Origin of the sequence: Schumannella soli (genome assembly GCF_006517435.1) — a bacterium.
Classification (GTDB): domain Bacteria; phylum Actinomycetota; class Actinomycetes; order Actinomycetales; family Microbacteriaceae; genus Schumannella; species Schumannella soli.
The window spans coordinates 654,640-700,726 of record NZ_VHQG01000002.1 but is presented as its reverse complement, the minus strand read 5'-3'; the positions used below and the strand labels follow the sequence as shown (position 1 = coordinate 700,726).

The 46,087-nt window shown below is 71.9% G+C and carries 40 protein-coding genes and 1 pseudogene (1 of these 41 cut by a window edge); 26 read left to right on the top strand and 15 right to left on the bottom strand.

The window, feature by feature from the left end; genetic code table 11:
* Positions 1–53: 53 nt before the first annotated feature.
* A complete protein-coding gene (locus tag FJ657_RS08970) occupies positions 54–1,487 on the bottom strand; it encodes a helix-turn-helix domain-containing protein (RefSeq protein WP_141163317.1) in 1,434 nt (477 codons plus the stop codon).
* Between the two features lie 216 nt (positions 1,488–1,703).
* Between FJ657_RS08970 and FJ657_RS08965 the strand changes: the two genes are divergently transcribed.
* From FJ657_RS08965 to FJ657_RS08930, 8 genes are all read left to right on the top strand, one after another.
* On the top strand, positions 1,704–3,572 hold the full coding sequence (locus tag FJ657_RS08965; protein WP_141163959.1) for a phosphoenolpyruvate carboxykinase (GTP): 1,869 nt from the start codon (positions 1,704–1,706) through the stop codon (positions 3,570–3,572).
* A gap of 110 nt (positions 3,573–3,682) precedes the next feature.
* Positions 3,683–4,273 carry a sigma-70 family RNA polymerase sigma factor gene (locus FJ657_RS08960; RefSeq protein WP_255447234.1) on the top strand — a complete coding sequence of 197 codons (591 nt, stop codon included), beginning with the start codon at positions 3,683–3,685 and terminating at the stop codon, positions 4,271–4,273.
* Positions 4,260–5,012: a hypothetical protein gene (locus FJ657_RS08955; protein WP_141163315.1), complete on the top strand. Its 753-nt coding sequence runs from the start codon at positions 4,260–4,262 to the stop codon at positions 5,010–5,012. The genes FJ657_RS08960 and FJ657_RS08955 overlap by 14 nt, the downstream gene beginning before the upstream one ends.
* Before the next feature lie 41 nt (positions 5,013–5,053).
* Positions 5,054–5,887 carry an arginase family protein gene (locus FJ657_RS08950; RefSeq protein ID WP_141163314.1) on the top strand — a complete coding sequence of 278 codons (834 nt, stop codon included), beginning with the start codon at positions 5,054–5,056 and terminating at the stop codon, positions 5,885–5,887.
* Positions 5,888–5,989: 102 nt separating this feature from the next.
* Positions 5,990–7,414, top strand: a complete 1,425-nt coding sequence (locus tag FJ657_RS08945) for a dihydrolipoyl dehydrogenase family protein (protein WP_141163313.1) — start codon at positions 5,990–5,992, stop codon at positions 7,412–7,414.
* Positions 7,381–7,836, top strand: coding sequence for a hypothetical protein (locus tag FJ657_RS08940; RefSeq protein ID WP_255447233.1), 456 nt, complete (start codon positions 7,381–7,383; stop codon positions 7,834–7,836). The genes FJ657_RS08945 and FJ657_RS08940 overlap by 34 nt, the downstream gene beginning before the upstream one ends.
* On the top strand, positions 7,833–8,639 hold the full coding sequence (locus FJ657_RS08935) for an SDR family NAD(P)-dependent oxidoreductase (protein ID WP_141163312.1): 807 nt from the start codon (positions 7,833–7,835) through the stop codon (positions 8,637–8,639). Before FJ657_RS08940 ends, FJ657_RS08935 begins: the two co-directional genes overlap by 4 nt.
* Positions 8,640–8,698: 59 nt before the next feature.
* Entirely contained in the window at positions 8,699–9,457 is a 759-nt protein-coding gene (locus FJ657_RS08930; protein WP_141163957.1) for an alpha/beta fold hydrolase, read from the top strand.
* A 68-nt stretch (positions 9,458–9,525) separates the two neighbouring features.
* On the opposite strand, the gene FJ657_RS08925 is transcribed toward FJ657_RS08930, so the two are convergent.
* Both FJ657_RS08925 and FJ657_RS08920 read right to left on the bottom strand, forming a co-directional pair.
* Complete coding sequence (locus FJ657_RS08925; protein ID WP_141163311.1) at positions 9,526–9,882, bottom strand: SIP domain-containing protein; 357 nt, start codon at positions 9,880–9,882, stop codon at positions 9,526–9,528.
* A 93-nt stretch (positions 9,883–9,975) separates the two neighbouring features.
* On the bottom strand, positions 9,976–11,394 hold the full coding sequence (locus FJ657_RS08920) for an amidase (protein ID WP_141163310.1): 1,419 nt from the start codon (positions 11,392–11,394) through the stop codon (positions 9,976–9,978).
* Between the two features lie 156 nt (positions 11,395–11,550).
* On the opposite strand from FJ657_RS08920, the gene FJ657_RS08915 reads away from it, so the two are divergent.
* From FJ657_RS08915 to FJ657_RS08905, 3 genes are read left to right on the top strand one after another with little or no spacing between them, the layout of a single operon-like run.
* Positions 11,551–11,907, top strand: a complete 357-nt coding sequence (locus FJ657_RS08915; RefSeq protein ID WP_141163309.1) for a GntR family transcriptional regulator — start codon at positions 11,551–11,553, stop codon at positions 11,905–11,907.
* On the top strand, positions 11,904–12,794 hold the full coding sequence (locus FJ657_RS08910; protein WP_141163308.1) for an ABC transporter ATP-binding protein: 891 nt from the start codon (positions 11,904–11,906) through the stop codon (positions 12,792–12,794). The genes FJ657_RS08915 and FJ657_RS08910 overlap by 4 nt, the downstream gene beginning before the upstream one ends.
* A complete protein-coding gene (locus tag FJ657_RS08905; protein WP_141163307.1) occupies positions 12,791–13,573 on the top strand; it encodes an ABC transporter permease in 783 nt (260 codons plus the stop codon). Before FJ657_RS08910 ends, FJ657_RS08905 begins: the two co-directional genes overlap by 4 nt.
* Before the next feature lie 57 nt (positions 13,574–13,630).
* Here the strand turns inward: FJ657_RS08905 and FJ657_RS08900 are convergent, their stop codons facing one another.
* From FJ657_RS08900 to FJ657_RS08890, 3 genes are all read right to left on the bottom strand, one after another.
* A complete protein-coding gene (locus tag FJ657_RS08900) occupies positions 13,631–14,209 on the bottom strand; it encodes a GNAT family N-acetyltransferase (RefSeq protein ID WP_141163956.1) in 579 nt (192 codons plus the stop codon).
* Positions 14,210–14,318: 109 nt separating this feature from the next.
* Positions 14,319–15,017 (bottom strand): uracil-DNA glycosylase, encoded by a 699-nt coding sequence (locus tag FJ657_RS08895; RefSeq protein WP_141163306.1) that lies wholly within the window; start codon positions 15,015–15,017, stop codon positions 14,319–14,321.
* The gene (locus tag FJ657_RS08890) at positions 15,014–15,745 is read right to left on the bottom strand and encodes a Type 1 glutamine amidotransferase-like domain-containing protein (protein WP_255447232.1); all 732 of its coding nucleotides are present in this window, start codon (positions 15,743–15,745) and stop codon (positions 15,014–15,016) included. Before FJ657_RS08890 ends, FJ657_RS08895 begins: the two co-directional genes overlap by 4 nt.
* A 98-nt stretch (positions 15,746–15,843) precedes the next feature.
* On the opposite strand from FJ657_RS08890, the gene FJ657_RS08885 reads away from it, so the two are divergent.
* The gene (locus tag FJ657_RS08885; protein ID WP_141163305.1) at positions 15,844–17,367 is read left to right on the top strand and encodes an MFS transporter; all 1,524 of its coding nucleotides are present in this window, start codon (positions 15,844–15,846) and stop codon (positions 17,365–17,367) included.
* Between the two features lie 92 nt (positions 17,368–17,459).
* Entirely contained in the window at positions 17,460–19,040 is a 1,581-nt protein-coding gene (locus FJ657_RS08880; protein WP_141163304.1) for an AMP-binding protein, read from the top strand.
* Between the two features lie 19 nt (positions 19,041–19,059).
* Here FJ657_RS08880 and FJ657_RS08875 read toward each other — a convergent pair whose 3' ends face one another.
* Complete coding sequence (locus FJ657_RS08875) at positions 19,060–19,830, bottom strand: SDR family NAD(P)-dependent oxidoreductase (protein WP_181408925.1); 771 nt, start codon at positions 19,828–19,830, stop codon at positions 19,060–19,062.
* A gap of 50 nt (positions 19,831–19,880) precedes the next feature.
* Here FJ657_RS08875 and FJ657_RS08870 point away from each other — a divergent pair, with 50 nt between their 5' ends.
* The 6 genes and pseudogenes from FJ657_RS08870 (at position 19,881) to FJ657_RS08845 (ending at position 27,231) form a co-directional block, all read left to right on the top strand.
* A complete protein-coding gene (locus FJ657_RS08870; RefSeq protein WP_141163303.1) occupies positions 19,881–20,999 on the top strand; it encodes an acyltransferase family protein in 1,119 nt (372 codons plus the stop codon).
* Positions 21,000–21,146: 147 nt separating this feature from the next.
* Positions 21,147–22,484: pseudogene (locus tag FJ657_RS08865) on the top strand (bifunctional o-acetylhomoserine/o-acetylserine sulfhydrylase); the annotation flags it as partial.
* A gap of 79 nt (positions 22,485–22,563) precedes the next feature.
* Positions 22,564–23,769: a homoserine O-acetyltransferase MetX gene (metX, locus tag FJ657_RS08860; protein WP_141163301.1), complete on the top strand. Its 1,206-nt coding sequence runs from the start codon at positions 22,564–22,566 to the stop codon at positions 23,767–23,769.
* Positions 23,770–24,071: 302 nt separating this feature from the next.
* Positions 24,072–25,232 carry a sensor histidine kinase gene (locus FJ657_RS08855; protein ID WP_255447309.1) on the top strand — a complete coding sequence of 387 codons (1,161 nt, stop codon included), beginning with the start codon at positions 24,072–24,074 and terminating at the stop codon, positions 25,230–25,232.
* Positions 25,229–26,521 carry a hypothetical protein gene (locus FJ657_RS08850; protein WP_255447231.1) on the top strand — a complete coding sequence of 431 codons (1,293 nt, stop codon included), beginning with the start codon at positions 25,229–25,231 and terminating at the stop codon, positions 26,519–26,521. The genes FJ657_RS08855 and FJ657_RS08850 overlap by 4 nt, the downstream gene beginning before the upstream one ends.
* A gap of 38 nt (positions 26,522–26,559) precedes the next feature.
* Entirely contained in the window at positions 26,560–27,231 is a 672-nt protein-coding gene (locus FJ657_RS08845; RefSeq protein ID WP_141163299.1) for a response regulator transcription factor, read from the top strand.
* A 102-nt stretch (positions 27,232–27,333) separates the two neighbouring features.
* On the opposite strand, the gene FJ657_RS08840 is transcribed toward FJ657_RS08845, so the two are convergent.
* The 3 genes from FJ657_RS08840 to FJ657_RS08830 all read right to left on the bottom strand — a co-directional run bounded on the left by FJ657_RS08840 (position 27,334) and on the right by FJ657_RS08830 (position 30,874).
* Complete coding sequence (locus FJ657_RS08840) at positions 27,334–28,572, bottom strand: MFS transporter (protein ID WP_141163298.1); 1,239 nt, start codon at positions 28,570–28,572, stop codon at positions 27,334–27,336.
* Positions 28,573–28,658: 86 nt separating this feature from the next.
* Complete coding sequence (locus FJ657_RS08835; protein ID WP_219995891.1) at positions 28,659–30,008, bottom strand: hypothetical protein; 1,350 nt, start codon at positions 30,006–30,008, stop codon at positions 28,659–28,661.
* A 47-nt stretch (positions 30,009–30,055) separates the two neighbouring features.
* Complete coding sequence (locus tag FJ657_RS08830; RefSeq protein WP_141163297.1) at positions 30,056–30,874, bottom strand: ADP-dependent NAD(P)H-hydrate dehydratase; 819 nt, start codon at positions 30,872–30,874, stop codon at positions 30,056–30,058.
* A 50-nt stretch (positions 30,875–30,924) separates the two neighbouring features.
* On the opposite strand from FJ657_RS08830, the gene FJ657_RS08825 reads away from it, so the two are divergent.
* Both FJ657_RS08825 and FJ657_RS08820 read left to right on the top strand, forming a co-directional pair.
* A complete protein-coding gene (locus FJ657_RS08825; RefSeq protein WP_141163296.1) occupies positions 30,925–31,536 on the top strand; it encodes an HAD-IA family hydrolase in 612 nt (203 codons plus the stop codon).
* Between the two features lie 75 nt (positions 31,537–31,611).
* Positions 31,612–32,697 carry an NADH:flavin oxidoreductase/NADH oxidase gene (locus FJ657_RS08820; protein ID WP_141163295.1) on the top strand — a complete coding sequence of 362 codons (1,086 nt, stop codon included), beginning with the start codon at positions 31,612–31,614 and terminating at the stop codon, positions 32,695–32,697.
* 113 nt (positions 32,698–32,810) lie between these two features.
* Here FJ657_RS08820 and FJ657_RS08815 read toward each other — a convergent pair whose 3' ends face one another.
* The 3 genes from FJ657_RS08815 to guaB1 form a co-directional block, all read right to left on the bottom strand.
* Positions 32,811–33,848, bottom strand: coding sequence for a hemolysin family protein (locus FJ657_RS08815; RefSeq protein ID WP_141163294.1), 1,038 nt, complete (start codon positions 33,846–33,848; stop codon positions 32,811–32,813).
* Entirely contained in the window at positions 33,845–35,239 is a 1,395-nt protein-coding gene (locus FJ657_RS08810; RefSeq protein ID WP_141163293.1) for a hemolysin family protein, read from the bottom strand. The genes FJ657_RS08815 and FJ657_RS08810 overlap by 4 nt, the downstream gene beginning before the upstream one ends.
* A 130-nt stretch (positions 35,240–35,369) precedes the next feature.
* Complete coding sequence (gene guaB1, locus FJ657_RS08805) at positions 35,370–36,809, bottom strand: GMP reductase (RefSeq protein ID WP_141163292.1); 1,440 nt, start codon at positions 36,807–36,809, stop codon at positions 35,370–35,372.
* A 177-nt stretch (positions 36,810–36,986) separates the two neighbouring features.
* Here guaB1 and FJ657_RS08800 point away from each other — a divergent pair, with 177 nt between their 5' ends.
* The 3 genes from FJ657_RS08800 to FJ657_RS08790 are packed head-to-tail and all read left to right on the top strand — an operon-like array spanning position 36,987 to position 43,188.
* Positions 36,987–40,790, top strand: a complete 3,804-nt coding sequence (locus tag FJ657_RS08800) for a multifunctional oxoglutarate decarboxylase/oxoglutarate dehydrogenase thiamine pyrophosphate-binding subunit/dihydrolipoyllysine-residue succinyltransferase subunit (RefSeq protein WP_141163291.1) — start codon at positions 36,987–36,989, stop codon at positions 40,788–40,790.
* A 38-nt stretch (positions 40,791–40,828) separates the two neighbouring features.
* Positions 40,829–42,139: an ATP-binding protein gene (locus tag FJ657_RS08795; protein WP_141163290.1), complete on the top strand. Its 1,311-nt coding sequence runs from the start codon at positions 40,829–40,831 to the stop codon at positions 42,137–42,139.
* Positions 42,136–43,188: a tetratricopeptide repeat protein gene (locus FJ657_RS08790; RefSeq protein WP_141163289.1), complete on the top strand. Its 1,053-nt coding sequence runs from the start codon at positions 42,136–42,138 to the stop codon at positions 43,186–43,188. The genes FJ657_RS08795 and FJ657_RS08790 overlap by 4 nt, the downstream gene beginning before the upstream one ends.
* 35 nt (positions 43,189–43,223) lie before the next feature.
* On the opposite strand, the gene FJ657_RS08785 is transcribed toward FJ657_RS08790, so the two are convergent.
* Both FJ657_RS08785 and FJ657_RS08780 read right to left on the bottom strand, forming a co-directional pair.
* A complete protein-coding gene (locus tag FJ657_RS08785; protein WP_141163288.1) occupies positions 43,224–43,457 on the bottom strand; it encodes an alpha-ketoglutarate decarboxylase in 234 nt (77 codons plus the stop codon).
* Positions 43,454–44,239: a sigma-70 family RNA polymerase sigma factor gene (locus FJ657_RS08780; RefSeq protein ID WP_181408924.1), complete on the bottom strand. Its 786-nt coding sequence runs from the start codon at positions 44,237–44,239 to the stop codon at positions 43,454–43,456. The genes FJ657_RS08785 and FJ657_RS08780 overlap by 4 nt, the downstream gene beginning before the upstream one ends.
* Before the next feature lie 113 nt (positions 44,240–44,352).
* Between FJ657_RS08780 and aroA the strand changes: the two genes are divergently transcribed.
* Together aroA and rsgA are read left to right on the top strand one after the other, a co-directional pair.
* Positions 44,353–45,762 (top strand): 3-phosphoshikimate 1-carboxyvinyltransferase, encoded by a 1,410-nt coding sequence (gene aroA / locus FJ657_RS08775; protein ID WP_141163287.1) that lies wholly within the window; start codon positions 44,353–44,355, stop codon positions 45,760–45,762.
* Between the two features lie 52 nt (positions 45,763–45,814).
* A protein-coding gene (gene rsgA / locus FJ657_RS08770; RefSeq protein ID WP_141163286.1) for a ribosome small subunit-dependent GTPase A crosses the window boundary here: on the top strand, positions 45,815–46,087 show its 5' portion. Its footprint extends 771 nt past the window's final position; only the first 273 of its 1,044 coding nucleotides appear in the window; the start codon lies at positions 45,815–45,817; the stop codon falls past the right edge of the window.

Here is a 46,087-nt window from a genome sequence, read left to right as displayed (position 1 = left end):
ACTTCACACGGCCGGACAGAGCACCGCACCCCGCTCATCACGACATCCCGGCGCTACGCAGTCGCGGCGTGCGACTCGAGGAACTCGAGCAGCTCACGGTCGTCCACCCCCGGGAATCGGCCCGACGGCAGCGGTGCGAAGATGTGCGCGTGCACCTTCGCGCTCGACCAGGCGCGTCCGCTCCAGTGCTCGGCGAGGGCGGCCGGCGGCTTCTTGCAGCAGTTCGCATCGGGACAGCGTGAGGTCTCGCGCAGCGTCGTCTCGCGCCCGCGGAACCACTTCGCGTGGGCGAAGGGCACGCCGACCGTGATCGAGAACTCGTCGTGGGTGCCCGTTCCGGTCTGGCTCGACTCGAAGAAGGTGCCCTCCGGGGTGTCGGTGTACTGGTAGAACTCGGTCGTCCGGTTCGTGCGGGCGAAGGCCGTGCGGGCGGCCCAGTAGCGGCACACCGGCTGCCCCTCGGTCGAGCCCGTGACGTCGAGCGGCAGCCGCAGCCCGTCGTTCTCGTACGCCTTGTAGACGGCGCCGTCGTCGCCGACCCGCAGGAAGTGCACGGGGATGTCGAGGTGCACGGTCGCCAGGTTGAGGAACCGCAGCGCCGCTGACTCGTGGGTGACCCCGAAGGCGTCGCGGAAGTCCTCGACGGCGATGTTGCGGTCGTTCTTCGCCTGCTGCAGGAAGGCGACCGACTGGCTGAGCGGCATGAGGCAGGCGGCCGCGTAGTAGTTGATCTCGAGCCGCTGCTTGAGGAAGTCGGCGTAGCTGGTCGGCGCGCGGTGTCCGAGCACGCGGTGCGCCATGGCCTGCAGCGCCATCGCGCGCAGGCCGTGACCGCCCGGGATGGATGCCGGGGGCAGGTAGATCCGTCCGTTCGCCAGGTCGGTCACCGAGCGGGCCGAGTGCGGCAGGTCGTTGACGTGCACGAGCTGCAGCCCGAGGTTGTCGGCCATGAGACTGACGGTGCGGTGCGTGAGCGCGCCGGTGTTGTGGCCGGCGGCGGCGAGCTGCGCCTCGGCGAGGGCGTCGAGCTCGGGGAAGAAGTGGTCGCGTTCGCGCATCATCTGCCGCAGCTCGGTGTTGGCGCGGCGCGCCTCCTCCGGCGTGGCGATCGCCTCGGTGGCTCGCCGGGCGAGCTCACGATGCAGTCCGACGATCGCCTCGAGCGTCTCGTCGCTCATCGTCTTGGCGGCGCGCACGACGGGCAGGCCGAGCTCGGCGTAGGCGGGTGAGCTCTGTGCACGGTCGAGTTCGATCTCGAGTTCGGCCCGACGACTCGGCGGACGCTCGTCGAGCAGGTCGGCAAGCGGGACGCCGAGTCGCTGCGCGATCGCGGTCAGCAGCGAGAGCCGCGGCTCGCGCTTGCCGTTCTCCATCAGCGAGAGCTGACTGCCGGCGATGCCGACATCGGCGCCGAGCGCGTCGAGCGTGAGGCCGGCGGCGGAGCGGAAGTGGCGCATCCGCTGGCCGAGGGTCGCGAGATCCTGCATGCCCGAAGAATAGCGAAGGAATCCAGATTCTTTAGCCGATATTCGCGCATCGACTGCCGCATCCGGCGCGCAGGATCGACTCAAGCGGGAAATCTTCCCCGCCGACGACCACAGCGCCGAGAGGATGTGACCCGCGTGACTCTGCTCGAATCGACCGAGACCATCGCCACCACTCCGGAGGCCGAGGCCGACGCCGACGCGGTGCACGACGACACCGTGCACGACGCCAGCTGGGCGCTCGCGCCGGACGGCACGAACCCCGAGATCGTCGCCTGGGTCGAGCAGCTCGCCCATCTCTTCACGCCCGACACGGTCGTCTGGTGCGACGGCTCGCAGCGCGAGCGCGACGAGCTGAACCGCAAGATGGTCGCCCAGGGCACGCTCGTGCAGCTCAACCCCGAGCTGCGCCCCTACAGCTTCCTCGCGCGCAGTCACCCCGCCGACGTCGCCCGCGTCGAGTCGCGCACCTTCATCTGCAGCGAGCACGAGGCGGATGCCGGCCCCAGCAACAACTGGATCGCGCCGGACGAGATGCGCGCCACCCTCGGCGGCCTCGCCGACGGCGCGATGCGCGGACGCACGATGTACGTCCTCCCCTTCTCGATGGGTCCGCTCGACAGCCCGCTCTCGCGGTTCGGCGTGCAGGTCACCGACTCCCCCTACGTCGCCGTCAGCACCGGCATCATGACCCGCCTCGGCGCCGAGGCCCTGCAGCGCATCACGCCGGGCACCGACTGGGTGCGCGCCGTGCACACGGTCGGCGCCCCGCTCGCGCCGGGCGAGGTGGATGTCGCATGGCCGAGCAACGAGACCAAGTACATCTCGCACTTCCCCGAGTCGCGCGAGATCTGGTCGTACGGCTCCGCCTACGGCGGCAACGCCCTGCTCGCGAAGAAGGCCTTCGCCCTGCGCATCGCGAGCGCGATGGCCCGCGACGAGGGCTGGCTGGCCGAGCACATGCTGCTGCTCAAGGTCACCAACCCGCGCGGTCGCGTCTTCCACGTCGCCGCCGCGTTCCCGAGCGCCTGCGGCAAGACGAACCTCGCGATGCTGCGCCCCTCGATCCCCGGCTGGGAGGTCGAGACGGTCGGCGACGACATCGCCTGGCTCGCCCCCGACGCCTGGGGTCGCCTCAAGGCGATCAACCCCGAGGCCGGCTTCTTCGGCGTCGCGCCGGGCACCGGCGCGTCGACCAACCAGACCGCGGTCGACACCCTCTGGGGAAACACGGTCTTCACGAACGTCGCGCTCACCGATGAGGGCGACGTCTGGTGGGAGGGGCTGACGGACACGCCGCCGTCGCACCTCACGGACTGGCAGGGAGAGTCGTGGACGCCGTCCGCCGACCGCCCCGCCGCGCATCCGAACTCCCGTTTCACGGTGGCGGCCGCCCAGTGCCCGACGATGTCGGACGACTGGGAGGACCCCGCCGGCGTCACCATCGACGCGATCATCTTCGGCGGCCGCCGTGCAACCAACGTGCCCTTGGTGGTAGAGGCGCGCGACTGGGATCACGGTGTCTACCTGGGCGCCACGATCTCTTCGGAGCGCACGGCGGCCGCCGAGGGCACCATCGGGGAACTGCGTCGCGATCCGTTCGCGATGGCCCCGTTCTGCGGCTATAACATGGCCGACCACTGGCAGCACTGGCTGAACGTGGGCGACCAGCTGCGCCGCAGCGGCCGGGTGCCGCGCATCTTCCAGGTCAACTGGTTCCGCAAGGACGACGACGGCTCGTTCCTCTGGCCGGGCTTCTCGGAGAACAGCCGTGTTCTCGCGTGGATCCTCGACCGGGTGAATGGCGCCGCTCCCGCGGTCGCCGGACCGCTCGGCTGGACGCCCACGGCCGATTCGCTGCCGCTCGACGGCCTCGAGCTGCCCGACGGCGCGATCGACAAGCTGTTCGCGGTCGACGCGACCGCGTGGACGGCGGAGCTCGACGACACGGAGCGCTTCTTCGCCGGCTTCGGCGACCGCGTGCCGGCGAAGCTGAAGCGTCAGCTGGCGATCGCCCGCGAGCACATCGCGGTCGTCGCCGAGCGCGAGCAGCACGACGCGTCCGGCGCCGCGCCGGCCGCCGCCTGAGGCACGGCGGCCCGACCGATTCCTGCGCGTCCCAACGTTTCCCGCACCTCCGTCGTCTGAGAGGGTGAGGAGCCTGATCCGGCTTCTGCCCGACGACGGAGGTGCGGCGCGTGGCGCGTGACTGGGAGGCGGTGGTCGCCGAGCTCGTGCGCGTGCGCGGCGAGGCGCTGATCCGCTACGCCACGCTCGTCAGCGGCCGACGCGACGAGGCGGCGGATCTCGTGCAGGACGCGCTGGTCAAGACCTTCGGACGGCTGCGTAACGGCTACACGGTCGACAACGCCGAGCCCTACGTGCGCCGCGCGATCATGACCCTGTGGCTCGACCGGGCCCGTCGCGCGACCCGCTGGCGGGCGATCGCGCCGCTCGAGTACCGCCCCGATGAGACTCCCGCCCCGAGCGGCGGGGTGGATGCGCGCCTCGATCTGCACCGCGAGCTCGAACGGCTGTCGCCACGCGAACGCGCCTGTCTGGTGCTGCGCTACTACGACGACCTCAAGGTCGACGACATTGCGGCGACGCTGCGTATCAGCCCAGGCACCGTGAAGCGGTACCTCAGCGACGGGCTGGCGAAGATGGCGATCGCGCTCGCCGACGACGGGACGGTCGAGGATCGGCTCGGCACGGCCGCGCCCGCGGCATCGCCGCGCGAGGGACGGCGCGCTGCGCGCCGGGAGGAGGACCGCCGTGGACGAGTCTGAACTGCGGTCGCGCCTGCAGGACGGCGACGACGATCCGACCTCGCGCATCGACGTGACGGCGGTGCTGCGTCGGGCGCGCCGCCGCCGGGCACCGCGCCTCGCCCTCGTCGGGGGTGCGGCAGGTCTGCTCGTGATCGGGCTGGCGGTGCCGGCGGTCGGCGCCGTCGTGTTCGCGGGCGGGAGCGCCGGCTCATCGAGCGCCGGGTCGGCCGACTCCGCCGCGTCGGGCGCCCCCGAGGATCAGGGACTGACGCCCGAGCGCGGAAGCGGATCCCCGCGTCCGCTCGACCACGGCGACGACGGCACGACGGCGTCGGGCGGCGTCGAGCTGCTGCGCTGCGGCGCCGCGACGCCGCCCGCTTCGGGCACCGGTCTCCGTCTCGAGCTCGGGCTCGATCGCGCGGCGGACGCCGACGGGAGCCGCACCGGCGTGGCGACCCTGACCAACACCGGATCGGTGGCGGTGCGCGGCACGACACCGGCCGTCGCCGCGGCGGGGCTGGCCCGCGACGGGCGGTTCGTCGCAGTGCACACGGGCCCCGACATCCAGTCGGTCATCGAGGTCGATCTGCAGCCCGGTCAGTCGGTCGAGGTGCCGGTCTCGATCGAGACCGTCGACTGCGCGGGCGCGGAGCTCGCGGAGGGTGACTACCGTGCGCTCGCCGCGGTGCGGATCGTGCTCGACGACGGCTCGGTCCGGGCGGTCGTCGCCGCGCCGGTCGACCTGCGCCTCGGGTAGGCCGGCGGCGGGCGCGATCCGGACGGGAATACAGTGACCGCATGGCCGTGAGCTTCATCGTCGTGCCCGAGTGGCAGGGATCCGGTTCCGCGCGGGCGATGCGCCTCGTCGACGGGGCGCTCGCGATCCGCGAGGACCTGCCGCCCGGATCGACCACGACCCTCGACGTGCCGCTCGAGGCCGGCGATCGCGAGGGCACCGGCATCCACCGCTTCAGCTCGCTGCGGCTGGTGCGCGAGCGCTTCGCCGAGGCGGTCGCGCCGCTGACCGATCCGGTCGTGCTGGTCGGCGGCGACTGCGCCGCGGAGTACGCCGCTGTCGCCCACGCGGTGCGACGGGCGGGCGACGCCGCCGCCCCGGCGATCGTCTGGTTCGACGCGCACCCCGACGCCAACGACGTCGGTGCGTCGCCGAGCGGCGACTTCAACGGCATGGTGCTGCGCGCGCTCGCCGACGACGGCGTGATCGACCCGGCGCGCGTCGTGCTCGCGGGCACCCGGAGCGTCGACCCCGCCGAGGACGAGTGGATCGCCGAGCAGCACGTTCCGCTGGTGCGCGCCGACCGACTCGCCGATCCGACCGCGCTCGTCGCCGCGATCGCCGCCACCGGCGCGACGAGCGTGTACCTGCACGTCGACGTGGACGTGCTCGACCCGGCGGAGCTGCGCGGCATCGGCGACCCCGAGCCCTTCGGCGTGAGCTCGGACGCGCTGCTCGCCGCCATCCGCGCGGTCCGCGCGCGCTTCACGCTGGCCGGGGCCGGGCTCACGCAGTACTCCCCCGCCGACGCCGACGCGATCACCGACGACGCCGGCACCCTGCTGCGCATCATCGGCGCGCTGGCCCGCGGCGGCGCCGACGCGCCCGCCGTCTGAGTTCGACAGCCGCTCCCGCTCGAAGGCTTCGCAACTCGACAGCTTCCTGAGCGCGCCCCGATCCCCCGGTGACAGCACCCCGACTGCCCGTAGCGTGAGCGCATGCAGACCCGTGAGACCGATGTCATCGTGATCGGAGCCGGCGCTGTCGGCGAGAACGTCGCCGACCGCACCGTGCAGGGCGGCCTGGAGACCGTCATCGTCGAGGCCGAGCTCGTCGGCGGCGAATGCTCGTACTGGGCGTGCATGCCCTCGAAGGCCCTGCTGCGCAGTGCGGCCGTGCTGCGCGAGGCGCGGGCCGTCGACGGCGCGAAGCAGGCCGTGACCGGCGAGCTCGACGTCGCCGGAGTGCTGCGCCGCCGGGATGCGATGACGCACGACTGGAGCGACTCCTCGCAGGTCGAGTGGCTGAACGGCGCCGGAATCGATCTGGTGCGCGGCCATGCCCGCATCACGGGCGAACGGGAGATCGTCGTCACCGCCGAGGATGGCGCCGAGACCCGCATCACCGCGCGGCACGCGATCGTCGCGGCGACCGGCTCAGCCGCGCTGCTGCCGGATGTGCCCGGCCTGCTCGACCTGAAGCCCTGGACCAGCCGGGAGGCGACGAGCGCGCACGAGATCCCCGCCCGACTCGCCGTGATCGGCGGCGGCGTCGTGGGCGTCGAGATGGCGACCGCCTACGCCGGCTTCGGCAGCGAGGTGACCGTGATCGCCCGCAGCGGCCTGCTCGGCGGGCTCGAGCCCTTCGCCGGCGAGGCCGTGGCGGAGGGCCTGCGCGAGCTCGGCGTCACCGTGAAGACCGGCGCCGACCTGGTGGCGGCCCGACGCGAGGGCGAGGATGCGGTGCTCGAGCTGAGCGACGGAACGACCGTGCGCGCCGACACCGTGCTCGTCGCGACCGGCCGCGTGCCGCACACCGGCGACCTGGGCCTCGAGACGATCGGACTCGAGCCGGGCGCCTGGCTCGACGTCGACGACACGCTCCGCGTGCGCGGCGTCGACTGGCTCTACGGCGTCGGCGACGTCAACCACCGCGCGCTGCTGACGCATCAGGGCAAGTACCAGGCGCGCGCCGCCGGTGACGTCATCGCCGCGCGCGCGAAGGGCACGGCCGTCGACGACGCCCCGTGGGGTGCGCACGTCGCGACCGCCGATCACAGCGCCGTGCCCCAGGTCGTCTTCTCGCATCCCGAGGTCGCCTCTGTCGGCCTGACCGAGAAGCAGGCGACCGACGCCGGGCTCGAGGTGCGCGTGCTCGACTACGACCTCTCCTGGGTCGCCGGCGCCTCCACCGTGTCCGACGACTACCGCGGGCAGGCGCGGGCGATCGTGGATGCGCAGCGCGAGGTCATCGTCGGCGCGACCTTCGTCGGCCCGGCCGTCGGCGAGCTGCTGCAGGCGGCCACGATCGCGATCGTCGGCGAGGTGCCGATCTCACGGCTATGGCACTCGGTGCCGCCGTACCCGACGGTCAGCGAGGTGTGGCTGCGATGGCTCGAGACCTTCGGGCGCCCGACCCCCTGACGCCGGCCGAGCTCCGCCTCTCTCGGCTCTGCTCCACGGCCGCGCGCGTGCGCTGGCTGCGCGCCCTGCTGCTCTGGCGTCCGGTCGCGCTCGCCGGCTACGGCGTCGCGACCGCCGCCGGCTGGATCTGGGGAGCGGCGCTGCTGCTCTCCCCCGCCCCGCGCTCCGAGGGCGGCGTGGTCGTGTGCGCGGGGCTTCCCAGCTGGGCGTTCGGCCGCGGCGGCACGACCATCGGCGCGATCTACCTCACCCGCGATAACGTCGCCGAGCGGGTGCTGCGACACGAGGCCGTGCACCGGGCGCAGTGGCGTCGCTACGGCCTCGCGTTCATCCCGCTCTACTTCGCCGCCGGGCACGACGCCCGCGGCAACCGCTTCGAGATCGAGGCGGGTCTGGCCGACGGAGGGTACGCCGACACATGAGCAAGACCATCGTGATCACGGGCGCCAGCTCGGGCATCGGACGTGCCGCGGCGCTGGCCCTCGCCGCCGAGGGACACGAGATCGTCGTGGTGGGCCGCGATCCGCAGCGCACGCGCGAGGTCGCCGAGCGCATCGACGCGCCGCACCACCTCGCCGACTTCGACTCGATCGCGGATGTGCGCCGCCTCGCCCGCGACCTCGCCGAGCAGCACGAGCGCATCGACGTGCTCGCCAACAACGCGGGCGGACTCGTCGACCGTCGCGAGCAGACCGCCGACGGCGTCGACCTCACCTGGCAGCGCAACGTGCTCGCGCCGTTCGTGCTCACGACCGAGCTCCTGCCGAAGCTGGTCGAGAACGGAACGCGCGTGCTGTTCACCGGCAGCGTCGCGCAGGCCTTCGGCCGAGTGAATGCGATCAACCCCTCCCGCGCCGGACGCCCCTGGGTGGGCGGCTGGTCGGCCTACGGCGCCGCGAAGCGCGCCGACATCATGCTGGCGAAGGAACTCGCGGCGCGCACCGGCCTCGAGAGCTACTCCTTCCATCCGGGCTTCATCGCGAGTCGATTCGCCGGCCTCGACGTGAGCCCGCTCGCCCCGGTCGTCGCGCAGGTCGCCGGCAGCCCCGAGGAGGGCGCCTCTCCCCTGATCTTCCTGGCCACCGCCGAGCTTCCCGGCATCCCTAACGGCACCTACTTCGACCGGATGAAGCCCTTCGGCCGGCTGTCGGCGCAGGCGCAGGACCCGGCCGAGGGCGCGAAGCTCTGGGAGTCGCTCGAGCGGCTGGCGTCGCGCATCCCCTGACGCCGCTAGCGTTGTCGCACGTGAGCCTCGTTCCCGACAGTCCCGCTCCGCGCTCCGTGATGTCCCGCGACGGTCTCGCCATCGCGACCTACGACTTCGGCGAGGCGGCCGGGTTGGATGACACCGCGCCCGCGGTGCTCGCGGTGCACGGCTTCGCGTCGAGCGCTCGGGCGAACTGGCTCGCGACGGGATGGGTGCGCGAGCTCACGCGCGCCGGATTCCGGGTGATCGCCCTCGACCAGCGCGGCCACGGCGCGAGCGCCCGCCCGCACGAGAGCGCGAGCTACTCGATGCAGGCGCTCGTCGGCGACGTCGTCGACGTGCTCGACACGTACATGATCGACGACGGCGTCTACGTCGGCTACTCGCTGGGCGCCCGCGTCGGCTGGCACGCGGCGCTCGAGATCCCCGAGCGCCTCACCCGCCTCGTGCTGGGTGGCATCCCCGACGGCGACCCGCTCACGCGCTTCCGGGTGGATGAGGCGCGGGCCTTCGTCGAGCACGGCACCCCGGTCGAGGATCGGCTCACCCAGGGCTACATCACGATGGCGAGCGGCGTCGCCGGCAACGATCTCGCGGCGCTCGTGGCGCTCGTGGGCGGCATGCGGGGCGGGCTGCAGCCGGATCCGGCCGATCCGCCGCGTCAGCCGGTGCTGTTCGCGACCGGCAGCGACGACGGGATCCTGGCGAAGTCGAAGGCGCTCGCCGCCGCGACGCCGCTCGGCGAGTTCGTGGAGATCCCCCGGCGCAACCACTTCAACGCCCCGGTGGCGCGCGAGTTCCGCGAGGCGGGCGTGGAGTTCCTCACGCGAGACTGACGTCGGCGACGAGCCCCTGAGACCCGGTCGATGTCGTCCCGGGGGTGTGCCGAGAGCGACAGGCCGGCTCAGGCCGAGGTGATGGCGTGCGCGGCCGCATCGCCCGCGATCCACGCATAGACGCGGTGCTCGCGCTCGAGCTCCAGCGGAAGCATCTCGGCGAGCCAGGCGTCCACGGCCGTGCGCAGCGACTGTCCGCGGTCGCGCACGAGCCAGCTGACGCACACCCGGCCGGGAGTCTCGAGATACCCGATCTGATCCGCGTTCTCGACCTCGATGAAGATCCGTCCGCGGGCGCGGACGGGGAGGGTCGCGACGAGGGTCTCGATCACCGGCAGCTCGGCCGCGTCGGCGGCGAGCAGGATCGTGTCGCCCGCGTCGGGCTGCCAGCTGACGGAAGCAGCGAGGACGTCGGAGAGGAGCATGATGCAGCAAGTATAGGCTTACCTAACCTCATGCGCATCCTGGTGCCGGCTGGGAGATCGCCCGACGAAGATCCCGGTCCGCAGCGCGGACTCTCACCACTGCGGCGGGTGCCGACGCTCCCAGTGCAGTCGTCGCTCCAGCTGGGCGCCGATTGCGAGCAGCACGTCCTCGCGGCCGGGCCGCCCGATCAGCTGCGCGCCCATCGGCAGCCCCTCCGCCGTCTGGTGCACCGGCAGGGTGATCGCGGGCAGGCCGACGACGTTCACGAAGCTCGTCCACGGCGTGTAGGCGCACTGCTGGGCGAAGTTGCGCTCCGGATCGTCGTGGTCGTACCAGCCGATGGGGCGCGGCGTCATCGCGAGCGTCGGCGTGATGATCGCGTCGTAGCCGGCGAACGCGCGGATCGTGCGGCGCTCGAAGTCGCGCAGCCAGGAGATCGCCCTGCCGAGGTCGACCGCGGTCAGCTTGCGCCCCTCGTCGATCAGCCAGCGCGTCAGCGGCTCGAGCAGCTCGAGGCGCTCGCCCTCGACGGGGATGCCGGCGGCACCCGACTGCCAGACGGTCCGGAACGCCTCGGCATAGCCGGGCTCGGCGCCGGGGTCGGGCAGATCCTCGATACCGTGACCCAGCGCATCCAGCTCCCGCAGCGCCGCGGCGAGGGCGTCATCGCTCTCGGGATGCGGGGCGATCTCGTACTCGTCCGACCACGGCGACCAGCGGGTCACGCCGAGCTGGAAGCGACCCTCGCCGCGCACGGCGGCGTTGAGGAAGGCGCCGCCGTCCCAGCTCGGGGCGCGGGTGGCGTGGTCGTAGGGGCCGGCGTCCACGAAAGCGTCGAGCAGCAGGGCCGCATCGGCGACGCTGCGGGCGAGCGGGCCGGGCACGACGAGCCCGCCGAGTCCGTCGAGCCCGGTTCCGGCGGGCACGCGTCCGCGTGAGGGCTTGAGCCCCACGAGCCCGGTGGCGGCCGCCGGGATGCGCACGCTGCCGCCGCCGTCGGTGCCGGGGGCGACGGGCAGCAGTCCGGCCGACACCGCGACGGCCGCTCCCCCGCTGGAGCCGCCGGCGCCGCGCGAGGTGTCCCACGGCGTGCGGGCAGGCGGGGCGACGAGCGACTCGGTGTAGCTCGGCATGCCGAACTCGGGCGCGTTGGTCTTGCCGAGACTGATGCCGCCGGTCGCGTCCAGGGCGTCGGCGAGCTCGTCGCTCGTCTCGGGCACGTAGCCGGCGAAGGCGCGCGATCCGTATCCGGTCGGCACGCCGGCCCGGGCGGTGAGGTCCTTGTCGGCCAGCGGGACGCCCCAGAGCGCGGCGGCACGACCCGGGGATGCGGCCAGCGCCTCCGCCTGCGCGCGGGCCCGCTCCGGCGTGAGGGTCACGAAGGCGCCGAGGTCGCCATCCAGCCGCTCGATGCGGGCGAGGTAGTGGTCGACGAGCTCGCGGGGCGAGATCTCGCCGCGGCGCAGCCAGTCGAGCTGGTCGACGGCGCTGAGGTGATGCAGCTCGAACACGCTCCGAGCCTAGGTCGGCGGGCGCGGTGTGCGCAGATCGTCGGACGCGGAGGGTTGACGGATCGCCGCCAACCTGATTGGTTAGTTACATGACTAACGAACCAACCAGCCGCATCGCGCGACGCTGCACGGTTCCCGGACGGAACGAGAGCCACCGTGGATGACTCGCGGCCGATCTTCCTGCAGATCGCGGAGCAGATCGAGAACGACATCATCGCGGGCGAGCTCGCCGAGGAGACGCAGGTCCCCTCCACGAACGAGTTCGCCGCCTTCCACCGCATCAACCCCGCCACCGCCGGCAAGGGCGTCAACCTCCTCGTCGACGCCGGCGTGCTCTACAAGAAGAGAGGAATCGGGATGTTCGTCGCCGAGGGCGCCCGCGCCCGGCTGATCGACGACCGCCGCACCGCCTTCGCGGAGCAGTTCGTCGCCCCCCTGCTCGCCGAGGCCGCCAAGCTCGACATCACCCCCGAGCAGCTCAGCGCCATGATCACCGAGAGGAGCACGCGATGACCGCCGTCGTGCGCACCCGCGGGCTGACCCGCGAGTACAAGGAGCTCACCGCCGTCGACGACGTGACGATCGAGCTCGAAGAGAACCGCATCCACGGCCTGCTCGGGCGCAACGGCGCCGGCAAGACGACGCTCATGTCGCTGCTCACGGGTCAGGAGTTCGCCACCCGCGGCGAGATCCAGGTGTTCGGACAGGACCCGGTCGAGAACGCCGCCGTGCTGTCGCAGGTCTCGTTCATCCGCGAGAGCCAGCGCTACCCCGAGGACTTCCAGGTGCGTCATGTGCTCGGCACGGCGCCGCGGTTCCTGCCGCACTGGGACCAGGCCTTCGCCGACCGCCTGGTCGCCGACTTCCGGCTGCCGCTCAAGCGCCGCATCAAGAAGCTCTCGCGCGGCCAGCTCAGCGCGGTCGGCGTCGTCATCGGCCTCGCCGGGCGCGCGCCGCTGACCTTCTTCGACGAGCCCTACCTGGGCCTGGATGCGGTCGCACGCCAGCTGTTCTACGACCGGCTGCTCGAGGACTACAGCGAGAACCCGCGCACGATCGTGCTCTCCACGCACCTGATCGACGAGGTCGCCCAGCTGCTCGAGCACGTCATCGTGATCGACGAGGGACGCATCGTCGTCGACGAGGAGGCCGACGCGCTGCGCGGCTCCGCCACGACGGTCGTCGGCCGCCGCGCCGACGTCGACGCCTTCGTGGGCGCCCGCGAGGTGCTCGGCCGCGAGGGGATCGGCGGCCTCGCCTCGGTCACCGTCGCCGGCCTCTCCCCCGACGAACGCCGCGCCGCCACGGCCGCGGGCCTCGAGCTCGCGCCCGTCTCGCTGCAGCAGCTCGTCGTGCGGCTCACCGGCACCACCGACACGGAATTCGAGAAGAGCGCATGACCGCCGACACCCTCCACCTGCCCGCGACCCCGCTGCCCGCCGCGCCGTCGCTCGGCCGCCGGCTCGGCAACGTCGTGCGGCTGCACCTGGCCAACCCGGCCACGATCGTCGTCATCCCGCTGTCGGTGCTCGCCGTCGTCTTCGTCGTCATGATGGCGATCGCCGGCATGATCCTGATCAACGCCGGCGACTCCACGACGGTCGAGAAGGTGTCGACCGGCTTCCAGTACAGCGGGGCCGGGTTCTACATCTTCGTCTACATGTTGGTCGTCGCGATCCAGGCGATGAACGCGACCTTCACCTACGCGCTCGGCCTCGGCGTCACCCGTCGCGACTACTACCTCGGCTCGGCCCTGACCTTCGTGCTGCTGTCACTCGCCTTCACCGTGTTCTTCGCGGTCATGGGCGCGATCGAGGATGCGACGAACGGCTGGGGCCTCGGGGTGCGCATGTTCACCTCGGTCTACTACGGCGACGCGGTGGCGACGCGCTTCGTGGTCGTGCTCTGCGCCTTCCTGTTCTTCTTCTTCGCCGGAACCGTGTTCGCCGCGGTGTTCGTGCGCTGGAAGGCGATGGGGCTGACCCTGCTGTTCCTGGTGCTCGCCCTGCTCGGCGTCGGCGCGGCGTTCCTGGTCACGATCACGCGCAGCTGGGATGCCTTCTGGGGCTGGGTCAACACGACCGGCTACGTCGGCATCGCGCTGTGGAGCCTGCTGCTCACGGCGGTCATGGGCGTCGCCGGCTGGGCGCTGCTGCGCCGGGCGACACCGCGGGGCTGACGCCGCGCACCCGCACGACGAGGCCCGCATCCGCTGATCGGATGCGGGCCTCGTCGTCTACTTGAGCGACTTCTGCAGCAGCACGGTCCCGAGCCAGCGGCCGAACTTGAAGCCGACCTTGCCCATGTGACCGGTCTGCTTGAAGCCCTGCTTCTCGTGCATCGCGATCGACGCCTCGGCTCCCCGGTCTGCGATCACGGCGATGATCTCCTTGATCCCAGCCGCCTTCGACTCGGCGATCAGCGCGGCGAGCAGGGCCTTGCCGAGTCCCTTGCCGGTGGAGGCCGGCCGCAGGTAGATCGAGTTCTCGACCGTGAAGCGGTAGGCGGCCTTCGGCTTCCACGGGAAGACGTAGGCGTAGCCGATCAGCTGGCCGGACGGCGTGACGGCGGCGATCCAGGGGTAGCCGAGCTTGCGCACCGCAGAGAGCTTCGACCGCATCTCCTTGAGGGTCAGCGGGTCCTCGTCGAAGGTGACCGTCGTGTTGGCGACGTAGTGGTTGTAGATCTCGAGCATGTCGGGCACGTCACCCGGCTCGGCCGCGCGCAGCTCGTAGGAGAACTCCGGCTCGGCCGCGGGCTCGGGCCGCAGGTGGCGCGGCAGCTGTCGGCGCGGGTTGTACTCCTCTTCGAGCACGGCTCCTCCGATTCCGCTCCGCCCCACGCGGTGCACGCTCCCACCCTGACACGGCGCGGTCTCGCGTGGGTCTCACGCGTGTTTCGTCGTCGTGTCGGGGCGCGCGCGATCAGTCGGGGATGCGCCAGTCGACCGGCGCCGCGCCGAGCGACTCGAGCGCCGCGTTCGCCCGGCTGAAGGGCTTCGAGCCGAAGAACCCGTTCGAGGCCGAGAGCGGGCTGGGATGCGGCGAGGCGATGATCGGGATGTCGCCGAGCAGCGGCCGCAGAGTTCCCGCGTCGCGTCCCCAGAGGATCGCGACCAGCGGGCCGCCGCGCTCGACGAGCGACTGGATGGCGCGCTCGGTGACGGCCTCCCAGCCCTTGCCGCGGTGCGAGGCGGCCGAGCCGGCGCGCACGGTGAGCACCCGGTTGAGCAGCAGCACGCCCTGGTCGGCCCAGGCGGTCAGGTCGCCGTGCTCGGGGGTCGCGACCCCGAGGTCGTCGCGCAGCTCGCGGTAGATGTTGCCGAGGCTGCGCGGCACCGGTCGCACGTGCCGGTCGACCGCGAAGGAGAGCCCGATGGGATGCCCGGGCGTCGGATACGGGTCCTGCCCGACGATCAGAACCCGCACGTCGGCGAGCGGGCGCGTGAACGCCCGCAACACGGCGTCGCCGGCCGGCAGGTAGCGATGCCCCGCCGCGGTCTCGGCCCGCAGGAAATCGCCGAGCTCGCGCACGCGGGGCTCCACCGGCGCGAGCGCCGCGGCCCAGTCCGGGGCGACGAGCTCGGCCAGCGGCTTCGGGGCGGGCGTCGCGTCGGCGCTCACTCGCCTCCCCCGAGCGTCGCCACCGCCACGCCGTCATCCGTCTCGACGATCTGCCAGACGTTGCCCGAGCCGGCGACGGCGAGCGACTCGTCGCCCACGATCAGCACCGTTCCCTCGTCGATCGCGACCCCGCCGGGAACGAGGCCGGCCTGCGTCGCGGCGACGAGACGCGAGAGCGTGCCCCACTGCGCCGCGTGCACGTCGATCGCGAGATCGACGAGGCCGAGCCCGGAGACGACCGTGACCTCCTCGAGGTCTTCGGCCGTGTCGGCGGGGCAGACGGCGATGCCGTCGATCTGCCAGCCGCCGATCAGCGCGTGCTCGGCGGCGATCATCGCGCCGGCCGAGAAGCCGAGGTAGGGCAGGCCGTCGGCGACGAGCAGGCGCACCTCGTCGTAGAGCGGTTCGAGAGCGTGGTGGTAGGCCGGCGTGAGCCCTCCGCCGACGAAGAGCGCGTCGATGTCGCTGAGCACCGAGCTCGCGATCTGCTCGCCCTCGGCGACGACCGTCACGACCGGGTCGCACGGCGCGACCGCCTCGAGGGCGGTCCGATAACTGCGCCGCAGCTCGCCCTCGTCGGCGTCCTCCTCGGCGATCACCACGACGCCGATGCGCGGCACCATGCGCGAGCTGCCGGCCGCGCGCACCGAGGCCTCGGCGATGAAGCGGCCGTAGACCTCCGGGTCGCCGGCGTCGCGCCAGCCTCCGCCCACGAGATGGATGCTCACACCGGCCCCTTTCCGCGCCGCCGCCGTGCGCGATCGACACAGCCAGGCTATCGGCGCGGCCCGCGACGTCGACACGAGGATCGCTCTAGCATCCGTGCATGACGACGCCACGCAGCACCGGCCTCCCGACCGCGACTCCGCGTCGGCGTCCCGGCTCGATCACGCTCTCGCTCGTCGGCTTCCTGTTCCTCGTCGAGCTGGCCAGCGGCATACTGCAGGGCTACTACGTGCCCCTGATCAGCGACATCGTGACGCACCTCGGCATCCACGACGCCGACTTCAACTGGTTCGAAGCGGGTCAGCTTCTGCTCTCGGCGGCGACCGTGCCGCTGCTGGCGAAGCTCGGCGACATGCTCGGCCACAAGCGGATGCTGCTGATCTCGATCGCGGTCACGGCGCTGGCCTCGTGGGCGCTCGTTCTCGCACAGGACTTCACGACCTTCCTCATCGCCTGGTCGCTGCAGGGCGTCGCCGCCGTCTGGCTGCCGCTCGAGGTCGCGCTGATCTTCGACCGCGGGCGCCGCACGGGAACCGCCGCGGCCGCCACCCGCCGCTCGGCCGGCCTTCTCGTCGTCGCCCTCGAGGTGGGCGCGATCGCGGGCGCCCTCGGCGGCGGTCGCCTGTTCGCCGCACTCGGCGAGCAGGTGCCGCCGACGCTCGGCGCCCCGGCGATCGTGGTCTCGCTCGTCTTCTTCGCGGTGCTGTTCGGCGTGCCCGAGTCGGAGCCGCTGGCCGGCCGACGCCTCGACGGCGGCGGCTTCGCGCTGCTCGCCCTGAGCCTCGTGCTCGTCACGAGCGGGCTCACCTTCCTTCGCCTGAACGGCCCGGGAGCCTGGTGGGTCTGGGCGTGCATCGCCGCCGGCGTGCTGCTGCTCGTGCCGTGGGGGCGGCTCGAGCTCAAGCACCCGGACCCCGCGATCGATCTGCGCACGCTCGGGCGGCGGTCGATGTGGCCCATCCAGCTCACCGCCGGCCTGTTCGGCATCAGCGTGCTCGGCGCGCAGGTGCCGCTATCGACCTACGCGGGCACCGATCCGGCCAACGGCTACGGGCTGGGGCTGGATGCCGGCGACCGCTCGATCGTGATCGGCATCTACCTCGTGGCGCTCATCGTCGGCGCGAGCGTGTTCGCGGCGCTGTCGCGCGTCATCCGTCCGCGCACGATGCTGCTCATCGCCGCGCTGCTCGTCGCGCTCGGCTACCTGCTCTTCGTGCCGTTCCATCTCACCCTCGCCGAGGTGCTCACCAATATGGTCATCGCCGGACTCGGCAGCGGCGCCCTCGTCGCCGCGCTCCCGTCGGCCGCGGCCGCCGCGGCGCCGCGCGGGCAGACGGGCGTCGCGACCGGCCTCACGAACACGACCAAGACGATCGGCGGCAGCTTCGCCTCGAGCGTCTTCGGCGTCGTGCTCGTGACCGGCGCCGGTATGAGCGCCGCTTCGCTCGGCGGCTACCTGACCGTGTGGATCGTCTGCGGTGCGGGCGCGCTCGCCGCCTTCGGCGCGCTGCTGCTCGTGCCGCGCTCGGCGTTCTCCGACAGCGAGCCCGGGTCGGATCCCGACGGCGACGCCGCTGCCGAACCCATCGTCGCTCCGCCCGAGCCGCACGCCCCCGCTGTCTGATTCCCCCGACGATCGCAGCGGATCTTGTCGCGACGTGCGACGGCGGCGAGGATCGAGACAGCAGCCCACGACAGGTGTTCGAAGGAGAGCGCATGTTCCGCAGCCAGTTCCCCGACGAGACGATCCCCGAGGTCAGCCTCTTCGACTACCTCTTCGCGGAGATCGACGAAGCCGACCTCGACCGCGTCGCGCTGGTCGACGGCCCGAGCGGCGCCGAGACGACCTACCGTCAGCTGATCGGCCAGGTGCTCGCCCTGTCGGGAGCGCTCGCCGCCGAGCGGATCGGCGTCGGCGACGTGGTCGCGCTGCACAGCCCGAACGTGCCCGCCTTCGCCACGGTGTTCCACGGCATCCTCCGCTCGGGCGCCACGGCGACGACGATCAACGCGCTCTTCACCGCCGAGGAGATCGTCAAGCAGCTGCGCGACTCCGGTGCGCGGATGCTGTTCACCGTGTCGCCGCTGCTGCCGGCCGCGCTCGACGCCGCCCGCGAGGTCGGCATCCCCGACGCGCGCATCATCGTGCTCGACGGCGCGGAGGGCTTCCGCTCGCTGCGCGATCTGCTGACGCTCGGCGCCCCGCCGCCCGAGGTGCGCTTCGACCCGGCGACGCACGTCGCGGTCATGCCCTACTCCTCGGGCACCACCGGGCGGCCGAAGGGCGTCATGCTCAGCCATCGCAACCTCGTCGCCAATGTGCAGCAGTGCGCGCCGGTGCTCGACATGGCGCCCGACGACCGCATCCTCGCTGTGCTCCCGTTCTTCCACATCTACGGGATGACGGTGCTGCTCGACCTCGCTCTGCAGCGTCGCTCGACGCTCGTCACGATGCCGCGCTTCGACCTCGTGCAGTTCCTCGAGCTGATCCAGAACCAGCGGCTCACCTTCCTCTTCATCGCCCCGCCGATCGGCGTCGCGCTCGCGAAGCATCCGCTCGTCGACCAGTACGACCTCGGCAGCCTGCGCGGGCTCATGTCGGGGGCGGCGCCCTTCGACACGGCGCTCGGCGAAGCCGTGCAGGCGCGGACGGGCGCCCGCGTGCAGCAGGGCTACGGCATGAGCGAGTCGAGCCCGGTCACCCACGTGATCCCGCCGAGCCGCCCCGATCTGCCGATCGGCTCGATCGGCTTCCCGATCGCGAACATCGAATGCCGCCTGATCGACGTCGAGAGCGGCGAGGAGATCACCGCTCTCGACGTCGACAGCGGGCGCAGCCGCTCGGGCGAGCTCTGGGTGCGCGGCCCGAACATCATGCTCGGCTACCTCGGCGACGCGGAGTCGACCGCGCAGACGGTGGACGCCGACGGCTTCCTGCACACGGGCGACATCGCGCAGATCGGCGCCGAGGGCGAGTACTACATCGTCGACCGGCTCAAGGAGCTCATCAAGTACAAGGGCTACCAGGTGCCGCCCGCCGAGCTGGAGGCGCTGCTGCTGACGCATCCGCTCATCAGCGACGCCGCCGTGATCGGCGTGCCCGACGACGAGAACGGCGAGGTGCCGAAGGCCTTCGTGGTGCGGGTCGCCGACGCCGAGCTCGAGGAGCAGGCCGTGATCGACTTCGTCGCCGAGCACGTCGCGCCCTACAAGAAGGTGCGCCAGGTCGAGTTCATCGACGCGGTGCCGAAGTCGACCGCCGGCAAGATCCTGCGCAAGGACCTGCGCGTGCGGTGAGCGCGGTTCGAGCCGTGGCTCAGTCCTTCGGCGCGAGCGGCCCGCGCGCCAGCTTGTAGGGCGCGCCCTGAGCGACGGGCTTGATCGTCACGAGATCGAGGTTCACGTGCCCGGGCAGCTCGATCGCGTGCACGATCGTCTCGGCGATGTCATCGGCCGTGAGCGGGTTCTCGACGCCCTGGTAGACGGCGTCGGCGCGCTCCTGGTCGCCGCCGAAGCGCACGAGCGAGAAGTCGGTCTTGACCATGCCGGGCGCGACCTCGATCACGCGGATGGGCTCGCCCACGAGCTCGAGCCGCAGCGCGCCCATGAGCGCGTGCGCCGCGAACTTCGCCGCGTTGTACCCGCCGCCGCCCTCGTAGGCGACCTGCGCCGCGATCGAGGTGATGGTGAGGATGTCGGCGTTGCCGTGCTCGGCCGCACCGCGACGCAGAGCGGGCAGCAGAGCCCCGATGAGCTGCTTGACGGCGATCACGTTGATCTCGAACATCGCTCGCCAGTCGGCCACGTCGCCGTGCTCGACCGTGTCGAGGCCGAAGGCTCCCCCGGCGTTGTTGACGAGCGCGTCGAGGGGCCCGAGAGCCGAGATCTCCGCCGCGGCCCGGGCGAGGGCCGCGTCGTCGGAGAGATCGACGACGATCGGCACGAGACCGATCTCCGCCTGCAGCCCGGCCAGCCGCTCGGCGCGCCGGGCGACGCCGACGACCTCCCAGCCGTTCGCGGCGAACCGCCGCGCGGTCGCCTCCCCGATCCCCGAGCTCGCTCCGGTCACGACCACACGCTTCGTCATGGCTCCACGCTAGCGGCGTGCGCGGAGGCGCCGCCGCTACGCTGGCGACGATGACGACCACCGCCGCCGCGTCCGCGCCCGCCGCACCCAGGCCGAAGGTGCGCATCCCCCTGTGGGACAACGCCCGCTGGGCCTCCGTCGCGCTCGTCGTCATCGGCCACGCGATCCAGCGTCAGACCTCCGACTCCGACAACGCGCTGACGCTGTATCTCTTCATCTACGCCTTCCACATGCCGGCGTTCGCGATCATCAGCGGCTACTTCGCCAAGGCCGATCCGCCGACCGGCCGCAGCATGCGCCGGCTCATCGGCGACATCCTCGTGCCCTACATCGTCATGCAGGCGATCTGGACCTTCGTGCAGTGGCTCGTCGAGGGCAAGAACAGCTTCAATCCGACCCAGCCGCACTGGACGCTGTGGTTCCTGCTCGCGCTCGGCATCTTCCGCGTCGTGCTGCCCTACCTCGTCCAGCTGCGCTGGCCGATGCTCTGGGCCGTGCTCTTCGCGGTCGGCGTCGGCTACTTCGACAACGTCGACTCGACGTTCTCGCTCTCGCGCGCCATCGGCATCGCACCGTTCTTCCTGCTCGGCTGGTACCTGCGCAAGTGGCCGATCGTCGACTGGTGGCGTCGCGCCGGCGCCGGGGTCGTCTGGGGCGTGCGCGCGGGCGCCGTCGCCGTCTTCGGGGCCTGGTTCGCCGTCGTCTACGTCAACATCACGCCGTTCCGCGAATTCGACCTGCGCTACTGGTTCTTCTACGACGACTCGTTCAAGGGGCTCGGCGAGAACGAATGGTGGGCGGGACTGCTGCGGCTCGGCCTCATGCTCTTCGCCGTGCTGCTCTCGGCCGCCTTCTTCGCGCTCATCCCGCGCCGCGAGACCTGGTTCACCGCCTTCGGTCAGGCGACCATGTACATCTACCTGCTGCACTCCTTCGTGCTGTACCCGATCCGCGAGACCGGGATCCTCAAAGACGAGCACGCCTCCGCCACCTGGCTGCTGACGATGGTGCTCGCCTCGGTGGCCATCGCGGTCGTGCTCGCGAGTCCCCTCGTGCAGCGCGTGTTCCGGCCGATCATCGAGCCGCGCGTCGACTGGCTGTTCGTCGAGCGCGACCTGCGCCGACCGGGTCCGCGACGCACCGATCCGATGGGATCCCGCCGCCGCTGAGCGACGTCGACCACGGCGCACGCCGAGCTGCGCGCAGAGCCCGATCGCGCGCGGATTACGCCTCGTGTCGGCCCTCGTTGACCGACGCGCACCCCCTGCCTAGTGTCGTGACGAGCCGGGCACCCGAACCGGAGTCCATCCCACGACGATGAAACAGGGGACACCATGAGCGACTGGCAGTTCGAGACCCGTCAGGTGCACGCCGGCGCGGCGCCCGACCCGGTGACCAACGCCCGCGCGACTCCGATCTACAAGACGACCTCCTACGTCTTCAACAGCGCCGACCACGCCAAGAACCTGTTCGCGCTCGCCGAGTTCGGCAACATCTACACGCGCATCAACAACCCCACGCAGGACGTGCTCGAGCAGCGCATCGCCGCGCTCGAGGGCGGGACGGCCGCGCTCGCGGTCGCCTCCGGCTCCGCGGCGATCAACTACGCGATCCTGAACATCGCGGAGGCGGGCGACCACATCGTCTCGTCGTCGTCGATCTACGGCGGCACCTACAACCTCTTCAAGTACACCTTCGCCAAGCTCGGCATCGAGGTCACCTTCGTCGAGAACCAGGACGACCTCGACGAGTGGAAGGCGGCCGTCCGCCCGAACACGAAGGCGTTCTTCGCCGAGACGATCGGCAACCCGCGCATCAACGTGCTCGACATCGAGGGCGTCTCCGCGGTCGCCCACGAGGCCGAGGTGCCGCTCATCGTCGACAACACGATCGCGACGCCGTACCTCATCCGCCCCTTCGAGTTCGGGGCCGACATCGTCGTGCACTCCGCCACGAAGTTCCTCGGCGGTCACGGCACCGTCATCGCCGGCGTGATCGTCGACGGCGGCACGTTCGCGTGGAGCCAGCACGTCGACAAGTTCCCCGGCCTCACCGAGCCCGACCCCTCGTACCACGGCGCCAGCTACACGACCGTGCTCGGCGACAGCATCGCCTACGTGATCAAGGCGCGCGTGCAGCTGCTGCGCGACACCGGCGCCGCCCTGTCGCCCGACAGCGCCTTCACCGTGCTGCAGGGTGTCGAGACGCTGAGCCTGCGCATCGAGCGCCACACCGCGAACGCGCAGTCGATCGCCGAGTGGCTCGAGCAGCACCCCGACGTTGCGAGCGTCAACTACTCGGGCCTCGAGTCGAGCCCGTGGCACGCCGCCGCGCAGAAGTACGCCCCGCTCGGCGTCGGCGCGGTCGTCAGCTTCGAGCTGAAGGGCGGGGTGGATGCGGGCCGCGCCCTGGTCGAGAGCGTCAAGCTGTTCAGCCACCTGGCCAACATCGGCGACGTGCGCAGCCTCATCATCCACCCGGCGTCGACCACGCACTCGCAGCTGACCCCCGAGCAGCAGCTCACGACCGGCGTCACCCCCGGCCTCGTGCGCCTCTCGGTCGGCATCGAGAACGTCGACGACCTGAAGGCCGACCTCGAGGCCGGCTTCGCCGCCGCCCGCGCGGTCTCGGCGCAGTCCGCCGCGGAGGCCTGAGCCGCCTCCGCATCATCGGCAGGAGCCCGGTCGTCGTAACACGGCGGCCGGGCTCCTCCGCGTCCGGGATGATGGAGACGTGGACTGGCAGACCCCCGAAGACGCCGTCCCCTCCGCCTTCGTCACCGAGTCGAACCGCCGGGCCCTCATCGGAGCCCCGCCGGCCTCCGGAGCCTGGCGCGACGGGGACGACCCCGGCGACCGCCGCTTCACCGGTATCGGCCCGCTCGACCTCGAGCGCGGCGGCGCGCTGCCGCACGTCACGATCGCCTGGGAGAGCTGGGGCGAGCTCAATGCCGACCGCAGCAACGCGGTGCTCGTGCTGCATGCGCTGACCGGCGACAGCCACGTGATCGGCGCCGCCGGAGCCGGTCACGCCACCGCCGGATGGTGGTCGGGCGTCGTCGGCGAGGGTCTCGCCCTCGACCCGGCCGACTGGTTCATCGTCGCGCCGAACATGCTCGGCGGCTGCCAGGGCTCCACGGGCCCGGCGACGGTCTCACCCGACGGCCGCGAGTGGGGGTCCCGGTTCCCGTACCTGACGATCCGCGACCAGGTCGCCGCGCAGGTGCGCCTCGCCGACGAGCTCGGCCTCGACGGCTGGGCCCTCGTCGTCGGCGGGTCGATGGGCGGCATGCACGCCCTCGAGTGGGCCATCGAGCACCCGCAGCGCGTGGAGCGACTCGCCGTGCTCGCCGCTCCCCCGCTCTCGGGCGCCGACCAGATCGCGCTCAACTCGGTGCAGTCCGAGGCGATCCGCATGGATCCGGCTTTCGCCGGCGGCGACTACTACGACGCCGACGACGGCAGCGGCCCGCACCACGGTCTCGCTCTCGCCCGGCGGATGGCGCTGCTCAACTACCGCTCGCCCACCGAGCTCGACGACCGCTTCGAGCGCAGCTGGCAGTCGGGGCTCAATCCGCTCGGCGGCGGCGGCGTGTTCGCGGTCGAGAGCTACCTCGGCTTCCACGGCAACAAGTTCACGCGCCGCTTCGACGCCAACAGCTACCTGGTGCTGGTGGATGCGATGAACTCGCACGACGTCGGCCGCGATCGCGGCGGGGTCGCGGCCGCGCTCTCCCGGGTGACGGCCCGCACGCTCGTGCTCGGCGTCGACAGCGATCGGCTGTTCCCGGTCAGCGGCCAGGAGGTCATCGCACGCCATGTGCCCGGCAACATCGACGGCGACGTGCCGGTCGTGCTGAGCTCGCCCTACGGGCACGACGCGTTCCTGATCGAGTTCGCCGAGGTGGGCGCCGAGATCACGCGACTGCTGCGCGGATAGCTCCCGGGAACGAGGAAGGGACCGCATCCCCCGATGCGGTCCCTGTGTTTCCCCCGAGGTCCGCATCCCCCGATGCGAGACCTCGGACCGGACGCGCATCCCCCGATGCGTGTCGACGCGCATCCCCCGATGCGGAATGTCGACGCCGGTCCTAAGAACGTGGCTTCCGATCTCGTGAGATCGGCCCCCTCTTTCCGTGAGCAACGCTAACGGCTTGTCCGTACCGCGTGGCACCCCCATAAACGGGGACAGTCTGGGAACATGAGGCTCGCGCACAGAGGAGGAACGCCGGCGTGGAATTGATGACGCGGGAACGCGACGGGCTGCTGCAGCGCATCGCGCGCATCTACGGACTCGGTTTCGCGGTCGTCGCACTGCTCTGCCTGGTCGGCGGAATCGAGCCGACGACCCTCGCCGTGGCCGCCGTCCCCTTCCTCGTCATGCTGCTCGGGCTCTGGCGTCTCGGGGCGAGCCGCTCGCTCGCCTGGCCGATCCTGGTCGTGCTGGGCGGCGGCGGCGCGATCGTCGCCGTGCTCGCCCTCGGCGAGGATCCGCCCGCGGCCGCCGCGATCGCGGGCGTGACCGCTCTCGCCGCCGGCGCCACCGCCAGCGTCGCCCTGACCCTGACCTCGTCGATCGGGCGGGTCATCCTTCTCCTGGTGAGCTTCGTCGCGATCGGCGGCACCACGCTCGTCTTCGCAGGATCGCTCGGCCCGACCGAGGTGTTCCTGCTGCGGCTCGCCGGTCCCGTGGTGCTCGGCTGGGCGGTCGCCGCGTTCATCGCCGTCTGGCTCAGCGCCGGGCTCCCCCGCGTGTCACGGCGCATCGCCAGCATCGGCCGCGCCCACCGCGCCGAGCGTCAGGCCAGCGAGACCGAGGCGCAGCGCCGCCAGGGCGCGCGGCTGCTGCACGACACCGTGCTGGCCACGCTGACGCTGCTCGCCCATTCGGGTGTGGGCGTCAGCGAAGACGCCCTGCGCGAGCAGGCCGCGGGCGACGCCAAGCTGCTGCGGCAGCTGCGCCTCGGGGCGACTCCGGCTCCCGCCAGCGCCGGCGTCTACAACCTGACGCCCGTCGAGCAGACCGAGCTCGGCACGACGCTCGAGTCGGTGAAATCGCGATTCGGCCGGATGGGGCTCGAGGTCACCTGGCACGGAACCGGCCAGCTGCTGCTGCCCAGCCACATCCTCGACGCCTTCCTGCTCGCCCTGGCCGAGTGCCTCGAGAACGTGCGCCGGCACTCGGGCGTCACCCAGGCGCACGTGACGATCACCGAAGACGAGAAGACGGTGCGCGCCATGGTCACCGACCAGGGCGTCGGATTCGACATCGCCGACGTGAGCGAGGCGAAGCTCGGCTTCGCGGAGTCGGTCGTGGCGCGCCTGCGCGACGTCGGCGGCAACGCGCGGCTGTTCTCCGCTCCGGGCGCGGGCACGACCGTGGTGCTGGAGGTTCCGCGATGAGCATGAAGCGCACCGGAGGGTCGACGGCGGGCGCGGGCGGCATCGAGAGCATCGTCCCCGAGGAGAACACCCTCGGCATCGTCGTCGGGCGCGCCGGGCGCGCGGTCGTCGGCACGGCTCGCCGGCTCACGCGCCCCGGCTCACCCCACCGCGCGAGCCTCGGCACGACCTTCCTCGGCTTCGGCGCCGCCGTCGTCGTCGGGCTGCGCTCCGTCTACGGGCTCACCGAGTTCCTCGGCTCCTGGGCTTCGTACCCGCAGCCGATCATCGCCCTGCTCGCCTGGATCGTGCTGCTCGCCTCCTTCGCCGCGGTCATCGTGACCGAGCGGGTCGTCGGCGACCGCCTGCCGACCTGGATGTTCGTGATCTTCCTCGCCGGACTCGCCGCCGCCGTGGCCCTCGATCTGACGGCGACCTGGAGCTTCTCCGACCTCGGCGGGCACGCCACTGCGGCGGCCGTCGCCGGCATGGGCATGCTGCTCGTCGTCGGTCTCCGCGCCCGCGCCCAGGTCATCTGGGCGACCGCCGCTCTCGCGGCCGTGCTCGTGGTCGCGATCTTCCTCGGCACCCCGATCACGGCCGACAACTGGGGCGACCAGGTCTACCTGATCGCCGGGGCCGTCCTTCCGGCGGTGTTCGGCATCGCCGTCGTGGAGGGGTTCCGCGAGATGGTGCAGACCGAGCTGGATCGCTCGCTCGTGCAGAGCACCGTGTCGGCTCCCCGCTTCGCGGTCGGCATGCTCGCCTCCGAGGAGCTCGCCCGTCTCGACCTCGCCGCCGAGGAGCTGCTCGACGGCGTCGCCGAGGGGCGCACGCGTCTGCCGCTGAGCCCGCGCTCCGCCTCCGTCGCCGCCTCGCTCGCGACCGAGCTGCGACTGCACCTCATCGAGGGCCGCCGCGAGACCTGGCTCTACCACGCGGTGAGCGAGTCGGAGCTGCTCGGCCGCGCCGTGACCCTGATCGACAAGTCGGGCCTCGCCGGACTGCTCGACGCCGGTCAGCGCGACGGCCTGCTCTCCGCCGCCTGGCTGCTCGTCAACGACACCACCAAGGCCGCGGCCCGCTCGCTGACGATCGAGATCGGCCCCGTCGTCGGCGGCGCCGCGGCGGCCGTCGCGGGAAAGATCTCGGTGCCGATCGTGCTCACCTCCGCCGGAGTTCCGCGCAATCGTGTGGATCCGTCGATCTGGGACGCCCTCGGGCGGGTGGGGCGATACTCTGACAGCACTCAGGATTCCAGCCTGCGCGTCGACATCGACTGTCTCGTCGACAACCCGGCGGAGCACTGACATCCGGTCGGAGGGGCCGGAGAACGGAAGGACACATCGTGAGCAACTACCCGGAGCGCATCCGGCTGGCGCTGGTCGACGACCACAGGATGCTGCTCGGCGCGCTGACCGAGTGGATCCGCAACGCCGCCGACGACATCCAGATGGTGGCGGCGGTGACGACGTGGCCCGAGCTGCTGACGCACCCCGAGTTCCCCGTCGACGTCGTGCTGCTCGACCTCGACCTCAAGGACAACATCCCGGTCGCGCTCAAGATCTCGACGCTCAAGACCACGGGCGTTCGCGTCGTGCTGATGAGCACCTACTCCGAGCCGAACGTGGTGCGTGAGGCCCTCGCGGCCGGCGCCCTCGGCTACCTCGTGAAGAGCGAGGACGCGTCGATGATCGTCGAGGCGATCCGCGCGGCGGCGCAGGGCGAGAGCTTCATCTCGGCCGAGCTCGACCTCGCGATCAACGCGGCCGACATCGGCGGCGCCCCGAAGCTCAGCGCTCAGGAGCGTCGCGTGATGGCGCTCTACGGCGGCGGCGAGCCGGTCAAGGCCGTCGCCTACAAGCTCGGCATCTCGGAGGAGACAGCGAAGAGCTACCTCAAGCGCATCCGCGAGAAGTACCGCGTGGCCGGCATCGACGTGGGCACCAAGGTCGCCCTGCGACGCCGTGCCATCCAGGACGGCATCCTCATCCAGGATTCGCCGACCGGCACCTTCTGAGCAGCACCCGAACGCACCGGAGCCCCGGACGACCGAGAGTCGTCCGGGGCTCCGTTCGTACGGGGCCCGGCGCGTTCGGGCGTGGCCGGTCGGATACGGCGCTTACTCCGCCAGGTTCAGCCCGGCGATCGGCGTCATGGTGTCGGGGCGCGCCCGCTCCAGCGCGAAGCTGATGAGCGCGAAGAGCAGGCCGAGGGCGGCGACGATCGCGCCGACCCAGGCCGGCGAGGTGTAGCCCAGGCCCGCGGCGATCGCCGCGCCGCCCAGTGCCGCGCCCATGCTGTTGCCGATGTTGAGCGCCGAGTGGTTGAGCGCGGCGGCGAGCGTCTGCGCCTCGCCGGCCACGTCCATGAGGCGCGTCTGCACCGCCGGACCGGCGCCACCGCAGACGAAGCCGACGAGCAGCAGACTGACGAACAGCCCGACGGGCCACAGCGACAGCAGCGCGACGAGCACGCAGGCGACGGCGAGCGACGGCAGCAGGATCAGCACCGCGCGCATGGCGCCGTGATCGGCGAGACGACCGCCCGCCACGTTGCCGATCGTCATGCCGATGCCGAGGGTCGCGAGCGCGAAGGGCACGAAGCCGGCGCCGAGCCCGGTGACCTCGGTGGTCAGCTTGGTCACATAGCTGTAGACGGCGAAGAAGCCGCCGAAGCCGATCGCACCGGCCGCGAGCGTCAGCCAGATCTGGCTGCGGGTGAAGACCTTGAGCTCGCGGCGCAGCGTCGCCGTCGGATCGCCGGGCGAGCCCGGCACCAGCACGGCGATGGCGACGGCCGTGAGCGCGAAGATGGCCGCCACCACGATGTACGAGACCCGCCAGCCGAACTGCTGGCCGAGGAAGGTGATCGCGGGCACGCCGACGACGTTCGCGATCGTGAGACCGCTCAGCACGAAGGCGACGCCGCGGCCGCGCTTGCCAGGCCCCATCAGCTGACCGGCGACGAGCGAGGCGATGCCGAAGTAGGCGCCGTGCGGCAGCCCGGCCAGGAATCGCGCGGCGATCAGGGTCTCGAAGGTCGGCGCCGCGGCCGAGAGCACGGTCCCCACCGTGAACGCGATCGCGAGTCCGAGCAGCAGTCCGCGTCGCGGCAGCTTCGCGGCGAGGGCCGCGATCGTGGGAGCGCCGACGACCACGCCGAGCGCGTAGGCCGAGATCACGATGCCGGCGCGGGCGATCGCCTCCTCGGGCTGGCTGCGGTTGAGCGCCGGCAGCACCTCGGCCGCGATCTCGGGCAGCACGCCCATGGCGACGAACTCGGTCGCGCCGATGGCGAAGCCGCCGAGAGCGAGGGCGAGGAGAGCGAGACGGACGCGGGCGGGCGACAGACCGGGCAACGAGGACCTGCGATTCGGGACGAGACGGTGGTGGATGACGGCTCGCCGTCGAGCTGGACGAGTCTAGTGGCGCGGGCGCCCCGCAGTCAGCGCGGTGACCCGAAGGTCGGCGCGGCCCCCAGTGCATCGGCGCCGGCCGGCGAGCCCATCAGGGCGGGCGCCGAACGGCGATGCGCCCGCAGCAGCGCCACGACGGCCCATCCGAGCAGGACGACGTCGAGGAGGTTGCGCAGCGTGAAGACGAGCAGCAGGGCCGGGTCGAGCGCCAGGAACCAGCCGTAGAGGTAGGGGTAGAAGCCCTGCGTGAGGCCCGCGATCGCGAGCGCCACGAACGCGGGCACGCGGAACGACGGCCCGCCGGCGGCCCGCGCCACGAGGCCGAAGGCGACGGGCACCGCGATCCAGCTGACGAACTGCGGCGAGCCGACCTTCTGGAAGCAGATGAGCGCCATCACCACCGCGAGCGCGAGCGGCGGCAGCACCGCCTCGGTCGTCGCGCCGCGGCGGAGCGCCAGCACGGCGACCGCGAGCACGACGAGCACCACCACGACGAGCAGCGGCGTCATCACGGCGCTCGCCACCTCGACCCCGGGCCCGCGCAGCTGGTAGGTCAGCAGGTCGTTGTCGTAGTAGAGGCTCGAGCCGCCGGGGCGGTGCGCGGCGGCATCCCACATCCAGAACGTGCTGACCGGCGCCTCGACCTGCAGGCCGCGATCGCCCTGCTCGGTGATGAAGCTCAGCACGTTCGCGCCGGAGCCGAGGATCAGGGCGATCAGGATGATCACGAGCGAGGTGCCCGCGGCATACCCGATCGTGCGAAGGCGCCGCGGGGCGGCGACGAGGATCGCGCCGACGAGCGCGGCGGGCCACACCTTCATCCATGCGGCGAGCGTGAGCACGACGATGGCGACCCGGGGATGCGCGGCGAGCAGCAGCAGACCGGCGAGCGACAGCGGCACCGTGACCGAGTCGATGCGGCCGAGGGCGATCGGGCCGAGCGCGAGCAGGAACGCGAGCCACCACCATCCGGCGACGGCGCGGACCCGGTCGCGGCCGGTGCCGGTGCCGGTGCCGGTGCCGGTGCCGGTGCCGAGCAGCATCGCGAAGGCTCCCGCGTTGAGCAGCATGATCAGACTCAGCCACCCGGCCGCATAGTTCTGCTCCCCCGCGACGCGGGCGATCAGCATCGGCACGAGCGCGAGCAGCGGGTAGACGAAGGGCTTGTCGATGCCGACCCAGCCGGCGCCGCCGAGTCCCTCGCGGGTCCACAGCGTGTAGACCCACTCGACGTCGCCCAGCGGATACCCGGTCTTCGCACCGCCGAGCGCGAACGCGCCGACGACGAGGTGCACGAGCACGAAGACGATCCAGAGCGGCAGCGGATGCGCGGCCAGCCGGCGCAGCGTCGACACGGGGGCTTCGGCGGTCGACGTCACCCGCTCAGCCTAGGCGGGCCATCCTGAGGCACTCGCCGCGGGAGCGCTCAGCGCGTCGCGACCAGGGCCGCGATCGCGCCCGGGAGCTCCGCGGCGAGATCGAGGATCGTCAGCGGGCCGCCGTGCGAGGCGCGCGCCGCCGCGAGCCCGTGCAGCACGGCCGCGGTGGCGGCGAGATCGACGAGCACGCCGGGGTCGGCCGCGATCTCGTCGGCGTGGGTGGCGACGAGGGCCCCGAGGATGCCCGCGAGGGCGTCGCCTGCGCCGGCGGTGGCCGTCCAGGTGGGCGCCGAGCGCGCGACGAGCACCCGGCCGTGCGGGTCGGCGGCGTAGGTGCTGTGGCCCTTGAGCAGCACCACCGCATTCAGCCCGCGAGCCGCGGCCACGGCGGCCTCCCGCGGATCGGCCTCCACCTCGGCGCGCGTCGAGCCGACGAGCCGCGCGAGCTCACCCGCGTGCGGCGTCAGCACCGCGGGCGCCGAGATCCGCGAGCGCAGCTCGAAGCCGCCGCCATCGAGCACGGTCGGCACCGGCGAGGCGAGGGCGGGGGCGATGCGGTCCTCGCGCTGCGGATCGACGTCGGACGCATCCTGACCCGAGCCGATCAGCCACGCCTGCACTCGGCCGGGCGCGGTGACCGCCTCGGGGCGGCGCTGCAGCACGAGCCGGGTGGCGCGCCCCGGACCGAGGTAGCGGATCATGCCGACGCCCGTGCGCATCGCCGCCTCGACGCCGAGCACGGCGGCGCCCGGGTAGCGGGTCGAGCCGGTCACGATGCCGAGCACGCCGCGCGAGTACTTGTCGTCGGCGGCGCCGGGCACCGCGATCCAGCGGGCGGCGTCGGCGGGCTGGTGCAGGACATCCACGTGGTCACCCTAGCCAGCCGCGGTGAGCGTCGACCCCGTAGCGTGACGACATGGCGATCTCGATCCCCGACCGCGTGATCCTCGTCGACTACGGTCGGGTGATCTCGCTCGAGCCGAGCGACGACGACCGCCGGGCCATCGAGCGGATCGCGAACGGCAGCGCCGAGATCTGGCCCGAGTACCAGCGGCTGCGGCATCCGCTCGATCAGGGCGCGATCACGGTCGACGAGTTCTGGACGCGCATCGGCGCGAGCGTCGGCCGCGACTTCGACCTGGCGACCCGCCACGCGCTCTGGTCGGCCGATCTGCGCGGCTGGCTGACCGTCGAGCCGGGCACGGTGCGGCTCGTCGACGAGCTGCTGCAGGGCGGCACCCGGGTCGCGCTGCTGTCGAACGCCGGGCACGACTTCGCCTCGCCCTATCGCGGTTCTCCGCTCGGCTCGCGCCTCGAGCGCGTTTTCGTCAGCGCCGAGCACGAGCTGCTCAAGCCCGACGCGCGACTCTTCCGCCTCGTCGCCGCGGAGCTCGGCGTCTCGACCGACCGGCTCGTGCTGATCGACGACCGCGCCGAGAACGTCGCCGGCGTCGAGGCGGTCGGCGGCACGGGTCATCTGTTCACGACCCCGGATTCCCTGCGCGCGTTCCTGCTCGCGCTCACCTGACCCGCCCGCTGCGCCGGCGCGGCTCGCTGCGCCCCGCGACCACCGTCGTCCTGACCCCGACATCCAGGAGAATCCATGCCCACGCTCTTCGACCCGATCCACCTGCGCTCGCTCGAGATCCGCAACCGCGTCTGGGTCCCGCCGATGTGCCAGTACAGCGTCGTCGCCGAAGACGGCGTGCCGACCGACTGGCACCTCGTGCACCTGGGCTCCCTCGCGCGCGGCGGGGCCGGGCTCGTGATCGCCGAGGCCTCGGCCGTCGTGCCGCAGGGGCGGATCTCGGCGCGCGACACGGGCATCTGGAACGAGGAGCAGGTCGCCGCGTGGCGTCGGGTGACCGACTTCGTGCGGTCGCAGGGCGCCGTCAGCGGCATCCAGCTCGCCCACGCCGGTCGGAAGGCCTCGGTGTTCCCCGAGTGGGGCATCGACGGACGCGGCACGGTCCCCGTCGAGCAGGGCGGCTGGACCACCGTCGCCCCCTCGGCCGTCGCCTTCGACGGCTACGCCGCACCGCGCGCCCTCGAGCTCGACGAGATCGCCGGCGTGGTCGAGGCCTTCCGGGCGGCGGCGCGCCGCGCGATCGACGCGGGCTTCGACCTGATCGAGATCCACGCGGCGCACGGCTACCTGGTGCACCAGTTCCTCTCGCCGCTCGCGAACCACCGCGACGACGCCTACGGCGGCTCGCTCGAGAACCGGGCTCGCCTGCTGCGCGAGATCGTGCGCGCCGTGCGCGCCGAGGTGGGTGACGATGTGCCCGTGCTGGTGCGCTTCTCCGCCACCGACTGGGCCGACGGCGGCTGGGATGCGCAGCAGACCGTCGAGGTCGCCCGCTGGGTGCACGACGACGGCGCCGATCTCTTCGACATCTCGAGCGGCGGACTCGTCGGCGGGGTCAGCATCCCGGTCGGGTCGCTCTACCAGGTCGGCCTCGCCGAGCAGGTCGCCGAGGCGGGCGCCCCCACCGCCGCGGTCGGGCTGATCGTCACCCCGCGCGAGGCCGCCGAGGTCGTCGAATCGGGCCGCGCCGACGCCGTGCTGCTCGGCCGCGCGACTCTCCGCGACCCGCACTGGCCGCTGCGCGCCGCCCACGAGCTCGGCATCGACCTCGCGCCCTGGCCGCCGCAGTACGTGCGCGCGAAGACCTCGCACGCGTGGTGAGCGCGCGCTGACCACCGCGAAGGGCCCCGCTCGCTTCCGCGAGAGGGGCCCCTCGGCGTCGATCGGCTAGCGCCTCCGCGTCGCGTCAGACCCGCGAAGCCGCGCCGCTCCGGCTAGCGCCTCCGCGTCGCGTCCTGCACCTCGCCGACGAGCTCCTCGATGATGTCCTCGAGGAACACGACGCCGCGGGTGGCGCCCTCCTCGTCGAAGGCGCGCGCCACGTGCAGGCCCGAGCGGCGCATGATCGTCAGCGCATCCTCGAGCTCCGCATCGCGGTAGACGGAGACGAGCTGGCGGATGCGCTTCGGCGGCACCGGCTCCTCCGATTCGTCGTCGTCGACGTCGATGACGTCCTTGAGGTGCACATAGCCGGTCGGCTCGCCCGCCTCGTCGACGAGCACGTAGCGGCTGAAGCCGTGCTGCGCGACGGCCCGCTCGACATCCGCCGGCGAGGCGTCCTCGGGCAGGGTCACGAGCTGCGGCATCTGCACCGCGATGTCGCGCACGGTCTTCTCCGTGAACTCGAAAGCGTTGCTGAGCGCGCCGGTGGTGTCGCTGAGCAGGCCCTCGCGGGTGGAGGTCGCGACGATCGTCGCCACCTCATCCACTGTGAAGGCGCTCGCCGCCTCGTTCTTGGGCTCGATGCGGAACAGCCGCAGCACGCCGTTCGCCGTCTCGTTGAGCAGCCAGATGATCGGCCGGAACACGGTCGACACGAACACCAGCGGCGGCGCGAGCAGCAGCACGGCACGGTCGGGCACCGAGAAGGAGAGGTTCTTCGGCACCATCTCGCCGAAGACCACGTGCAGGAACGAGACCACGGTCAGCGTGATGATGAACGCGACCGTCGTGATCACGCCCTCGGGCAGCGGGGTGAGCCCCAGCGGGACCTCGAGCAGGTGGTGGATGGCGGGCTCGGAGACGTTGAGGATCAGCAGCGAGCACACGGTGATGCCGAGCTGGCTCGTCGCGAGCATCTGCGTCGCGTGCTCCATGGCCCACAGCGCGGTGCGGGCGGAGCGCGAGCCGGCCTCGGCGCGCGGCTCGATCTGGGAGCGGCGCGCGGAGATGACGGCGAACTCGGCGCCGACGAAGAAGGCGTTGACGAGCAGCAGGATGGCCAGCCACACGATGCCCAGGACGTCGCTCATGCGCGGCCTCCCTTCGGAGTCGACCCCGCGGCGCCGGCCGGACCTGCGCCCTCGGTGCCGCCCGTGGTGCCGGTCGTCTCCGGGGCGGACTCCTCATCCACCCGCGGGGTGAAGCGCACCCGGTCGATGCGCCGGCCGTCCATCCGCTCGACGCGGAAGACGCCGGCCTCGACCTCGACCGTGTCGCCGACCTGCGCCAGGCGGCCGAGCTCGCTCATGATCCAGCCGGCGACGGTCTCGTACGGGCCGTCCTCGGGCACGGTCACGCTGGCGCGCTCCTGCAGCTCGTCGGGGCGCAGGGCGCCCGGGAAGGTCAGCCAGCCGCGACTGCGCACCACGTCGGCGCGCGAGCGGTCGTGCTCGTCCGACACCTCGCCGACGAGTTCCTCGACCAGATCCTCGAGCGTGACGACGCCCGCGGTGCCCCCGTATTCGTCCATGACGACGGCCATCTGGTAGCCGCGACCCCGCAGCTCGCCGAGCAGCGAGTCGAGACCCATCGTCTCGGGAACGCGCAGGGCCTCGGTCTGCAGCGCCGACACCGGCACCTGCTCGCGCCGGTCGCGCGGCACGCTCACGGCCTGCTTGAGGTGCACGACGCCGACGACGTCGTCGATGTCATCGTCGATGACCGGGAAGCGCGAGTAGCCGGTGCGGCGGGCGAGCCGGATGACGTCCTGCGCCGACTGCGTGCGGTCGATGCTCGCGACGCGCGGACGCGGCGTCATAGCGTCGGACGCCGAGTGCTCGGAGAAGGCGAGGGTGCGCGACAGCAGCGTCGCCGTCTCGCGATCGAGCGCCCCCTCCGAGGCGCTGCGGCGCAGCAGGCTGCGCAGCTCCTCGGCGGTGCGGGCGGAGCTCAGCTCCTCCTTCGGCTCGATGCCGATGCCGCGCAGGATCGCGTTCGCCGTGTTGTTGAGCAGCGCCACGAAGGGCTTGAAGACGAGCGTGAAGCCCACCTGGAAGGGGATCACGATCTTGGCCGTCGCGCGCGGCACGGCGATGGCGAAGTTCTTCGGCACGAGCTCGCCGAGGATCATCGAGAGCAGCGTCGCCACGATGATCGCCACGACCGTCGCGATCGGCGCGACCGCCGGCTCCGGCAGGCCGATCGCGGTGATGACGGGTTCGAGGTAGTGGCTGAACGCCGGCTCGAGGGTGAAGCCGGTCAGCAGCGTGGTCAGCGTGATGCCGAGCTGCGCGCTCGAGAGGTGGGTCGAGGTGACCTTGAGCGCCCCGATGACCGGGTTCAGCATCCCCTCGCCCTTGTCGCGGCGCTGCTCGAGGTCGGCGCGGTCGAGGTTGACGAGCGAGAACTCGCTCGCCACGAAGAAGCCGGTGCCGATGGTCAGCAGCACGCCGACGATCAGGAGGATCCACTCGTAGGTCACGCGCGATCACCGCCCGGAGCGGACGCGGCACGACGAGGGTGCGCGCTCGAGCGCGCGCCGGGATGGTGGGAGGAGGGGCTGGGCGAAGATGGAGGGTCGTCCATGATTGCGGCAACTATAGCGGCGCGTCTCACCACGAGACCGGCAGCGCCTTGCCCTCCTCGTAGCCGGCCGCGCTCTGCACACCGACCACGGCCCGATCGCGGAACTCGGCCAGACTCGTCGCTCCGGCGTAGGTGAACGAGCTGCGCACGCCGGAGGTGATCATGTCGAGCAGGTCCTCGAGCGACGGGCGCAGCGGGTCGAGGTAGATCTTCGAGCTCGAGATGCCTTCGGCGAAGAGCTCCTTGCGGGCGAGCTCCCAGGGGTCGAGTCGGCCGAAGCGGGCGTGCACGGCCTTCGTCGACGCCATGCCCCAGCTCTGCTTGTACGAGCGGCCGTCGGCGTCGGTCTCGAGCTCGCCCGGCGCCTCCACGGTGCCCGCGAACCAGGAGCCGACCATGACGGATGCCGCGCCGGCAGCCAGCGCGAGCGCCACGTCGCGCGGGTAGCGCACTCCCCCGTCGGCCCAGACCGCGGCGCCGAGCTCGCGGGCCGCCTCCGCCGTCTCGAGAACCGCCGAGAACTGCGGCCGCCCGACCGCGGTCATCATTCGCGTCGTGCACATGGCGCCCGGTCCGACGCCGACCTTGAGGATGTCGGCGCCGGCGTCGACGAGGTCGCGCACGCCGTCGGCGGTGACGATGTTGCCGGCCGCGACCGGGATGCCGAGCTTCAGATCGCTCACGGCCGTCAGCGCCCGCAGCATCTGCTCCTGGTGCCCGTGCGCCGTGTCGACCACGAGCACGTCGACTCCGGCCGCGACGAGGGCGCGGGCCTTGGCCGCGACGTCGCCGTTCACCCCGACCGCCGCGGCGACGCGGAGGCGGCCGCCTGCGTCCAGCGCCGGCGCGTAGAGCGCGCTGCGCAGGGCGCTGCGGCGGCCGATCGTGCCGACCACCCGGCCGTGCTCGCGCACCGTCGCGAACTCGCTGCCCGCATCCACCAGCAGGTCGAAAGCGCGGCGCGGGGAGTCGATGTCGTCGGCGTCGAGCGAGACGACATCGGTCTGCACGAGATCGCCGAGCCGGGCGTCGGGCAGCGTGTGAGCGAGACGATCGGCGGGGATCGCCCCGACCTCGCGACCGTCGTCGCCCTCGACGACGACGCCGTAGCCGGGCAGCGTCGGCACCTGGGCACGCGCGTCGGCGGCCGTCTGCTCCTCGTGCAGGCGGATCGCCGTGTCCCAGCGCACCGGCTGCCGCTTGACCCAGCGGATCGCCGCGTCGAGATCCTGCAGCGGCAGGTCCTGCGGCAGCACGCCGAGCCCGCCGCGCCGGGCGAGCGACGCCGCGAGCCGCGGGCCGGTGACCGAGTTCATGTTCGCCGCGACGATCGGGATGGTCGCGCCGGTGCCGTCGTCGGGCGCGAGATCGACATCCAGTCGACTCGTCACCGACGACCTGCTGGGCACCAGGAAGACGTCCGAATAGGTCAGGTCATGGGCGGGCAGATCTCTCACGAACCGCATGCCCTCACGGTAACCGCAGAAACCCCCGAAAGTATCGGGCCGACACCCGGCTCTCGGCGTCGTCGCGGCCTGCGCGCGCGTTAGGCTGGGAGACGGTGCGACCGCTGTCGAGAGGCACTTCGGTCACACCGGAACCTGATCTATTCGCAGCGAACAAGTGAGAGTGGGCGGTCGGCTGTGTCGAGCCACGTGACCGGTGTTACTCCGGAGGGCGAATCCGGAGCGTTCGGAGCCAACGAATGGCTCGTCGACGAGTTGTATGAGCGGTACCTCGTCGACAAGGAGTCGGTGGATCGGAGCTGGTGGCCCGTGCTCGAAGCACGGCACGCCCAGGCCTCCGCCTCGACGTCCTCCGACCCGACGCCGACGACCTCGATCCCGATCGTGAGCGAGAGCGCGGCCCCGGCTCAGACCGAGGCCGCCCCGGCGCCGGCGGCGGCCCCCGCCGCGCAGCCCGCCCCGACCGCCGCCCCCGCGGCCGAGCCGGCGCCGACCACCGGCACCACCCCGATCTCGCGCACCACCTCGACGCAGCCGAAGCCGCAGCCGATCCCCGCCGACGCCCCGGCCGCGACGCCCGCTGCCGAGCAGCCCGAGACGACCGACATCGTCACCCCGCTGCGCGGACTCGCGAAGACCATCGCGACCAACATGGACGCCAGCCTCACGGTGCCGACCGCGACGAGCGTGCGCACCATCCCGGCGAAGCTGATGATCGACAACCGCATCGTCATCAACAACCACCTGCGTCGCGCCCGCGGCGGCAAGATCTCCTTCACCCACCTCATCGCCTGGGCGATGGTGCGCGCGCTCGAGGAGTTCCCGAGTCAGAACGTCTTCTACGACGAGGTCGACGGCAAGCCCTCGGTCGTCGCCCCGGCGCACATCAACCTCGGCATCGCGATCGACCTGCCGAAGCCCGACGGCACCCGTGCGCTGATGGTGCCCGGCATCAAGCGCGCCGACACCATGAGCTTCGGCGAGTTCATCGCCGCCTACGAGGACGTCGTCTCGCGCGCCCGCAAGAACAAGCTGACCGCCGCCGACTTCCAGGGCGTCACGATCTCGCTGACCAACCCGGGCGGCATCGGCACCGAGCACTCGGTGCCGCGACTGATGAAGGGGCAGGGCGCCATCATCGGCGCCGGCGCCCTCGAGTACCCGGCCGCGTTCCAGGGCTCCGCTCCGAAGACGCTCGCCGAGCTCGGCATCGGCAAGACGATCACGCTGACCTCGACCTACGACCACCGCGTCATCCAGGGCGCCGGCTCGGGCGAGTTCCTCAAGAAGGTTCACGAGCGCCTCATCGGCCAGCACGACTTCTACGAGGAGATCTTCGCCGCGCTGCGCATCCCCTACGACCCGATCCACTGGGCGGCCGACATCAACGTCGACCTCTCCGAGCGCGTCGGCAAGACCAGCCGCGTGCAGGAGCTCATCAACTCCTTCCGCGTGCGCGGCCACCTCATGGCCGACATCGACCCGCTCGAGTACCAGCAGCGCTCGCACCCCGACCTCGACATCGCGACGCACGGGCTGACCTTCTGGGACCTCGATCGCGAGTTCGTGACCGGTGGATTCGGCGGCAAGCGCTCGGCGCTGCTGCGCGACATCCTCGGCGTGCTGCGCGACTCGTACTGCCGCACCGTCGGCGTCGAGTACATGCACATCCAGGACCCGGAGCAGCGTCGCTGGTTCCAGGAGCGCCTCGAGCGCCCCTACGAGAAGCCCGGCCACGACGAACAGCTCCGCGTGCTGTCGAAGCTCAACGAGGCCGAGGCCTTCGAGACCTTCCTGCAGACGAAGTACGTCGGCCAGAAGCGCTTCAGCCTCGAGGGCGGCGAGTCGCTCATCCCGCTGCTCGACGAGATCCTGCAGGGCGCCGCCGAGGAGGGCCTCGACGAGGTCGCGATCGGCATGGCGCACCGCGGTCGCCTCAACGTGCTCACCAACATCGCGGGCAAGACCTACGGTCAGATCTTCCGCGAATTCGAGGGCACCCAGGACCCGCGGATGCAGCACGGCTCCGGCGACGTGAAGTACCACCTCGGCACCGAGGGCACCTTCACGGCGGCCGACGGCTCCGAGGTCGCCGTGTACCTCGCCGCGAACCCCTCGCACCTCGAGGTCGTCGACGGCGTCCTCGAGGGCGTCGTGCGCGCCAAGCAGGACCGCAAGGGCGACGGCCAGTACTCGACCCTGCCGATCCTCGTTCACGGCGACGCGTCGATGGCCGGTCAGGGCATCGTCGTCGAGGCCCTGCAGATGTCGCAGCTGCGCGCCTACAAGACCGGCGGCACCGTGCACGTCGTCGTCAACAACCAGATCGGATTCACGACCTCGCCGCTCGACGCGCGCAGCTCGCTGTACTCGACCGACGTGGCGAAGACCATCCAGGCGCCGATCTTCCACGTGAACGGCGACGACCCCGAGGCCGTCATCCGCGTCGCGGAGATCGCCTTCGACTACCGGCAGAAGTTCAAGCGCGACGTCGTCATCGACCTCGTCTGCTACCGCCGCCGCGGTCACAACGAGGGCGACGACCCGTCGATGACGCAGCCGCTCATGTACAACCTCATCTCGGCGAAGCGCTCGACCCGCACCCTCTACATGGAGGCGCTCATCGGTCGCGGCGACATCACGCAGGAGGAGTACGAGGCGACGCACCAGGACTTCCAGGACCGCCTCGAGCGCGCCTTCGCCGAGACGCACGCCGCCCAGACCGGCACCCTGCCGGTCATCACGGGCGACGGCGCCGCCGAGCGCGACCTGGAGCGCCCCGGCGCCCAGCAGAACGAGGTCGACCGCGCCGGCGAGCCCGCCTCGACCGCCGTCGACGAGAGCGTCGTGCAGCTGATCGGCGACGCGCACGTCAGCCCGCCCGAGGGCTTCGCGGTGCACCCGAAGCTGCAGCAGCTGCTCAAGAAGCGTCAGACCATGACGCGCGAGGGCGGGATCGACTGGGGCTTCGGCGAGCTGCTCGCCTTCGGCTCGCTGCTGACCGAGGGCACCCCGGTGCGTCTGGTCGGCCAGGATGCGCGTCGCGGCACCTTCTCGTCGCGCCAGGCGGTCTTCCACGACCGCGAGAACGGCCAGGAGTGGCTGCCGCTCGGCAACCTCGCCGACAACCAGGCGAAGTTCTGGATCTACGACTCGCTGCTGAGCGAGTTCGCGGCCCTCGGCTTCGAGTACGGCTACTCGGTCGAGCGCCCCGACGCGCTCGTGCTCTGGGAGGCGCAGTTCGGCGACTTCGTCAACGGAGCCCAGACGGTGATCGACGAGTTCATCTCGGCCGCCGAGCAGAAGTGGAACCAGCGCTCGAGCGTCGTGCTGCTGCTCCCCCACGGCTACGAGGGCCAGGGACCCGACCACTCCTCGGCGCGCATCGAGCGCTTCCTGCAGCTCGCGGCGGAAGACAACATGACGATCGCGCGTCCGTCGACGCCGGCGTCCTACTTCCACCTGCTGCGCCGTCAGGCCTACGCCCGTCCGCGCCGTCCGCTCATCGTCTTCACCCCGAAGTCGATGCTGCGTCTGCGCGGCGCGACGAGCGACGTGTCGGCGTTCACCTCGGGTCGTTTCGAGCCGGTGATCGACGACGCGCGCATCCAGGATTCCGGTGCGGTCAAGCGCGTGCTGCTGCACGCCGGCAAGCTGCACTACGACCTGATCGCCGAGGCGGAGAAGCGCGAGACGGGCGACCAGATCGCCTTCGTGCGGCTCGAGCAGTTCTACCCGCTGCCGACCGAGCAGGTGCGCGAGGTCATCGCCCGCTACCCCTCGGCCGAGCTGGTGTGGGTGCAGGACGAGCCCGAGAACCAGGGCGCCTGGCCGTTCGTGAACCAGGAGCTCGCCCCGCAGCTCGACCGCCCCATCCGGGTGGTCTCGCGTCCCGCGTCGGCCTCGCCGGCCGCGGGCTCGACGAAGCGCAGCGCGGCCGAGCAGGCCGAGTTCGTGGAGCGCGCCTTCCAGCTCGACTGAGCTGACAGGGCGCGGATGACGGCGCGGACGCGGAGACGATGGACCACGAGCTGATCCTGAGGTCTCTGCGCCGCGCCGTCGCCGCATCCCCCGATGACCGCGCCCTGCGCCGGCACCTGGCGCGCACGCTGATCGAGGCCGGCGGCGCCGACGAGGCGATCGCGCACCTGAGCACGCTGCTCGCCGCCGATCCCGCGGACGCCGAGTCGACGCAGCTGCTCGAGCAGGCTCTCGCGGCGTCGGTCGACGGCGCCGACGACGAACTCGACGAGGGAGCAGCCGACAGCGGGCAGGCCTCCCCCGACGCTGACTCGGTCGTCTCCGACGATCCCATCCCCACCGCAGACCCGCTGACCGCGAGCTCGTCGGCCGCCGCGTCGGACTTCGACTGGGCCGCCGCCGAGGCGCAGGTCGACGGACTCGTCGATCCGATGTTCGTCGGCGACGACGGCGACGCGCCCGACACCGCCGCCTTCGACGTCGAACGCAGCGGGCTCACCCTCGCCGACGTCGGCGGCATGCAGCACGTCAAGGAGCGCCTGAACGCCGCCTTCCTGGCGCCGATGCAGAACGAGGAGCTGCGCCGGCTCTACGGCAAGAGCCTGCGCGGCGGCCTGCTGCTCTACGGTCCGCCGGGGTGCGGCAAGACGTTCCTCGCCCGCGCGGTCGCCGGCGAGCTCGGCGCGTCGTTCATCTCGGCCGGCGTCGCCGACATCCTCGACCAGTACCTGGGCACGAGCGAGCGCAACCTGCACGAGCTGTTCGAGCTCGCGCGCCGCAACGCGCCCTGCGTCGTGTTCCTCGACGAGCTCGATGCGCTGGGCGTGCGCCGCACGCAGACGCGGCACAGCGGCATGCGCAACATCGTCGTGCAGCTGCTGCAGGAGCTCGACAGCATCGGCGCCGACAACGAGGGCGTCTTCGTGCTCGCGGCGACGAACCAGCCGTGGGACATCGACCCCGCGCTACGCCGCCCGGGGCGCCTCGACCGCACGCTTCTCGTGCTGCCGCCCGACCAGGATGCGCGGGAGGCCGTGTTCCGCGTGCACCTGCGTGACCGCCCCGTCGAGGCGATCGATCTCGGCGAGCTCGCGCGCCGCTCCGACGGACTCACGGGCGCCGACATCGCCTACGCCACCGAGCTCGCCGCCGAGCGGGCTCTGCTCGACAGCGTTCGCACGGGCACGGCCCGGATGATCGGCATGCCCGACCTGGTGGCGGCGCTGCGCGAGGTGCGGCCGTCGACAGGAGCCTGGCTGGATGCGGCGCGCAACGTCGTCCTGTTCGGCGACGACGACGGCACCTTCGACGAGCTGCGCGGCTACCTCAAGAAGTCGAAGCGCCTGTGAGCGACCGCCTCGACCGCGCGCAGGCGCTGCTCGCGGCCGGTCGTCCGCACGACGCCCTGCAGGAGATCGGCGCGCACCTGCGCGAGTTCCCCGACGATCCGTGGGCGATGCTCGTCGCGGCCGACGCGTACCGGCAGACCGGCCGCGCCGAAGAGGCGCTGCGGATGGCGCAGACGGCGGTGTCGCGCGTGCCCGATGACGCCGACGCGTGGCGCGTGCTCGCCCACGCGCAGGCCGGAACCGGGCGGCACCGCGAGGCGCTCGAGTCGGCGATCCGCTGCGCCGATCTCGCACCTCAGGAATGGGCGAGCCACGCGACGGTCGCCGTGATCGCGACCGAGATCCCGAGCCGGCGCGACATGGCCATCCAGGCCGGCACGACGGCCTGCTCGCTCGCGCCGAACGAGCCGCAGGCGCATTTCGTGCTCGGGAACGCCTACCTCGAACGGCAGAACTGGCGGGCCGCCGAGCACGAGTACCGCGCGGTTCTCGCCCTCGACCCGCACGACGAGGGCGCACAGCACAATCTCGCGGTCGTGCAGCTGCAGCGCGATCCGGCCGGCGCCGCACTCGAGCTGTCGCGCCTGAGCGCGGTGGATGCGGCCGGCGGCCTCGCCCGCCACAACCTCCTGGTCGCTCTCGGCAACCTCGTCACGCAGGCGCACGCCGTGATCTTCTTCGGGCTGTTCCTCGCCGTGCAGGTGCTGCGCTTCGGCGATCTGCCGCGGGACGCGGCCCGGGTTCTGCTCATCCTGCTCGGACTGTCCGCGCTCGGCGGCACCGTGTTCCTCGCCGTGCGCGCCCGTCGGCGCCTCGGCTCGCGGTTCCGTCCGTTGGCGAAGCTCGTGCTGCACGCCGATCGTCTGCTGGCCGCGTGGGTGGTGCTGATGGGCGGCGCGCTGCTCGCGCTGCTGGTCAGCGGCGCGCTGCCGCCGATGGCATGGCCCTGGGCGATCGGCGTCGGCGGCTCGCTCGTGCTCACGAGCGTCATCCTCGGCGTCGTGCGGCGTCGTCGACAGCGACGGCGCCGCGAGGCCCTCAGCGCGTGAGCCGCCGGGCGCCGTGAGCGCCGGGCGACGGACGCTCAGACGTGTGCGTTGAGACGCGCGAGGATCGACTCGCGCAGCTCCTCCGGAGCCTTCTCCTGGCAGGCGCTGCGCACTCTCTGCATGAGCGTCAGCCCGACAGCTGCCTCGGTCTCGCACTCGACGCATCCCGCCAGGTGCTCCGAGACGTCCTTGAAGTCGTCATCGCTCAGCTCACGGTGCAGGAACTCCTCGAGCTCCGCCTTCGCTTTGTCGCAACCGCAGTCGGTCATCGTCCTCTCCTCGGGGTGTCAGCGACGACGAATCCGCGGTCGCGTGCGTAGTCGGCGAGACGCTCGCGCAGCAGGCGGCGTCCACGGTGCAGTCGGCTCATGACGGTGCCGACCGGGGTCTTCATGATGTCGGCGATCTCCTGGTAGGCGAATCCCTCGACGTCGGCGAGGTAGACGGCCATGCGGAAGTCCTCCGGGATCGACTGCAGCGCCTCTTTGACGTCGCTGTCGGGCAGATGATCGATCGCCTCGGCCTCGGCCGAGCGGGTGGTGCGACCCTGCGTGAGCGATTCGGCCGAGCCGAGCTGCCAGTCCTCGAGCTCGTCGATCGCGTTCTGGTACGGCTGCCGCTGGCTCTTGCGGTAGCTGTTGATGAAGGTGTTGGTGAGGATGCGGTAGAGCCACGCCTTGAGGTTCGTGCCCTGGCGGAACTGCGCGAAGGCGCTGAACGCCTTGACGAAGGTCTCCTGCACGAGGTCGCCGGCGTCGGCCGGGTTGCGCGTCATCCGCAGCGCCGCGGCATAGAGCTGGTCCATGAAGGGCAGCGCCTGCTCTTCGAACAGCCGACGCAGCTCCTCGGGCGGGAGCGCGCTGCGCAGCCGTCCGTTGAGGTCTTCGTCGACGCCGGCGAGGTCGTCGTCGTGCTCGGTCTCCGCCGTCGCGTCGCCATCGGTCGTCGTCGTCGCGTCATCGCGATCGACGTCGCCCGGCTGCTCCGCCGCGTCGTCGGAGAAGTCGCTGTCGAGCTCGTCGTCGACGAGTTCTGAGTCGTCCCTGTTCATCGGCGACGAGTCTACTTCCGCACGCCCGAGCACTCGGGTCGGGCGGGGGGCTTCGAGTACAGCCACGGGCGCTCCTCCTCGCCCGGGATGGCGGGCGATATCCTGGTGAACCGATGCAGCTCTCCACCTATTCCGCGCCCGACTTCGATCCCTACGGCGACCGCGCCCCCGAGCAGCCGGAGCCCGGCCCCTGGGCGGCGCCGACGGCGACCGGTCCGCTGGATGCCCGGCTCACGCTGCCGGGGTCGAAGAGCCTGACGAACCGCGAGCTCGTACTCGCCGCTCTCGCCGACGGCCCCTCGCTGCTGCGGCGTCCTCTGCACTCGCGCGACTCGGCGCTGATGATCGAGGCGCTGCGCGAGCTCGGGGTGCAGATCGACGAGGTGCCCGGCGACGGCGACTTCGGGCCGGATCTGCGCATCACTCCCCCGGACGAGCTGAGCGGCTCGAGCTCGATCGACTGCGGCCTCGCCGGCACGGTCATGCGCTTCGTCCCGCCGCTCGCGGCGCTCGCTCTCGGCCCGGTCGTCTTCGATGGCGACCCTCACGCCCGCAAGCGCCCCATGCGCACGACGATCGACTCGCTGCGAGCGCTCGGCGTCGACGTGGCCGACGAGGGCCGCGGCGCGCTGCCTTTCACGGTGCACGGCACGGGTCGCATCGAGGGTGGCGAGCTCGAGATCGACGCCTCGGCGTCGAGCCAGTTCGTCTCGGGCCTGCTGCTCGCGGCCCCGCGCTTCGAGCAGGGCCTCACGCTACGCCACACGGGCGAGCGTCTGCCGAGCATGCCGCACATCGAGATGACGATCGCGACGCTCGCGGCCCGGGGCGTCCAGGTGACCTCGCCCGAGCCGGGCGTCTGGATCGTGCCGAACGCGCCCATCCACGCGCTCGACGTCGACATCGAGCCCGACCTCTCGAACGCGGCCCCGTTCCTCGTCGCCGCGCTCGTCGCCGGCGGCACCGTCACGATCGACGGCTGGCCGGCCTCCACCACGCAGGTCGGCGACCACCTGGCCGAGATCCTGCCGCGCTACGGCGCCGCCGTGCACCGCGCGGGTTCGAGCCTGACCGTCGACGGCGGCGTCGGCGTGCTCGGCGGCGCGCGCGTGCCCGCGGTCGACCTCGATCTCAGCGAGGGCGGCGAGCTCGCCCCCTCGATCGCGGCGCTGGCGGCTTTCGCCGACGGCGCCTCGTCGATCACCGGCATCGCACACCTCCGCGGACACGAGACCGACCGCCTCGCGGCTCTCGCGGCGCTGTTCGCCGACCTCGGCGGCCAGGTGACCGAGATCGACGACGGGCTCGCGTTCCGCGCTCAGCCGCTGCACGCCGGCCCGTGGCGCGCCTTCGACGATCACCGCATCGCGACGGCCGGGGCCATCGTCGGCCTGGCCGTCCCCGGCGTGACGGTCGACGACATCGGCGCGACCGCGAAGACGCTGCCGCAGTTCCCCGAGCTGTGGGAGCGGATGCTCGGCCTGCGCTCCGCGTCCGCGCCGAATCCGGCGGGGCTGCTCTGATCGCCGCGACGATCCCGGCGGCTCCGGGCGCCCCGACGGCGGGAGCGGCCGGATGAGCTGGCTGCCGCCCGACGAGGACGACGACGCGCTCGACGCCTGGGACGACTCCGCCTACCGTGCGCGCCCGAACCCGAAGGCGAACCGCCCGCGCACCAAGCGCCGCCCCGAGCACGCCGACGCCGCGATCGGTCGCGTCATCACGGTCGACCGCGGACGCTACGGCGTGCTCGTCGACGAAGACGGCGACCATGAGCGTGAGATCACCTGCACCCGCGCCCGCGAACTGCGCAAGGCCGCGATCGTCACGGGCGACGAGGTGGATGTC

Coding starts and splice junctions, on each gene's coding strand:
- FJ657_RS08970 (WP_141163317.1), bottom strand. CDS start 1,487: ATGCAGGATCTCGCGACCCTCGGCCAGCGGATGCGCCACTTCCGCTCC.
- FJ657_RS08950 (WP_141163314.1), top strand. CDS start 5,054: ATGGCCGTGAGCTTCATCGTCGTGCCCGAGTGGCAGGGATCCGGTTCC.
- FJ657_RS08945 (WP_141163313.1), top strand. CDS start 5,990: ATGCAGACCCGTGAGACCGATGTCATCGTGATCGGAGCCGGCGCTGTC.
- FJ657_RS08940 (WP_255447233.1), top strand. CDS start 7,381: ATGGCTCGAGACCTTCGGGCGCCCGACCCCCTGACGCCGGCCGAGCTC.
- FJ657_RS08935 (WP_141163312.1), top strand. CDS start 7,833: ATGAGCAAGACCATCGTGATCACGGGCGCCAGCTCGGGCATCGGACGT.
- FJ657_RS08930 (WP_141163957.1), top strand. CDS start 8,699: ATGTCCCGCGACGGTCTCGCCATCGCGACCTACGACTTCGGCGAGGCG.
- FJ657_RS08925 (WP_141163311.1), bottom strand. CDS start 9,882: ATGCTCCTCTCCGACGTCCTCGCTGCTTCCGTCAGCTGGCAGCCCGAC.
- FJ657_RS08910 (WP_141163308.1), top strand. CDS start 11,904: ATGACCGCCGTCGTGCGCACCCGCGGGCTGACCCGCGAGTACAAGGAG.
- FJ657_RS08905 (WP_141163307.1), top strand. CDS start 12,791: ATGACCGCCGACACCCTCCACCTGCCCGCGACCCCGCTGCCCGCCGCG.
- FJ657_RS08885 (WP_141163305.1), top strand. CDS start 15,844: ATGACGACGCCACGCAGCACCGGCCTCCCGACCGCGACTCCGCGTCGG.
- FJ657_RS08880 (WP_141163304.1), top strand. CDS start 17,460: ATGTTCCGCAGCCAGTTCCCCGACGAGACGATCCCCGAGGTCAGCCTC.
- FJ657_RS08875 (WP_181408925.1), bottom strand. CDS start 19,830: ATGACGAAGCGTGTGGTCGTGACCGGAGCGAGCTCGGGGATCGGGGAG.
- FJ657_RS08870 (WP_141163303.1), top strand. CDS start 19,881: ATGACGACCACCGCCGCCGCGTCCGCGCCCGCCGCACCCAGGCCGAAG.
- FJ657_RS08855 (WP_255447309.1), top strand. CDS start 24,072: ATGACGCGGGAACGCGACGGGCTGCTGCAGCGCATCGCGCGCATCTAC.
- FJ657_RS08850 (WP_255447231.1), top strand. CDS start 25,229: ATGAGCATGAAGCGCACCGGAGGGTCGACGGCGGGCGCGGGCGGCATC.
- FJ657_RS08825 (WP_141163296.1), top strand. CDS start 30,925: ATGGCGATCTCGATCCCCGACCGCGTGATCCTCGTCGACTACGGTCGG.
- FJ657_RS08820 (WP_141163295.1), top strand. CDS start 31,612: ATGCCCACGCTCTTCGACCCGATCCACCTGCGCTCGCTCGAGATCCGC.
- FJ657_RS08815 (WP_141163294.1), bottom strand. CDS start 33,848: ATGAGCGACGTCCTGGGCATCGTGTGGCTGGCCATCCTGCTGCTCGTC.
- guaB1 (WP_141163292.1), bottom strand. CDS start 36,809: ATGCGGTTCGTGAGAGATCTGCCCGCCCATGACCTGACCTATTCGGAC.
- FJ657_RS08795 (WP_141163290.1), top strand. CDS start 40,829: ATGGACCACGAGCTGATCCTGAGGTCTCTGCGCCGCGCCGTCGCCGCA.
- FJ657_RS08785 (WP_141163288.1), bottom strand. CDS start 43,457: ATGACCGACTGCGGTTGCGACAAAGCGAAGGCGGAGCTCGAGGAGTTC.
- FJ657_RS08780 (WP_181408924.1), bottom strand. CDS start 44,239: ATGAACAGGGACGACTCAGAACTCGTCGACGACGAGCTCGACAGCGAC.
- aroA (WP_141163287.1), top strand. CDS start 44,353: ATGCAGCTCTCCACCTATTCCGCGCCCGACTTCGATCCCTACGGCGAC.